At 59.2% G+C, this 56,668-nt stretch carries 50 protein-coding genes (1 of these 50 cut by a window edge); 23 read left to right on the top strand and 27 right to left on the bottom strand.

What is annotated here, in order from left to right; all coding sequences use genetic code 11:
* Positions 1-120: 120 nt before the first annotated feature.
* Entirely contained in the window at positions 121-1,512 is a 1,392-nt protein-coding gene (locus tag CAF77_RS26845; RefSeq protein ID WP_064379379.1) for an aldehyde dehydrogenase family protein, read from the bottom strand.
* A 103-nt stretch (positions 1,513-1,615) separates the two neighbouring features.
* Between CAF77_RS26845 and CAF77_RS26850 the strand changes: the two genes are divergently transcribed.
* Positions 1,616-2,497, top strand: coding sequence for a LysR family transcriptional regulator (locus CAF77_RS26850; RefSeq protein WP_064384043.1), 882 nt, complete (start codon positions 1,616-1,618; stop codon positions 2,495-2,497).
* Between the two features lie 88 nt (positions 2,498-2,585).
* Here CAF77_RS26850 and CAF77_RS26855 read toward each other — a convergent pair whose 3' ends face one another.
* Positions 2,586-4,151, bottom strand: a complete 1,566-nt coding sequence (locus CAF77_RS26855; RefSeq protein ID WP_085655647.1) for an aldehyde dehydrogenase (NADP(+)) — start codon at positions 4,149-4,151, stop codon at positions 2,586-2,588.
* The gene (locus CAF77_RS26860) at positions 4,148-4,786 is read right to left on the bottom strand and encodes an isochorismatase family cysteine hydrolase (protein WP_064379376.1); all 639 of its coding nucleotides are present in this window, start codon (positions 4,784-4,786) and stop codon (positions 4,148-4,150) included. The genes CAF77_RS26855 and CAF77_RS26860 overlap by 4 nt, the downstream gene beginning before the upstream one ends.
* 99 nt (positions 4,787-4,885) lie before the next feature.
* Here CAF77_RS26860 and CAF77_RS26865 point away from each other — a divergent pair, with 99 nt between their 5' ends.
* A complete protein-coding gene (locus CAF77_RS26865; protein WP_085655648.1) occupies positions 4,886-5,383 on the top strand; it encodes a helix-turn-helix domain-containing protein in 498 nt (165 codons plus the stop codon).
* A 71-nt stretch (positions 5,384-5,454) separates the two neighbouring features.
* Here CAF77_RS26865 and CAF77_RS26870 read toward each other — a convergent pair whose 3' ends face one another.
* The 6 genes from CAF77_RS26870 to CAF77_RS26895 all read right to left on the bottom strand — a co-directional run bounded on the left by CAF77_RS26870 (position 5,455) and on the right by CAF77_RS26895 (position 11,977).
* Positions 5,455-6,870: a cytosine permease gene (locus CAF77_RS26870; protein ID WP_085655649.1), complete on the bottom strand. Its 1,416-nt coding sequence runs from the start codon at positions 6,868-6,870 to the stop codon at positions 5,455-5,457.
* Between the two features lie 396 nt (positions 6,871-7,266).
* Positions 7,267-8,415, bottom strand: coding sequence for an acetylornithine deacetylase (gene argE / locus CAF77_RS26875; RefSeq protein WP_085655650.1), 1,149 nt, complete (start codon positions 8,413-8,415; stop codon positions 7,267-7,269).
* Positions 8,412-9,089: a DUF1028 domain-containing protein gene (locus CAF77_RS26880; protein ID WP_039766940.1), complete on the bottom strand. Its 678-nt coding sequence runs from the start codon at positions 9,087-9,089 to the stop codon at positions 8,412-8,414. The genes argE and CAF77_RS26880 overlap by 4 nt, the downstream gene beginning before the upstream one ends.
* 27 nt (positions 9,090-9,116) lie before the next feature.
* Positions 9,117-9,533 (bottom strand): RidA family protein, encoded by a 417-nt coding sequence (locus CAF77_RS26885; RefSeq protein WP_064380484.1) that lies wholly within the window; start codon positions 9,531-9,533, stop codon positions 9,117-9,119.
* Positions 9,534-9,591: 58 nt separating this feature from the next.
* The gene (locus CAF77_RS26890) at positions 9,592-10,899 is read right to left on the bottom strand and encodes an NAD(P)/FAD-dependent oxidoreductase (protein ID WP_064380481.1); all 1,308 of its coding nucleotides are present in this window, start codon (positions 10,897-10,899) and stop codon (positions 9,592-9,594) included.
* 259 nt (positions 10,900-11,158) lie between these two features.
* Positions 11,159-11,977 (bottom strand): alpha/beta fold hydrolase, encoded by an 819-nt coding sequence (locus tag CAF77_RS26895; RefSeq protein WP_064380480.1) that lies wholly within the window; start codon positions 11,975-11,977, stop codon positions 11,159-11,161.
* 184 nt (positions 11,978-12,161) lie between these two features.
* On the opposite strand from CAF77_RS26895, the gene CAF77_RS26900 reads away from it, so the two are divergent.
* The 7 genes from CAF77_RS26900 to CAF77_RS29215 all read left to right on the top strand — a co-directional run bounded on the left by CAF77_RS26900 (position 12,162) and on the right by CAF77_RS29215 (position 25,990).
* Positions 12,162-12,611, top strand: a complete 450-nt coding sequence (locus tag CAF77_RS26900; protein WP_085655651.1) for a helix-turn-helix domain-containing protein — start codon at positions 12,162-12,164, stop codon at positions 12,609-12,611.
* A 237-nt stretch (positions 12,612-12,848) separates the two neighbouring features.
* Positions 12,849-14,555 carry a ShlB/FhaC/HecB family hemolysin secretion/activation protein gene (locus CAF77_RS26905; RefSeq protein WP_085655652.1) on the top strand — a complete coding sequence of 569 codons (1,707 nt, stop codon included), beginning with the start codon at positions 12,849-12,851 and terminating at the stop codon, positions 14,553-14,555.
* Positions 14,556-14,580: 25 nt separating this feature from the next.
* On the top strand, positions 14,581-23,139 hold the full coding sequence (locus tag CAF77_RS26910) for a DUF637 domain-containing protein (RefSeq protein WP_064380474.1): 8,559 nt from the start codon (positions 14,581-14,583) through the stop codon (positions 23,137-23,139).
* Positions 23,139-23,597 (top strand): hypothetical protein, encoded by a 459-nt coding sequence (locus CAF77_RS26915; RefSeq protein WP_064380472.1) that lies wholly within the window; start codon positions 23,139-23,141, stop codon positions 23,595-23,597. Before CAF77_RS26910 ends, CAF77_RS26915 begins: the two co-directional genes overlap by 1 nt.
* A gap of 234 nt (positions 23,598-23,831) precedes the next feature.
* Positions 23,832-24,470 carry a hypothetical protein gene (locus tag CAF77_RS26920; RefSeq protein ID WP_064380470.1) on the top strand — a complete coding sequence of 213 codons (639 nt, stop codon included), beginning with the start codon at positions 23,832-23,834 and terminating at the stop codon, positions 24,468-24,470.
* A 112-nt stretch (positions 24,471-24,582) separates the two neighbouring features.
* On the top strand, positions 24,583-25,227 hold the full coding sequence (locus CAF77_RS26925) for a hypothetical protein (RefSeq protein ID WP_085655653.1): 645 nt from the start codon (positions 24,583-24,585) through the stop codon (positions 25,225-25,227).
* A gap of 454 nt (positions 25,228-25,681) precedes the next feature.
* Positions 25,682-25,990: a hypothetical protein gene (locus CAF77_RS29215; protein ID WP_139831640.1), complete on the top strand. Its 309-nt coding sequence runs from the start codon at positions 25,682-25,684 to the stop codon at positions 25,988-25,990.
* 102 nt (positions 25,991-26,092) lie between these two features.
* On the opposite strand, the gene CAF77_RS26935 is transcribed toward CAF77_RS29215, so the two are convergent.
* Both CAF77_RS26935 and CAF77_RS26940 read right to left on the bottom strand, forming a co-directional pair.
* Positions 26,093-27,136 carry an LLM class flavin-dependent oxidoreductase gene (locus CAF77_RS26935; protein ID WP_007950451.1) on the bottom strand — a complete coding sequence of 348 codons (1,044 nt, stop codon included), beginning with the start codon at positions 27,134-27,136 and terminating at the stop codon, positions 26,093-26,095.
* A 67-nt stretch (positions 27,137-27,203) separates the two neighbouring features.
* A complete protein-coding gene (locus CAF77_RS26940; RefSeq protein ID WP_007950450.1) occupies positions 27,204-27,689 on the bottom strand; it encodes a flavin reductase family protein in 486 nt (161 codons plus the stop codon).
* A 325-nt stretch (positions 27,690-28,014) separates the two neighbouring features.
* On the opposite strand from CAF77_RS26940, the gene CAF77_RS26945 reads away from it, so the two are divergent.
* The gene (locus CAF77_RS26945) at positions 28,015-29,421 is read left to right on the top strand and encodes a cytosine permease (protein ID WP_085655654.1); all 1,407 of its coding nucleotides are present in this window, start codon (positions 28,015-28,017) and stop codon (positions 29,419-29,421) included.
* A gap of 252 nt (positions 29,422-29,673) precedes the next feature.
* Positions 29,674-30,774: a polyamine ABC transporter substrate-binding protein gene (locus CAF77_RS26950; protein WP_085655655.1), complete on the top strand. Its 1,101-nt coding sequence runs from the start codon at positions 29,674-29,676 to the stop codon at positions 30,772-30,774.
* A gap of 42 nt (positions 30,775-30,816) precedes the next feature.
* Here CAF77_RS26950 and CAF77_RS26955 read toward each other — a convergent pair whose 3' ends face one another.
* Positions 30,817-31,794 carry a TerC family protein gene (locus CAF77_RS26955; protein ID WP_085655656.1) on the bottom strand — a complete coding sequence of 326 codons (978 nt, stop codon included), beginning with the start codon at positions 31,792-31,794 and terminating at the stop codon, positions 30,817-30,819.
* Between the two features lie 159 nt (positions 31,795-31,953).
* Here CAF77_RS26955 and CAF77_RS26960 point away from each other — a divergent pair, with 159 nt between their 5' ends.
* Entirely contained in the window at positions 31,954-32,937 is a 984-nt protein-coding gene (locus CAF77_RS26960; RefSeq protein WP_371915552.1) for a Dyp-type peroxidase, read from the top strand.
* 37 nt (positions 32,938-32,974) lie between these two features.
* Here the strand turns inward: CAF77_RS26960 and CAF77_RS26965 are convergent, their stop codons facing one another.
* Together CAF77_RS26965 and CAF77_RS26970 are read right to left on the bottom strand one after the other, a co-directional pair.
* Positions 32,975-34,687, bottom strand: coding sequence for an amidase (locus CAF77_RS26965; RefSeq protein ID WP_085655657.1), 1,713 nt, complete (start codon positions 34,685-34,687; stop codon positions 32,975-32,977).
* A gap of 138 nt (positions 34,688-34,825) precedes the next feature.
* Positions 34,826-35,614 carry a helix-turn-helix domain-containing protein gene (locus CAF77_RS26970; RefSeq protein WP_011334633.1) on the bottom strand — a complete coding sequence of 263 codons (789 nt, stop codon included), beginning with the start codon at positions 35,612-35,614 and terminating at the stop codon, positions 34,826-34,828.
* 84 nt (positions 35,615-35,698) lie between these two features.
* On the opposite strand from CAF77_RS26970, the gene CAF77_RS26975 reads away from it, so the two are divergent.
* The 6 genes from CAF77_RS26975 to CAF77_RS27000 all read left to right on the top strand — a co-directional run bounded on the left by CAF77_RS26975 (position 35,699) and on the right by CAF77_RS27000 (position 40,438).
* Positions 35,699-36,697 carry a bile acid:sodium symporter family protein gene (locus CAF77_RS26975; RefSeq protein ID WP_064380462.1) on the top strand — a complete coding sequence of 333 codons (999 nt, stop codon included), beginning with the start codon at positions 35,699-35,701 and terminating at the stop codon, positions 36,695-36,697.
* 379 nt (positions 36,698-37,076) lie between these two features.
* Positions 37,077-38,411 carry a saccharopine dehydrogenase C-terminal domain-containing protein gene (locus tag CAF77_RS26980; protein ID WP_085655658.1) on the top strand — a complete coding sequence of 445 codons (1,335 nt, stop codon included), beginning with the start codon at positions 37,077-37,079 and terminating at the stop codon, positions 38,409-38,411.
* Positions 38,412-38,439: 28 nt separating this feature from the next.
* Positions 38,440-39,162, top strand: a complete 723-nt coding sequence (locus tag CAF77_RS26985) for a hypothetical protein (protein ID WP_064380457.1) — start codon at positions 38,440-38,442, stop codon at positions 39,160-39,162.
* A 27-nt stretch (positions 39,163-39,189) separates the two neighbouring features.
* Positions 39,190-39,897, top strand: a complete 708-nt coding sequence (locus tag CAF77_RS26990; protein ID WP_223290688.1) for a hypothetical protein — start codon at positions 39,190-39,192, stop codon at positions 39,895-39,897.
* Positions 39,898-39,917: 20 nt separating this feature from the next.
* A complete protein-coding gene (locus tag CAF77_RS26995) occupies positions 39,918-40,256 on the top strand; it encodes a hypothetical protein (RefSeq protein WP_084777076.1) in 339 nt (112 codons plus the stop codon).
* Between the two features lie 17 nt (positions 40,257-40,273).
* Positions 40,274-40,438 carry a rubredoxin gene (locus CAF77_RS27000; protein WP_064380452.1) on the top strand — a complete coding sequence of 55 codons (165 nt, stop codon included), beginning with the start codon at positions 40,274-40,276 and terminating at the stop codon, positions 40,436-40,438.
* Positions 40,439-40,444: 6 nt separating this feature from the next.
* Here the strand turns inward: CAF77_RS27000 and CAF77_RS27005 are convergent, their stop codons facing one another.
* Positions 40,445-41,050, bottom strand: a complete 606-nt coding sequence (locus CAF77_RS27005; RefSeq protein WP_064380450.1) for a response regulator transcription factor — start codon at positions 41,048-41,050, stop codon at positions 40,445-40,447.
* 114 nt (positions 41,051-41,164) lie between these two features.
* Between CAF77_RS27005 and CAF77_RS27010 the strand changes: the two genes are divergently transcribed.
* Positions 41,165-42,802, top strand: a complete 1,638-nt coding sequence (locus CAF77_RS27010; protein ID WP_085655659.1) for a hybrid sensor histidine kinase/response regulator — start codon at positions 41,165-41,167, stop codon at positions 42,800-42,802.
* Here the strand turns inward: CAF77_RS27010 and yecR are convergent.
* The 5 genes from yecR to CAF77_RS27035 form a co-directional block, all read right to left on the bottom strand.
* Positions 42,774-43,082 (bottom strand): YecR family lipoprotein, encoded by a 309-nt coding sequence (yecR, locus tag CAF77_RS27015; protein WP_085655660.1) that lies wholly within the window; start codon positions 43,080-43,082, stop codon positions 42,774-42,776. The two genes, CAF77_RS27010 and yecR, sit on opposite strands and share 29 nt — an antisense overlap.
* Before the next feature lie 60 nt (positions 43,083-43,142).
* On the bottom strand, positions 43,143-43,457 hold the full coding sequence (locus CAF77_RS27020; protein ID WP_064380445.1) for a hypothetical protein: 315 nt from the start codon (positions 43,455-43,457) through the stop codon (positions 43,143-43,145).
* Positions 43,458-43,675: 218 nt separating this feature from the next.
* Entirely contained in the window at positions 43,676-43,981 is a 306-nt protein-coding gene (locus CAF77_RS29400; protein WP_170929007.1) for a hypothetical protein, read from the bottom strand.
* 867 nt (positions 43,982-44,848) lie between these two features.
* Positions 44,849-46,027 carry a cystathionine gamma-synthase gene (locus CAF77_RS27030; RefSeq protein WP_085655661.1) on the bottom strand — a complete coding sequence of 393 codons (1,179 nt, stop codon included), beginning with the start codon at positions 46,025-46,027 and terminating at the stop codon, positions 44,849-44,851.
* Positions 46,024-47,400 carry a pyridoxal-phosphate dependent enzyme gene (locus CAF77_RS27035; protein WP_007957391.1) on the bottom strand — a complete coding sequence of 459 codons (1,377 nt, stop codon included), beginning with the start codon at positions 47,398-47,400 and terminating at the stop codon, positions 46,024-46,026. Before CAF77_RS27035 ends, CAF77_RS27030 begins: the two co-directional genes overlap by 4 nt.
* A gap of 430 nt (positions 47,401-47,830) precedes the next feature.
* Between CAF77_RS27035 and CAF77_RS27040 the strand changes: the two genes are divergently transcribed.
* Both CAF77_RS27040 and map read left to right on the top strand, forming a co-directional pair.
* Positions 47,831-48,091, top strand: coding sequence for a ParD-like family protein (locus CAF77_RS27040; RefSeq protein WP_011334623.1), 261 nt, complete (start codon positions 47,831-47,833; stop codon positions 48,089-48,091).
* Entirely contained in the window at positions 48,088-48,879 is a 792-nt protein-coding gene (gene map / locus CAF77_RS27045; protein ID WP_085655662.1) for a type I methionyl aminopeptidase, read from the top strand. The genes CAF77_RS27040 and map overlap by 4 nt, the downstream gene beginning before the upstream one ends.
* A gap of 247 nt (positions 48,880-49,126) precedes the next feature.
* Here the strand turns inward: map and CAF77_RS27050 are convergent, their stop codons facing one another.
* The 5 genes from CAF77_RS27050 to ribBA form a co-directional block, all read right to left on the bottom strand.
* Positions 49,127-50,281: an ABC transporter ATP-binding protein gene (locus CAF77_RS27050; protein ID WP_085655663.1), complete on the bottom strand. Its 1,155-nt coding sequence runs from the start codon at positions 50,279-50,281 to the stop codon at positions 49,127-49,129.
* A gap of 17 nt (positions 50,282-50,298) precedes the next feature.
* Positions 50,299-51,108, bottom strand: a complete 810-nt coding sequence (locus CAF77_RS27055; protein ID WP_007957396.1) for an ABC transporter permease — start codon at positions 51,106-51,108, stop codon at positions 50,299-50,301.
* A 6-nt stretch (positions 51,109-51,114) separates the two neighbouring features.
* Positions 51,115-52,059 carry an ABC transporter permease gene (locus tag CAF77_RS27060; protein ID WP_039766889.1) on the bottom strand — a complete coding sequence of 315 codons (945 nt, stop codon included), beginning with the start codon at positions 52,057-52,059 and terminating at the stop codon, positions 51,115-51,117.
* On the bottom strand, positions 52,056-53,081 hold the full coding sequence (locus CAF77_RS27065; protein WP_085655664.1) for an ABC transporter substrate-binding protein: 1,026 nt from the start codon (positions 53,079-53,081) through the stop codon (positions 52,056-52,058). The genes CAF77_RS27060 and CAF77_RS27065 overlap by 4 nt, the downstream gene beginning before the upstream one ends.
* Before the next feature lie 166 nt (positions 53,082-53,247).
* Positions 53,248-54,357 carry a bifunctional 3,4-dihydroxy-2-butanone-4-phosphate synthase/GTP cyclohydrolase II gene (gene ribBA, locus CAF77_RS27070; RefSeq protein WP_064380429.1) on the bottom strand — a complete coding sequence of 370 codons (1,110 nt, stop codon included), beginning with the start codon at positions 54,355-54,357 and terminating at the stop codon, positions 53,248-53,250.
* A gap of 65 nt (positions 54,358-54,422) precedes the next feature.
* Here ribBA and CAF77_RS27075 point away from each other — a divergent pair, with 65 nt between their 5' ends.
* Positions 54,423-54,716 carry a DUF1330 domain-containing protein gene (locus CAF77_RS27075; RefSeq protein WP_085655665.1) on the top strand — a complete coding sequence of 98 codons (294 nt, stop codon included), beginning with the start codon at positions 54,423-54,425 and terminating at the stop codon, positions 54,714-54,716.
* Positions 54,717-54,855: 139 nt separating this feature from the next.
* Complete coding sequence (locus CAF77_RS27080) at positions 54,856-55,338, top strand: hypothetical protein (protein ID WP_085655666.1); 483 nt, start codon at positions 54,856-54,858, stop codon at positions 55,336-55,338.
* Positions 55,339-55,395: 57 nt separating this feature from the next.
* Here CAF77_RS27080 and CAF77_RS27085 read toward each other — a convergent pair whose 3' ends face one another.
* The gene (locus CAF77_RS27085) at positions 55,396-55,959 is read right to left on the bottom strand and encodes an NUDIX hydrolase (protein WP_007957402.1); all 564 of its coding nucleotides are present in this window, start codon (positions 55,957-55,959) and stop codon (positions 55,396-55,398) included.
* 1 nt (position 55,960) lies between these two features.
* Positions 55,961-56,668, bottom strand: partial view of a GntR family transcriptional regulator gene (locus CAF77_RS27090; protein ID WP_039766879.1) — the 3' portion only. Its footprint extends 45 nt past the window's final position; the window shows 708 of its 753 coding nt (coding positions 46-753); the start codon falls outside the window, past its right edge; its stop codon occupies positions 55,961-55,963.

Below are 56,668 nucleotides of genomic sequence, written 5' to 3' on the forward strand. Positions count from 1 at the left end.
TAAGCTTTGCCGGGTGGCATTCGCCCTCATGAAAAATCAGAGCGAATACCAACCCAATTTAAGGTTGCAGGGTTCCCCTGCAACATAGAATCTCCCACAGGGTTTATCGGATCGACCGGATCAGCGGCGATCCAGCCACACCGTCTGCGCATTGCAGAACTCGCGCACGCCGAAGTGCGACAGCTCACGGCCGAAACCGCTTTTCTTCACGCCGCCGAAGGTCACGCGCGGGTCGCTGGCGGAGTAACCGTTGATGAACACGCCGCCGGTTTCCAGTTCGCTGGTCAGTTGCTGAGCCAGAGCGATGTTGGCGGTGTAGATCGTGGCGGTCAGACCGAACTCGCTGTCGTTGGCCAGGGCCACGGCGTGAGCGCAATCGCGGGCGGTGATGATCGAGGCCACCGGGCCGAACAGTTCCTGTTTGAACGAGGTCATGCGGTCGGTGACATCGGCCAGCACGGTCGGTTCGTAGTAATTGCCGGGGCCTTGGGCCTTGCCGCCACCGAGCAGCAGGGTGGCGCCTTCTTCGAGGGTGTCGCGCACTTGTTGATCGAGTTCGTCGCGCAGATCGAAACGGGCCATCGGGCCGATGTAGTTGTCGGCGGACAACGGGTCACCCATCTTCAGCTGACGGGTGGCTTCGACGAATTTGCGGGTGAACTCTTCGACCACGCCTTCTTCGATGATCAGGCGTTTGGCGGCGGCGCAGACTTGCCCTGAGTTCTGGTAACGACCGATGACTGCTGCTTGCACGGCTTCGTCGATATCGGCGTCATTGAGCACGATGAACGGATCGGAACCGCCCAGCTCCAGCACGCATTTCTTCAGCGCGGCACCGGCCTGTGCGCCAATGGCCATGCCGGCGCGGACGCTGCCGGTCAGGGTTACGGCGGCAATGCGCGGGTCGGCAATGGCGCTGGACACGCCTTCCGGTGTGACGTTGATCACTTCGAACACGCCATCGGCGAAACCGGCGCGGGTGAAGGCATCGCGCAACAGATAGGCGCTGCCCATCACGTTCGGCGCATGCTTGAGCACGTAGGTGTTGCCGGCGATCAGCGCCGGGACCGCACCGCGCAGCACTTGCCAGATCGGGAAGTTCCACGGCATCACGGCGAGGATCGGGCCGAGTGGGCGATACTCGATGCGCGCCTTGCCGCCTTCGACCAGCGTCGCTTCAGCGTTGAGCATGGCCGGGCCGTGTTCGGCGTACCACTCGCAGAGCTTGGCGCATTTCTCGATTTCGCCACGGGCCTGGGCGATCGGCTTGCCCATTTCCCGGGTGATCATGGTCGCCATGGCTTCGCTGCTGTCCCGCAGGGCCCCGGCCAGCGCGGTCAGGGCGCGGGAGCGATCCTGCAGCGGTTTGCGTTTCCATTTGTTGAAACCGAATGCGGCGCGGGTCAGCGCAGCGTCGAGGGCTTCGGCGGATTCGAAAGCGTAATGACCGATCTGCTCGCCGGTAGCGGGATTGATCGAGATGGCGTGGGTCTGGCTGGAAATCGGGCTCATGGCGTCGTCCTGCGAGGTCAGTGGATGCGCTCAGAGTAGGGTGGCGTTTGGTTTCTGGAAACTGAATAATAAAGAGCGTTTCTTTCACGATTGGAGAATGAGTGTGGATCTGGTGCAACTGGAAATCTTCAAGGCCGTTGCAGAACACGGCAGCATCAGCGCGGCGGCGGCGCAGATCCATCGCGTGCCGTCGAACCTGACGACGCGCATCAAGCAGTTGGAGGAAGATCTGGGCGTCGACCTGTTCATCCGCGAGAAAAGCCGTTTGCGCCTGTCGCCGGCCGGCTGGAGTTTTCTTGAATACGCGCGACGCATTCTCGACCTGGTCCAGGAAGCCCGCGCCACGGTGGCCGGCGAGGAACCGCAAGGCGCGTTCCCGCTGGGCTCGCTGGAAAGTACGGCGGCTGTGCGGATTCCCGGTTTGCTCGCGACCTACAACCAGCAACACCCCAAGGTCGATCTGGACCTGTCGACCGGTCCGTCCGGGACGATGATCGACGGTGTGCTTTCCGGGCGTCTGGCGGCTGCGTTCGTCGACGGCCCGATCCTGCACCCGGCGCTGGAAGGCATCCCGGCATTCGAAGAGGAAATGGTCATCATCTCGCCGCTTCAGCACGGGCCGATCCAGCGCGCAGCAGACGTGAACGGCGAGAACATCTATGCGTTCCGCTCGAACTGCTCCTATCGCCATCACTTCGAAAAATGGTTCAGCACCGACGCTGCCGTGCCCGGCAAGATTTTCGAAATGGAGTCCTATCACGGCATGCTCGCCTGCGTCAGCGCGGGCGCCGGTCTGGCGTTGATGCCGCGCAGCATGCTGCAGAGCATGCCCGGCTGCGCGACGGTGAGCGTGTGGCCGCTGGCGGCGGATTTTCGCTATTTGACGACGTGGCTGGTGTGGCGGCGGGGTACGGTTTCGCGCAGTCTGAGTATGTTTGTGCGTTTGCTGGAGGAGCGCGGTGTGGTGCGTGCAGAAGAGAATTGATGCTTGGGGTCCGGGGCGTTCCCCTGAAGATCTGTTCATTTGATTGAAAAAAGTGCCCGGTTCGGTGACCCGCCGAACCGGGCATTTTTCATTGCCCGTCGATGCTGCGGGGCAGGTCGAGTGGATTGGCGTCGCGCAATACCTCCGGCAGCAAGGCATCGGGAAACCCCTGATACGCCACCGGCCGCAAAAAGCGCTCGATCGAGCTCATGCCGACCGAGGTGAAGCGACTGTCCGAGGTGGCCGGGAACGGCCCGCCGTGCATCGTGGCGAAGGTCACTTCCTGCGGATGGGCGAAGGCGTTGACCACGATGCGTCCGGTGCGGCGTTCGAGGATCGGCAGCAGACGCCGGGCCAGATCCAGATCGCGGTCTTCAAGGTGAATGGCTGCGCTCAACTGACCCTTGAACGAACGGGCAATTGCCAGCAACTCTTCCTCATCGTTGACCGTCACCAGCAGTGCAGCCGGGCCGAACACTTCATGGGCCAGCGCAGGCTCACTGAGGAAACGCTGGCCACTGACTTCCAGAAACGCCGAGCGGCCCTCAAACTGGCCATCCGACGGCGCGCCGACCGCCACCAGATTCGCCCCCACGCGTTCCATTGCCACCAGCCCTTTGACGTATGAACCGTGAATCCCCGGCGTCAGCATCGTACGCGCCGGCGCTTCACTGACCCGCTTGATCATGGCGCTGCGCAACGCTTGCAGACCTTCGCTCTCGACCGCGATCAGGATCGACGGGCACAAGCAGGCTTGCCCGACATTCACCAGCATTCGCTCGACAAAACCATCGCCGATCTCACTGCCACGCGCGGCCAGCGCGGCGGGCAAAATGAAGGTCGGGTTGACGCTGGTCATTTCGGTGAACACCGGGATCGGATCAGGCCGTAATTGCGCGCGACGATAAAGCGCCATACCGCCCACCTCTGAACCGGTGAAGGTCACCGCTTTAATCAAAGGATGATCGACCAGCGCTTCACCGATCGCGTTACTACCACCGCGCACCATGGAGAAAACCCCTTCATGCAAACCATGCGCCTGCACCGCTTTGCGGATGGCGCGCGCCTGAATTTCCGATGCACCGGGATGTGCGTTATGCGCCTTGAGAATCACCGTCGCACCGGCCGCAAGTGCCGACGCAGTGTCGCCGCCGGCCACCGAATAGGAGATCGGAAAATTGCTCGCACCGAAGATCGCCACCGGGCCGATGGCGATTTTTTGCAGGCGATGATCCATCCGTGGTCGCGGCTGGCGATCGGGTTGCGCCGGGTCGATCGCCAATTGCAGGAAGCGACCCTTGCGCACCACGTCGGCGAACTGGCGGAACTGGGTGGCGGCCTTGGCGGCTTCGCCCTCCAGTTGTGCCTGGGGCAGGCCGGTTTCCAGTGCGGCGCGGGCAGCCAGTTCTTCGCGTACGGCGTCGAGGTTGTCGGCGATGCTGTCGAGAAACGCCGCACGTTCGGTCAGCGAAGTGTGGCTGTAGCTGTCGAAGGCCGCATCGGCGAGGGTTGCCGCCTGATCGATCTGCGCCGCACCGCCGAGGGCGAATTCCGGTTCGAGCAATTGGTTGGTTGCCGGGTTCAGTGCTTTCATCGTGCCTTCGGTGGCGGACACGTCAGCGGCGCCGATCAGCAGATGTCCGGTCAGATTCATTTCGCTTCACCCTGCGACTGAAGGTTGGCGATCAGTTCGTCCGTGGTGGTGATCACATGGGCGAACGTCGGGCCGTTGAGTTCGTGGGCGGCGTGCATCATTTCCTCTTTGAACGCAGCGGTCGCATCGCGCACCAGCGTGACGTGGTAGCCGAGTTCCGACGCGTAACGGGCGGTGGCTTCGATGCAGGTGTTGGCCAGCAGGCCGACGATGATCACATGGGTGATGCCTTGCTGTTTCAGACGAAAATCCAGGTCGGTGTTGGCGAAACCGCTGGAGCCCCAGTGTTCCTGAACCACGATGTCGCCATCCTTCGGTGCGAAATCCGGGTGCCATTCACCGCCCCATTCGCCGCGCGCAAAGTGGTGCATGTGCATGATCTTTTGTTGGGTCGGGGTGGGGTGATCCCAGTTCTCGTAGTCACCTTTTACCCAGCGGTGATGCGGTACGATGACGACCGGAATCGGCAGGGCCCGCACGGCGCGATCGAGTTTGCGCAGGTTGTCGAGCAGGCCGTTCTGCTCGGCCATCGGTTTGAGCAGCGGAAAGATCTTGCCGCCCTCGGAGAGAAAATCGTTGTACGGATCGACCAGCAGGTAGGCGGTTCTGTCGAGCGGATAGAGAGGTTTCGACATGACGATGGACTCCGGCAATGAGAGTGATCGATGCTCAGGGCTTGTTCCCGCATCGTGTCAATATGATAATCATAGTAACTGTGAAAGAGGCAAGCCCTGATGGCTGTAAACGATAGTCTTCCCGACACGCTGTGCCCGATTTCCCGGGCCGAGGCGATCGTCGGCGACCGCTGGACGGTGCTGGTTTTGCGCGAATTGTTCATGGGCAGCCATCGCTACGACGAGATCCTGGTCCAGACCGGCGGTACGCCGCAGATGGTCGCCGCCCGTCTGAAAAGCCTCGAGGCCGACGGGTTGGTCGAGCGTCGCTTGTACAACGAGCGGCCGAAACGCTACGAGTACCACCTCACCGCGAAGGGCGAGGCGTTTTACCCGGTGATAATTGCGTTGCGCGCCTGGGGCGAGACCTGGTGCAAATCGCCGGAGGAGGGGCTGGCGGTGAACATGACCCACAAGAACTGCAATCACAGCGCGGGCCTTGGGCCGGTGTGCGATCACTGCGGCGAAGTGTTGCGTCGTGAGGATCTGATCAGCCAGCCGCAAGAGGCGTACGCCGCCGAACGGCAGGCGCGGCGTGAGGCGTTCAAAACGAAATAGACGGCTCCATCCAAAACAAAAAAAGGCCCTCATTTGCGAGGGCCTTCGCGTGTCAGCGCAAAACGGATGACTTACAGATTGTTCGCCAGTTTTCCGCAAGTCAGCCGCCGACGATAAGCACTGTCACGAGTCGCCAGCCAGAAATACAGCGGCGAGGTCACCAGCAGGCCAACCAGCCAGGACAGGTCCGCGCCGTTGATGTGCGCCGACACCGGCCCGACGTACAGCGGCGTGTTCATGAACGGAATCTGCACCGCGATGCCGATCGCGTAAGCCAGCAAGGCCTGCGGGTTGTAACGGCCGTAGATGCCGCCATCGACCTGGAAAATCGAGCCGATGTCGTACTGGCCTTTGTGGATGGCGTAGAAGTCGATCAGGTTGATCGCGGTCCACGGCACCAGCACGACCAACAATACCAGCACCATGTCGACGAAGTGGCCGATGAAGTCCGTCGAAGCGCCGACCGCAGCGAAGCAGCAGGCCAGCAGCACGATGATCGAAATCACTGCGCGGCTCTTGGCGGTCGGAATCCAGCGGTAGGCGAAGGTTTGCACCAGGGTGATCAGCGACAGCACCGCGCCATACAGGTTGAGGGCGTTGTGGCTGATGACGCTGAGCAGGAACAGCACCAGCATCAGCGGGCCGATGGCGCCGGTGGCGAGTTTCACCGCGTCCATGGTGTCCAAGCCCACTGGCGTTGCCAGCACGGCGACGGCGCCGAACACGAACGACAGACTCGAACCCAGCGCCGAACCCAGATAAGTCGTCCAGAAGGTCGCCGCCACTGGCACATTCGCCGGCAGGTAGCGCGAGTAGTCCGACACGTAAGGCGCAAACGCGATCTGCCACAGCGCCGCCAGCGACACGGTGGCGAGCCAGCCCGAGAGGTTGAAGCTGCCGCGAGTGAGGAAATCATCGGTCTGGATGTGGGTGAGGATGTAGCCGAAGCCGACCACGATGCCGATCCCCAGGACCCAGGTGCCGATGCGGTTGAGCACGTGGATGAAGCGGTAGCCGATGATGCCGATGATCCCCGAACCCAGCGCGCCGATGACGATGCCGACCGGCACCGGAACGCTGTCGACCACGCCATGCAGGGATTTGCCGGCGAGCACGATGTTGGAGGCGAAGAAGCCGATGTACATGACGCCGGCAATCAACACCACCAGCAGTGCGCCGAGCGAGCCGAACTGCGCACGGCTCTGGATCATCTGCGGGATGCCCATCTGCGGGCCTTGCGCCGAGTGCAGCGCCATCAGCACACCGCCGACCAGATGGCCGACCAGAATGGCGACGATGCCCCACACCAGATTCAGGTGAAACAGTTGCACGCCCAAGGCGCCAGTGACGATGGGCAACGGCGCGATGTTGCCGCCGAACCAGAGGGTGAACAGATCCCGAACCTTTCCGTGGCGATCTTCGGGCGGCACGTAGCCGATCGTGTGTTTTTCAATGAGCGGTGCGGACGTTGATGCAGGGGTGGCCATGACGAACTCCAAGGCAAGGACGAGTACGTGGACGTACTTCAGTGAGCGCCGGCACGGACGGCGCATTTCTTGTTGGGGTTGATCATGGGCAAGGAAAGGGCAGAGATAAATTAGTAGTTTTGTTGCTTCAGGCGTTAAAAAAACGAGCTTCTTTTTTCTGTCGTAACCGCTCTGTTTCGGGTCTTTCGTGCATGCAAGCGCGAACGCAGCCGACCTCCCCAGGAGCAGCTGTCTGTCGGTGGCGGCACATCGAAAATCTGTGCCAGTCGCTGGATTACTGTGGGAGCGGGCTTGCCCGCGAAGAGGCCATCAGCCTCAACATAAGCAGAGACTGATCTGACCCCATCATCGGAGCGCCGCCCGGACCAAGTCCGCCCCCCCAGCATGGGGCAGGTGTCAAAGGCGAATTGACGCCAGCATTCGTTGCAGCATCTCATCGCAGGCCGTGAGCTGATCGACGCTGACGAACTCGTCCGGCTTGTGACCCTGATCCATGCTGCCGGGACCGCACACCACCGTGGGAATCCCCACTGCGTCGAACAAGCCGCCTTCGGTCCCAAACGCCACGGTGCCGAAATCGTCCGAGCCACAGAATGTGGCGATCAATTGCGCAGCCTGGCTTCGGGCATCGGTGGCCAGCCCCGGATAGGCTGACAATTCACTGAAACGGATATCGCTCTGCTCGCTGACCGCCCGCATGCGCGGCAGCATTTGCTGCTCGGCGTAGGCCTTGAGTTGCTGCGCAACGACCGCCGGATCCTGCGAGGGCAGGGCGCGGATTTCGAAGTCGAAACGGCAATCGGCGGGGACAATGTTCAGCGCCTTGCCGCCGCTGATCACGCCGGTTTGCACGGTGGAATACGGCGGGTCGAAACGCGGGTCGAGGTGTTCATCCTTGAGCTGCCGACCGATGCGTCCCAGCTCGCCGATCAGCTCGGCGGCGCATTCGATGGCGTTGACCCCAAGTGGCGCGTAAGCCGAGTGACAGGCATGACCCTGGACATCGCAGCGCATGGCCAGTTTGCCCTTGTGCCCGAGTACCGGTTTGAGTTCGGTCGGTTCGCCGATGATGCACAACAGCGGTTTGACCGGACGCGGCTCCAGCACCTTGAGCAGCGAACGCACGCCGAGGCAACCGACCTCTTCGTCATAGGACAAAGCAATGTGCACCGGCATACGCAGCGGTGCTTCGATCAACGACGGCACCAACGCGAGCACGCAGGCGATGTAGCCCTTCATGTCCGCGGTGCCGCGACCGTAAAGCTTGCCGTCGCGTTCGCTCAGTTCGAACGGCGGTAGCGTCCATGGCTGGCCATCGACGGGCACCACATCGGTGTGTCCCGACAGCACGATGCCCGGCTGATCGGCCGGGCCAATCGTGGCGAACAGATTGGCCTTGCTGCGCTCATCGTTGTAGATCAGCTCGCACGGCACATCGAAACCTTCGAGATAGCTGCGTACGAAGTCGATCAAATGCAGGTTGGACTCGCGGCTGGTGGTGTCGAACCCCACCAGCGTCTTGAGCAACGCGACGCTGTCGCTCATCGGTCGTCTCCGGCAACTCCATAACCCGGCGCCTTTGCCGGATCGAGGGCGCGGTCGATGTAGTCCTGAAGCTGTGGGCGATAGGCGTCCCACAGTTTTTGCAGTTGGCCGATCGGGTCTTCATCGGCCCAGTCCACCCGCAGGTTGACGATGGGCCAGGTCAACTCGCCGACCACGACCACGGCTGCCGAATGCACCGGGCCCGCTTCACCGCCCAAGGCCTGAGCGGCGTGCAAGGCCTTGATCAGGCGATCGGCCAACTGGCCTTCGCCTTCTTCGAACGCGCTGACCATGGCTTCGATCACCGAGCGCCCGGCCAACATGTTGCCCGCCGCCACGCATTGCTCGCCCGACACGGCGTTGTGCACGCCCAAGGTCTGCGCGCCGCTGAAATGCGCGGTCTGGCCGAGGTGGTTGATCGCCGTGATCTGCCGGTACTGACTGTAGCCGTTGCGGGTCAGCACCTTGTCCAGCGCCGCCTCGGGCGCCAGGCCTTGTTCCATCAGGGCAAGCACTTCCGGGCCGAGGGACGGCAGAGTGATGTTCTGGCTCGACACCGCACCAACACCCGGCAACAGCCACGGGCAGCGGGCGCCGACGGCGATGCTGGAGGAGCTGATGGCGATGCCGAACTGACCGGTTTCGGGGCAACGGGCGGCGATGGAAAATGTCATGTGTGGCCTCCTTTCGCTAAGGTCGAATTACTCGGGAATCACCGCAACCACATCAATTTCCATCAGCCATTGCGGCTGGCCCAGTGCCGACACCACCAGTCCGGTGGAGATCGGAAAAACACCCTTCAGCCATTTGCCAACTTCCTGATACACCGGCTCGCGGTAGCGCGGGTCGATCAGGTAAGTGGTGGTCTTGACGATGTGGCTGAGGTCGCTGCCGGCCTCTTCGAGCAGTTGCTTGACGTTGCGCATGGCCTGTTCGGTCTGCGCGCGCGGGTCGCCGAGGCCGACCAGTTCGCCCTCGAAATTGGTCCCGACCTGACCACGCACATACACGGTGTTGCCGGCGCGCACGGCCTGGCACAGGTCGTTGTCCAGGGTCTGGTTCGGGTAGGTGTCCTTGGTGTTGAACATGCGGATGCGGGTGTGGGTTGGCTGACTCATGTGCGGCTCCTGACGAAATCGGACCCGGCGCGACGGACGCCGGGATTGAAGAGGGAAATCAAGCGTCGACGGTGTCGACAGCGTGGTTGTGCAGCGCGGCTTCGCGTTGTTCGGCATCGCGATAGGCCAGGTATTTGCGCTGGGTGGCGATGTGATCGGCCACGTGCTTGGCGTCGTGCCACACGCCCCAGATGAACGAAGAACCGCGTCGCGACTGCCACGGCAGACCGAGGAAATACACGCCCGCTTCGCTGGACACGCCGCGCTGATGCTGCGGCTTGCCGTTGTCATCGAACGCGGCGACTTTCAGCCAGGAATAGTCCACGGCAAACCCGGTGGCCCAGATGATCGAGGTGATGCCGGCGGCGGCCAGATCGAGATCGGCCAGCGGGTTTTTCACGCATTCAGGATCCGGATAAGTTTCTCGGGCTTCCGGTTCCAGTGGCAGATCCAGACCGTTGCGTTCGATGTAGGCGTCGGCGGCATCCAGCAGCGCGAGGTAGTTCTCGTCGCCGCGCTTGAGGTTGTCGCGCAGGTCCTGTTTGAAGGTCACCACGCCGTTGCTGAACGATTCGGTGACGCCGACCAGGGTCATGCCGCGATGGGCCAGGCCACGGAAGTCGATGGTGCGGCCACCGTGGGCGCCGCTGACGGCGATGGTCACGTGCTCGCGGCCGGGTTTCATCGCGGCTTGATCCCACTCGCCGAGCACGCCCAGCCACCAGCAGAAATCACGGTTGCGGTAAGCGCGGGGAGGGCGGTCGTGGGCGCCGACCGAGAGGTAAACCTGCTTGCCCGAGCGCTGCAACTCATCGGCGATCTGTACGCCCGACGAACCGGCACCGACCACCAGCACTGCGCCGGCCGGCAGTTGCTGCGGGTTGCGATAGTCGGCCGAGTGGATCTGCAGCAGACGCTCATCTTTCGGCGCAATCGCCGGGATCACCGGACGCTGGAACGGGCCGGTGGCGGCGACGACGCGGGCCGCTTCGATCACGCCCTCGGAGGTATCGACGGTGAAGCCCGGACGCCCGACATTGCGCACCACGCTTTTCACATCGACGCCGGTGCGGATCGGCGCATTGAATTTCTTCGCATAGGCTTCGAAGTAGTCGGCGACGCGTTCCTTGTGGGCGAAACCGTCCGGATCGACATCATCGAATTCCATCCCCGGAAAGCGGTCGTGCCACGCCGGGCCGTTGGCCACCAGCGAATCCCAGCGCCCGGTGCGCCAGCGTTCGGCAATGCGGTTGCGCTCCAGCACCAGGTGCGGCACACCGAGTTTGCTCAGGTGTTCACTCATGGCCACACCCGCTTGACCGGCGCCGACAACAAGCGTGTCTGTTTTTATTATTTCAGTGGTCATCTCTGATCCCTTCTCACGAGGCCGTTGGATTCAGGTCGCTGTCGACCTGTTCTCTGTGCTTGGGATCAGACTAGGGAGGGGGTGGTTATCGGTAAAATATTATTAAGCTGGCATGTGAAGATAAAAACGTGATGCAGAGGCCTGAAAGCCCCGTAAACACGGGGCTTGGCCCTTTCGCCGAAATCCGGGGCATGGAAAAAAGGGCCATCGGCAGGTGTGTCGACGGCCCTTTTCAGATGGCGCTCGATTTACATCGAACTCAACGGTTGAGGAACGCCAGCAGGTCTTCGTTCAGTGCCTGAGCATGGGTCACGGCAAAACCGTGCGGCGCACCGGCATAAACCTTGAGCTCGGCACCCTTGATCTGCTCGGCGGCGCGTTTGCCGGTGGTCTCGAATGGCACGATGACGTCGCCGTCACCATGGATCACCAGGGTCGGTACATCGATTTTCGCCATGTCAGGACGGAAGTCGGTTTCCGAGAACGCGGTGACGCAATCCACGGTGCCTTTGAGCGAGGCCAGCAGGGCGATGTTCAGGGTTTGTGTCAGCACGCCGTCCGAAACTTTCTGACCTTTATCGAGGCCATAGAACGGCGTGTTGAAGTCAGCGATGAACTGCGCGCGATCCTTCAAAAGACCCGCCTTGATCCCGTCGAATACCGACTTGTCGACGCCCTCGGCGAAGTCCGGTTTCTTGCCGAACAGCGGCGTTACCGCGCCCAGCAACACCAGCCCGGCGACACGCTCGCTGCCGTGGCGCGCGATGTAACGGCTGACATCGCCGCCGCCCATGGAGAAGCCGACCAGGGTCACGTCACGCAGATCCAGGTGCTCGATCAACTGCGCGATGTCATCGGCGAAGGTGTCGTAGTCGTAGCCGGTCCACGGCTGCTCGGAGCGTCCGAAACCACGGCGGTCGAAGGCGATGGTGCGGTAGCCGCGGCTGCTCAGGTACTCCATCTGGTATTCCCACATGTCGGCGTCCAGCGGCCAGCCGTGGCTGAACAGAACGGGCTTGCCGCTGCCCCAGTCCTTGAAATAGATCTCGGTGCCGTCTTGGGTCTTGAACGTGCTCATGAAAACTCCTTGTGTCGGGGCGTGTGTGGTTGCCGGGATGGCATCGCTGACTATCGCGGTTAAGCGTCTGGTCTACTTGTACGCAGGTGCTAAGTTTCGCCAGCCAATCAGCGTAGACGCCTGCGGGCGTCAGAGTTGTAAGATGCAACCACGATTTGATGACCGTTTTGCTGGAGAGCGCTGAATGAAACGCAAAAGCCTGGAGGGCAACATCTGCCCGGTTGCCCGGACGCTGGACCTGATCGGTGACTGGTGGTCGCTGCTGATCATCCGCGACGCGCTGGAAGGCATCAGTCGTTTCAGCGATTTCGAGAAGAGCCTGGAAATCGCCAAGAACATGTTGAGCACCCGGCTCAAAGGGCTGGTGGAGCGCGACATCCTGCGCCTGGCGCCGGCGTCCGATGGCAGCGCCTACAAGGAGTACGTGCTGACTGAAAAGGGCCGGGCCTTGCAAACCGTGATCGTTGCGTTGTCGCAGTGGGGGGGGGAGTTCATGTTCGAGCCGGGTGAGGCGGGGTCGGTGATGGTGGATGCGCAGAAGGGGCAACCGATTCGCAAGCTTGAGTTGCGGTCAGCCGATGGTCGAGTTCTGGCACCGGACGAAGTAGCGACGAAACGGGCTGTTGAGCACTGAGGTGAAGTCGGCGGGGTCTGTCGGATGTTTCGTTTTTCGGAACGTTCTCTGATTTGGTGACCGTTTTTCCTTGGTTGATCTACGAAACATCCTGCATCTCTGTCGGAGTCGGACGATTTCACCGATGCCGCTCGTCGGCCACACTATTTCGGTGAATCCTTAAATTGACGTCAGAATAGTGGCACTTTAACATGGCGCCACTATTCTGATATCGCTTTCCGTCTCGAGGGATCGAACATGTCCTCACCCGCCCTCGTGGCGAGGTTGTGCCTGGCTTTGCTATGCCTTTCTCCGCTCCAAACCGCACTTGCAGCACCCACCCCCGGTGAAACCGACCTGATTCGCGAACGCCAGAACCGTCTGCTCGAAGAGCAGCAGCGCCGGCTCGAAGAGCTCAAGGATCTACCCGGCAAAGAGGCCAAGCCGGCGCAGCCGGAAGCCCCCGCCGACACGCGTTGCTTTCAGATCAACGACATCGAGCTCAAAGGCGCCGACAGCCTGTCGCAGAGTGACAGGACTCGCCTGCTCAAGCCCTACATCGGCCAGTGCCTGGGCGTGCCACAGCTCAACGAGTTGCTGAAAGTCATCACCGACCACTACATCGAGAAGGGATTGGTCACCAGTCGTGCCTACTTGCCGCAACAGGACCTGTCCGGCGGGCACCTGAAAGTACTGGTGGTCGAAGGCAAACTCGAGGGCTTGAAAGGCGCCGACAACAGCAAGCTTTCGGAGCGTGAGTTGTCGATGGCGTTTCCCGGCAAGGCCGGCGAGTTGGTGAACCTGCGCGAGATCGAGCAGATGGTCGATCAGCTCAATCGTCTGCCGTCCAATCAGGCAAAAATGGAGCTTTCGCCGGGCAAGAACGTTGGCGGCAGTGAGGTGCTGGTCACCAATACTCCGCAAAAGCCCTGGCGCGCAGGGCTGTCGCGCAGCAACGACGGCCAGCGCAGCACCGGCGAGCAGCAGTGGGGCACGACATTCGACTGGGACAGCCCGCTGGGCCTGGCCGACCAATTGAGTCTGCGCGGCGGTCATGACGCAATGACCGATCATCAGCACACCTCCAACAACGCCATGCTCAACTACAACCTGCCGTGGGGCTGGTGGAACTTCAGCTACACCTACAGCCAGAGTGAGTACCGCTCGCAGATCGCTGCCAACGGCTACAACTTCAAGCAGACCGGCGACAGCGAGAACCATCAGTTGCGCGCCGAGCGGGTGATCCATCGCGACTCGGTCAGCAAGACCTCTCTCAGCGCCGGTCTGTCGTATCTGCGCACCAACAATTTCATCGAAGACAGCAAGCTCAAGCTGAGCAGCAACCGCATCAGCGAAGCACAGTTCGGCTTCAACCATGGGCGGCGGATCGGCAGCGCCTTCGTCAACTTCGACGCCGGCATGCAGGAAGGTATCGGTGCATTCGACGCTCAGGGCAGTCACGATCCAGGCCCCGGCGAGCCTGACGCGCGCTACCGCAAATACACCGCAACCCTGAGCTATCTGCAGCCATTCAAAGTGTGGGGCGAGTCCTTCAGCTTCAGCAGCCTGATGACCGGCCAGCGCAGCGAAGACGTGCTGTTCAGCCCGCAGCGCACCAGCCTCGGCGGGTCGTCTTCGATCCGTGGCTACAAGGATCAATCGCTGTCTGGCGACAGCGGCGGCTACTGGCGCAACGACCTGCGCTGGTCGCGCCCGATCAACGCCGAATGGCTGCGCCCGGTGTTCGCCGAATACGGCACCAGCCTCGGCTACGACCAGGGCGTGATCCGTGGCGACCGTTACAACGGCGAGCAACACGGGCGCATGTCGAGCAACTCGCTGGAGTTGTTTGCGCGTGGCGAACACGTGGCAGCAAGTGTGACTTTTGCCCATTCCCTGGAACGCCCTGACGTGCTGACCGAGCGCGAAGCGCCGATCTATTTCCGCGTGGATTTCTTCCTCTAGTTTTTGCCCTTTCCGAGATTCTGCTATGGACTTCCGCCAACTGGCCTTTCTGGCCAGTCAGCCTTCTGCTGCCGTAAAAAACCGTGAACACTTCTGGGGCATGCCCAAACGCGGCCTGGCGTTCCTGCTGGCCAACGTCATGTTCTGGCAGCCGATGTGGGCGCAGGCAGACGGTATTGTGGTCAGCGCGCCCGGCACCACGCTCGACCGGGCGGGCAACGGCGTGCCGATCATCAACATTGCCACGCCCAACGGCGCAGGGCTGTCGCACAACCAGTTCCACGATTACAACGTCGACGCCCAAGGCCTGATCCTCAACAACGCGACCAGTCGAACTCAGCTGACGCAGATGGGCGGGATCATTCTCGGTAACCCGAATCTGCGCGCAGCAGCTGCGCAAACCATCCTCAACGAAGTCAACGGTGGCAGTCCGAGCCAGTTACGCGGGTATACCGAAGTGGCGGGGCAGTCAGCGCGGGTGATCGTCGCCAACCCGTACGGCATCAGCTGTAACGGTTGCGGCTTCATCAATACACCACGCGTCACCCTCACCACCGGTAAACCGGTACTCGATGGCGCGGGTCGGCTGGATCGTTTCCAGGTCGATCAGGGCAGCGTTTCCATCGATGGCAAAGGTCTGGACGCCAGCGCTGTCGACAGCTTCGAAATCATCACCCGCAGTGCGCAGATCAACGCGCAGATTCACGCCAAACGCCTGAACATCACCACCGGTCGCAACGATGTAAACGCCGAAACGCTCAACGCCACCGCGCGTGCCGATGACGGCAGCGCCAAGCCGCAGCTGGCGATCGACTCTTCGGCACTCGGCGGGATGTACGCCGGGGCAATCAAACTGGTCGGGACCGAGGCCGGTGTCGGCGTAAAACTGGCAGGCGAACTGGCGGCGAGCGCAGGCGATATCCAGATCGACGCCAATGGCCAACTGACGCTGGCCAAAGTCACGGCCAGCAATGCGGTCGACATCAAAGCCAAGGGTCTCGAAGCCCAGCAGTCCGTTTACGCGGGCACGCAACTGGCGGTGCAAACCGCACAGGATCTGGTCAACCAGCAAAGCCTTGCCGCCAGGGACAGCGTTCGCCTGACCAGTGGCGGCAAACTGGTCAATTCCGGCGTGATCGAGGCCGGGGTGAATGCGGACAACAGCCGCAACAGCAATGGCGATCTCACCCTCAACAGCGGCACCGTGAGCAACCGTGGCAGTGTGTTGGCCAGTCGTTCGTTGAGCGCCAGTGCCGCCGGCGGATTCGATAACCAGAACGGTATCGTCCAGGCCAAAAATGTCGCGCTGAGCGCCACTCGCCTGGTCAACCAAGGTACTGACGCACGGATCTACGGCGAAACCAGTCTTGCTTTCAACGTCCCGGCCATCGTCAACCTCAGCGGCTTGATCCGCTTCGCCGATGGCCAGGCGGCAACGCTCTCCGTTGATAATCTGGACAACCGCAAAGGCCGGATTGAAATCGCCGGCGGTAGTTTGAAACTCAATGCGCGGGCGCTGCACAACGACGACGGCAAGATCATCGCCGGACGTCTGGATATCGATACCCGACAACTCAATAACGCTGGCGGCCTGATTGCTGCAAGCCAAAGCGACACCAAAGTCGTTGCCCTCGAGCGTCTGGACAACGGCAAAGGCAAGATCCAGGCAAAGACCGACCTCGTCGTATCGGGTGCGGAGCTGCTCAATCAGGGCGGTACGTTGGCCGCCGATTCGATTCGGATCACCGGCACTCGGCTGGACAACAGCAGCAAGGGTGTCATCAGTGCCGAAAACGGCAATGTTGATCTGACGCTGGATCAGGATCTCGACAACCACGACGGCAAGGTGCAGGCATCGAAGCATTTGAACGTCGCGGCCCAGCGCATCGACAACCGCAATGCCAGCCTGACCGGTAAAACACTTGGGCTCACCAGTCGCGGCAAACTCGACAATACCCAAGGCACGATTTCATCCGATGACAGCGTGCTGGCCAGCGAAGACCTGGACAACACTCAGGGCCTGATTCAGGGCAACACGACCCTGAACCTGACCGCACGCGATCTGGACAACACCAACGGCCAACTGCTCGGCGGTGTTGTCGATGCGACGCTGGACAATCTCACCAGCAATGACAAAGGCACTATCAGCGCCGAAGCCGGCAAGCTCACACTGGTCGTCAACAAGCACCTGAACAATGCCTTGGGTCGACTGCAAGCCAGCCAGGGTGATGTAGATATTCACGCCGACAGTGTCGACAACCGCAAAGGCGTGGTGGCTGCGCAACAATTGCTGTTGGTCGCTCGCAATGGCCACATCGACAACCGTGGCGGGCGGGTGATCGGCGATCGCCTTGACCTGCAAGCCGCCAGCCTCGACAACGGCGAGGGCGGTCTGTTGGCGGCGGGTGTTGACGGCGCTCGGCTGATTCTCAAGCAAACCGTTGCCGGTCAGTCGCAACTGCTTAATCAAAAGGGCCGGATCCAGAGCGACGCTGACCTGTACATCGAAAGCGACACGGTCGACAACCGTGCCGGTGTCCTGCTGGGCAAAACCATTGAAGTCAACGCGATTGAACTGAACAACAGCGACAAGGGCGGCATCGTCGGCACGGGCGGTGACATTACGCTGAAAATCGCCGGGGTCTTCAAAAACGTCACGGGCGTGGTCGACGCCGCCGAGCAACACCTGCTGCTCGAACAACTGGTCGAACTCGACAATCGCGGCGGCACATTGCGCGGCCAGCGTCTGGACATCACCAGTACGTCCATCGACAACCGTGACGCGGGCCAGATCATTGCGGGCAGCGATGGTCTGAAAATCGTCGGCAGCACCGTGCTGAATCAGCAGGGCGCGATTCTCGCCAATGGCAGCCACGCAGAACTCGCGCTGGGCACCGGAAACCTGCAGAACCAGGGTGGCACGCTGCAGGCCGACACCCTCGACATCACCAGCGCCGACCTCGACAACAGCGCAGTCAATGGCAAGGCCGGTTTGATCTCCAGCCTGCTGGGTGATTTGAAGTTGACGGTGACACGTCTGACCAACCGCGCCGGCAAGATCTTCGGCAAAGACCAGGTCGTTTTCGATGGCACCAGCCTGGACAACACGGGCGGCGAGATCAGCGGCAATCGACTGGGCCTTGAAGCGGTCAGCCAGATTCTCAATCAGGGCGGCCTGATCGAGTCGGCGACGGACCTGAAACTGATCGGCGGCCAACTGAACAACAGCGCTGGCGGGCAGATTCGCGCACTGGGCGGCGCCTCCAGCCAGATCAAACTGACTGGCAACCTGAACAACCAGAACGGCGTCATCGAGATCGGCAGCCACGATCTGGAACTTGCCGGTGCCCAGCTCAACAACCTCAGCGGCAATGTTCGTCACGCCGCTCAAGGGCTGTTCGATCTGGACCTGAGCAACCTGACCGGCTCTCAAGGCAGCCTCACCGGCCTGGGCAAAGGCGTTTGGGATATCGCTTCGGTCAATGGCGTGGGCACCTGGCAACTGAATGGTGGCCTGACCTACACCAGCACGCAGGGGTTGACCCTCAACGCCGGGGATCGTATCGCCAGTGCCTCGTCGCTCAAACTGAATGTCGCAAGCCTGGAAAACGCCGGCGAACTGGCCAGCGACGGTGACCTTACGCTGAGCCTGGGTGGCAACCTGATCAACAGCGGACGGGTGTCCGCCAAACAGAAACTGGTTATCGGCGCCAACGACCTGATTCAGCGGGATGGCCGTCTGGTCAGCGGTGGCGACACCGAGCTGACACTGCGCGGCACGCTCGACAACCTGGGTCGACTGATTGCCAACCAGAACCTCACGGTTTCCGCTGCCCGAATCGACAACAAAGGCACGCTGGGCGCACAAGGCAATCTTCTGTTCAATGCCACCAACGGCATCAGCAACGGCCCTGACACGCTGCTGTTCAGCGGCGGCACGATGGAGCTGCACGGCAACAGCCTGAGCAACTTCTATGGCGATATCTACAGCCGCGGCAAGCTGACATTCGACGCTGTGGGCGGTGGCCGGGCCTCATCCTTCAGCAACCTGTCGGGCACCATTGAAGGTGAAGGTGACATCGACATCAACGCCGTTTCGTTTGAAAACGCCAAGGCCGAATTCGAGATGACCTCGGGGCAGTCGTCCGGCAGCCTGAGCTGGGTGTGTGGTCAGCATTGCGGCGGCGGTGACGGCTGGAAGCGCGGCACTATCACCATCACCACCGATTTCAACGACCAGGTCTTGAAGGACTCTCGCGCAGCACGGTTTGTCGCTGGCAAGAACCTCACCATTCATGCCAATAACGTCGAGAACCGCTACAGCCTGCTGGCCGCGAACGGCGATCTGACCGTGTCTGCCGACAGTCTGCTGAATCAGGGGGCCGTGTCGCGCTCGGGTCATCGGGTGGTGAAGATCGGTACTCCCGGGCACATCGACAACAGCCTCTGGGACAAGATGGAATTCATCGACATCCCGGCCTTCAACGCGGCGGTCGCCGCTGGCAACTTCGACGAGGAGCGCTTCAACGAACTGGTCAGCCGCTCCAGCGACTCACGCTTTTCGCAGATGAGTGACGTCACCACTTGGGATGAAAACGGCAACAACGTCTATTCGGCGGTGCTCCAGGCCGGTGGCAAAGTCAAACTGGACGTCGCTCACAGCATCCAGAACGGCACGCTCTACGACAACACCTACGATCAACTGACCGGCAAGCTCTCCAGCGATCAGACGACTTCGGTCGGCGGCATCAACATCAACCTGGGCAAGCACAGCACTGACGCCAGCGCCCAGGCGCCGAAAGACGTCACCCGGATCGAGCGCGTGGACGCCGATGGCGTGAAGCAGATCAGCTTTGTGCCTGTCGACTTCAAAGGCGTGCCGTTTGCCGCTGTGGATCCGACGGCGTCCTCGACATTCCGTCTGCCGAAAGGCCCGTACGGCATGTTCGTGCAGAGCTCGAACCCGCAGAGCCGTTACCTGATCGAAACCAACCCGGAGCTGACCCAATCCGCGCCGTTCATGAGTTCCGATTACCTGCTGGGCAAACTCGACTTCAGCGCCGATGAAGCGGCGCGCCGACTCGGCGATGGCCGCTACGAGACGCGACTGATCAGCGACGCAGTGATGGCCCAGACCGGTCAGCGCTTCCTCGCTGGTGGCCTGAACAACGATTACGAGCAGTTCCGTTATCTGATGGATAACGCGCTCGCCAGCAAGAATGAGCTGAACCTGTCGGTAGGCGTGAGCCTGACGTCCGAGCAGGTGGCGGCATTGACCCACGACATCGTCTGGATGGAAGAACGCGTTGTCGACGGTCAGAAAGTGCTGGTGCCGGTGCTCTATCTGGCCCAGGCCGAGTCACGCAACGTGCGTGGCGGCAGTCTGATTCAAGGTCGCGACCTGGAACTGATGGCGGGGAATGATCTGGTCAACGTCGGCACGTTGCAGGCGACCAAGGATCTGTCTGTCGACGTCAAAGGCAGTCTTTATCAGGGCGGGCTGGTCGAAGCCAACGAGCGCATCACGCTCATGGCCTCCGACAGCATTCGCAACGCATTGGCCGGCGAGATTCGCGGCAATCAGGTCAGCCTCACCAGCCTCAAGGGCGACATCGTCAACGATCGCACCGCCGTCGCCGTACGTGACGGCAACGGTATGCGCACCCTGGTGGACGACGGTGGCAACATCAGCGCACGCGACACGCTGACCATCAAGTCGGGCCGCGACCTCGTCAACTCGTCGTCCATCAGCAGCGGCGGCGACGCCACCCTGAGCGCCACTCGCGACATCAACCTGTTGGCGACGCGCAACGAAAGTGAACTGCACGAGTCGTTCGATGGCGGCCATCGCTCGGTCATCACCACCACCGTGGAAAACCTCGGCTCCAGCGTGAAAAGCGGCGGCAACCTGAAGCTCGACGCCGGCCGCGACCTCAATGTCGTGGCCAGCACCGCCGAGGCCAAGGGCAACCTGACCGCCGACGCCAAACGCGACATCTACCTGTCCTCGGCGGGCGACGAACACAACCTCGAAACCCACAGCAAGGACGGCAAGAAACGCGTTCACGAAGAAGACAACCACACTGTCCAGAAGGCTGCCGAGTTCATTGCCGGTGGCGATGTCAAGACCAACTCCGGTCGCGATACGACGCTGGTTGCAAGCAAGATCAGCGCAGGCAATGAAGCCTATGTCTACGCGGGTAATGACCTGAATCTGCTGGCCGCGCAGAACAAGGACTACACCCTCTATGACATGAAGGAGAAGGGCGGCTTCGGCAACCTGAAACTACAGCGCGACGAAGTCACCCAGATCACCCACGTCGGCACCGAGATCAAGACCGGCGGCAATCTCTCGCTGGTCAGCAAGGGCGACCAGACCTATCAGGTGGCGAAGCTCGACAGCGGCAAGGACATCATCCTCGACAGTGGCGGCTCCATCACCTTTGAAGGGGTGAAGGATCTGCATGACGAGAGCCACACCAAAACCAACAACAACGCCGCGTGGGTATCCGCCAAAGGCCGCGGCAATACCGACGAAACCCTGCGCCAGACCCAGATGATTGCCAAGGGCAACATCGTGCTGAAGGCGGTTGATGGGCTGAAGATTGATATCAAGGATGTGAACCAGGAGTCGGTCAGCCAGACCATCGACACCATGGTCAAGGCCGATCCGCAGTTGGCGTGGCTGAAGGATGCTGAAGCGCGGGGGGATGTTGATTGGCGGCGAGTGAAGGAGATTCACGAGTCGTTCAAATACAGCAACTCGGGTCTTGGTCCGGCCTCGCAGATGATCATTGCAATCATCATGGCAGCCTTTGTCGGCCCCGCTGCGTTTACCGCACTGAGTGCGAGTATGGGGACAGCCTGGGCTGCTGGCCTTGCCGCAGTCGCGGCGGGAGCAGCTACGAATGCAACAACCAGCTTCATCAACAATGGCGGAAATCTCGGGGCTGTTTTTGCGGACGTCACTTCACCCGATGCATTGAAGGGCTACGTCATTTCCGGCGTGACAGCCGGATTGATGTCTGAGTACCTGACTAAGTTGACGGGTTTGAAATACGAACCTAACACCGGAAAGTTGCTTGGGCCGTCATTGGCGACATGGGAAGGCGTCGGCAGATTCGCGGGAAGCCAGATAATTCAAGGCGGTACCTCCGCGCTGATCACCAAGGCAGTGGGAGGCGATGCAAGCGTCGCTGACGTGTTGAAAACCGCCCTTTTCAATACGGTAGCGGCGTTCAGTTTCAACCTGGTAGGGGATCTTACCCAAGGCGTTGTTGGTGATGGTTCCGCCAGCAAAGTCATCATTCACGCGGCAGTGGGCGGGTTATTGTCCGAAATGACTGGCGGGGATTTCGCGACAGGCGCATTGGCGGCTGGTGCGAACGAAGCGCTTGTTGTTGAGATGAACAAGTGGTTCAAGGGTAATCCTGAATTATTGCTGATGGGGTCGCAGATTGTTGGGGTGTTGTCGGCTACTGCGCTGGGCAATACGGACCAAGAGTCATTGGAGGTCGCGTCTTGGATTACGAACAACGCGACTCAGTACAACTTCCTGAATCACCAGCAGGTCGACGACCTCGTCAAGGACCTCAAGGGGTGTAGGACCGCTCAAGATCCAGCTGCCTGCCGACAAAAGGTGAAAGATGAATATGCCAAATTAAGCGCAAAAACCAGCGGTAATGAATTGTTCAAGTGCGAGGGATTCGCCGAGTGCAATGGCCAAACGACCGCTGCTGAAGGTGGGACGCTGGCGCTGGAGGACTATGACGCTAACGGAGCTTTAAATGCCGAAGAGCGTGGGATCGTCCAGGATTTCCAGGATTCAAACCACACAGACGAACTGAATTCTGCCCACAAAACGATGTTGGGTGATCATGCGGAAATTGCTGGGACGGTGCTCACAGCAGGTTTGGGTACTGCAGCAAATGCCGTTGGTCGGACCGAGACAGCCTTAGTAGGTGAGGCTGCGGGAACCAGTGTTGTTAGTCGGACCGAGACCACCTTGGTAGGTGAGACTGCAGGTACTGGCGTTATAGGCCGGACTGAGACTCACCTGCCAGGTGTAGTTGCCGATACAAAAACTGTTGCCACGCCTGGGGTGACATCGTCAGGAGGAGCAGCAGGTACTGGCACTATAGGGCGACCGAATACAACGTTCCAAAGTGATGCCGCAGACTCAGGCAATCAGTTCTTTGCCCCGATAACAAAGCTTCTCGATGACGCTCGAAGTCAGCTGGATATTTTTATTGGGTCATTCACTGGTAAGTTTAAGCCCGCGACAGCCATTGGGGCTGTAGATCCTTGGACAGGGAAAGTTGTGGCTTCTTCGAATGGTCCGGTACCGGATATAATCGCACCAGAACTCAAGGCATATGCAGAGCGTTTGGGTGGTTTGGGTGTGAAAACAGCTTGCGGAAATACGTTGGGACGTTGCGCAGAGTTCAGAGCAGCAAACGAGTTGCTTCTGAATAATCCGCATCTAAAGCTTAAGGATATAAAGTTTACATCCGCAATCAGGCCTAGAACCGGTGAGGTAATTCCTCGTTGTCAAAACTGCATCAACATGTTCGGAGAAGAATGATGGAGATGGATCAGGAATTTTTGGAGCTCCATGATCTGGACTGGTTTGCGTCGAGCCTGGACGGAACGGTATTGCATTTCGCGACAGGTGGGCGCGGTTTTGTTCCGGATTTTGTAAGGCAATCAATTTCAGCCTACGAAGAAATATATGATTATATTTTTTCAATATCTGCTGGTTGTGGTGTTGAAATTGTTGAGAAAAATCTACCAGGGTTTAATAGCGATATAGAGCGCCAACGTTATTTGAAGTCTTTTTCTGAAATGGCCGGTAGAGGGGTCTTTAGCTATGATGTTTTTAATGATGGAGGATATAAGCTGATCGCTAAGCCGGTCGCTCCTTTAAAGTTGTCGGATCTTCCAGATCAAGTGAGGCATTGTATTTTTCAATCCTCGATGCATGCTCTTAGCATGGTTTTACCGTTGGATATTGAGCTCAAACGGGAAAAGCAAGAAGACTAGTCATTAGCCAAAGGAAAAGTGGACAGGTTTATTCGATTAATAAATCTGTCCACTTTTTTGCGGTTTCATGCTTTTAGCATTTGATGGGAATGCATATGTCACTCTCGGAAACTGCAAAATTTTTAATGGGAATTTTGGAGAAGTAAAAAGAAGTAAAAAGGGACAGATTTATTTGATTTAATAAATTCATCCCCTTTTTGTAATGTTAAACCCGTCGATAAATAGGTGATTGGGATGGACCCAAAAGTATACGAGTTGCTTAACGGTATTCCGGAGGAGGCAGATTATGCGGTGAGTGCAGGGGATCTTGATCCAGAAGACATACCACTAAACCGAATTGAAGCTGTGAAGGAATTGCTTCTAGATACAGTCGGTGATGACGAGCGATTTTTTGCAGCGAAACTACTGACCAGTTGGGGAATTCATGAAGGTCTGGTTGCTCTTGAAAGAAGTATGGAGAGCCCGGAGAGTTTGGAAGGTACATACAGTCATCGGCTGCGTGGATATGACGATACGTATTGCCAGATACTAATGGCTGTGACTAGATATTTTGCCAATGTGGCTGATAGGGGAGATACAGACTTGGCGCGAGCGCAGGTTTTTTCTCCCTTGACGAAAATTATTGAATTGTCGAATAGCAAACCCTTTGAGATAGGGAAAATTTTTGATTTTGTCGTTAATGAAAAATATCTTGAATATTTGCATTATATAAGGAATCACCTTTCCTTGATAATCGATCATCCAGATATTCATCGCTGGAAAATCTATGATGCTATTGAGTGCTTGTTGAAGCTGGATTCGAAGTTTGTTATGTCTCTCCTGAAAGAAAAAAATAAGACGGTTGAAGATTTCAGACCGTCAGTGGCACGTTGAATGAAGATCGGCAGTCGACGCGGTCTAAGTTAAAGGGGGGCAAGGAATACACTGATCAATGCTTTTATGCATTACGGAATGCATCTGCAATTGTAAAGCAGAAGGTTTAATAATGGATCCGAGAATCTATGAATTGCTCAATGGTATTCCAGAAAATGCAGACTATGCCGCAGAAGCAGGAGATCTGGATGTTGAGGATATTCCACAGGATAGACTCGACTCTGTGAAAGAGCTACTTCGTGAATCGAATGATGAATTAGTACGATTTTATGCTGCAAAGCTGTTAACGAGCTGGGGCGCTCGTGAAGGCCTGGTTGCCTTAGAAGAATTTATGAGTAAACCTGAAGTTTTTGAACGGCTATATGTTCACCGGTTACATGGTTATGATGATACCTATCGCCATATATTAATGGCGGTGACAATGTACTTTGCAAATGTCGCTGATAAAGAAGGGAAAGAAGTCGCAAGGGTACAGGTTTGCGATCTTCTTTTGAAGATTGTTGCGTTGGCCGGAGTGAGGCCTTTCGAGATTTCCGAAATGCTTCGCTTTGTTAGGCGTGAAAACTATATAGAATACTTGGCGCCACTAAAGCAGTATCTTTTGTCGATAATTGATCATCCAGAGGTGCATCGTTGGAAAATTTATGATGCTCTGGAGTTTTTTATGACTTTCGATTCGGAGTTTGTCGTGTCTTTATTGAAAAGTAAAAATATGTCTATTGATGATTTTAGCCCCCCCCCCCTGAGTCAAAGCTGATGGCGGTCTAGCTTGGGAGGGGGGATTCTATTTAATAAATATGCTCCCCTTGTTTTGAAAACCTTTTGTTTCATGCTTTTAGCATTTGATGGGAATGCATATGTCACCCTCGGAAACTGCAAAATTTTTAATGGAAATTTTGGAGGGAAAACTGCCAAGCACGGTATTAAATAGGGTGCTAGAGGCTGATCCCGGTATGGATAAGTATGAATTAGCTAATGTTTTCCTGACGAGATTTGATCGCTTGGACAGTAAGGTTCTGCCTGCGATATGGCATTGGAAAAGCGTCAGATCAATTAGAGGAATGTCTGACGAACAATTTGATGTGACCGTGCTTGCTCTGATGAGGTCCGCGGGTTATAGGGTTTGAAAGGAAAGATGAAAAGGGGCGGTTCTTTTCTTCATCATTATTGGGAACGAGACCCCAGGCACGATCCTGCTAATGGAGCGGTTGATGTGTAAACCCCCAAATTCCGTAGTTGCAGCGCTTTCCAAATATCGCCACGGTGTAGGTGTTGCCTTGTTGGCGGCGGCACTCATAAATGGTTATTTTCAGTTCAATGGCAGCTGGGGACGTTTTTTCACTGTGCTCGCGGTTCAACTGTGGTTTGCACAGGGTGTCTATTGCTACTTCTGCGGTGCAAGTATTTCAATTGCCCCAGGTGGATTGGGAAGAGATGCAGATCCCGAGTGGCGTGCGGCTTTGGCGGCCTTTGCCTTCTTTCTATACGCCGTATTTTTCTTTCTGGATTACCAGTATTAGCGACTGATCCGGCAGAGTCATCGTTGCCTCCATCCCTGAGCTGAACCGCATACGAAAACGCCCCGAACATCTCGGGGCGTTTTCGTATGCCGGGTAGCAGGTCTATCTGAACGCCGGCACCACATGCTTGATAAACAGCTCCAGCGACTTCTTCTTCTCCGCATGCGGCAAGCTGTTGTCGCACCAGAAACTGAACTCATCCACCCCCAGTTCCTGGTAGTACTTGATCCGCGGAATGATCTCTTCCGGTGTGCCGATCATGGCGGTCTTGTGCAGGCTCTCCAGTTCAAACTCCGGACGCCCGGCAAACTTCTCTTCCGGGCTCGGTGCGAGGAAGCCGTTCACCGGCACTTCCTTGTTGCCGAACCAGGCGTCGAACGTGCGATAGAAACGTGAGATGGCTTTCGCGCCCACCTTCCAGCCTTCCGGGTCATCCGCCGAGTGCACGTGGGTATGACGCAGCACCATCAATTGTGGACGCGGCACATCGGGGTTGTTGTCCAGCGCGGTCTGGAATTTGTTCTTCAGGTCGAGGACTTCTTCGTCGCCTTTCATCAACGGCGTGACCATCACGTTGCAGCCGTTGGCCACGGCGAAGTTGTGCGAGTCCGGGTCGCGGGCGGCGATCCACATTGGTGGGTTCGGCTTCTGAATCGGTTTCGGCACGCTGGTGGAGGTAGGGAATTTCCAGATCTCGCCGTTGTGGGCGTAGTCGCCTTGCCACAGGGCGCGGACCACCGGGACCATTTCCCGTAGCGCCTGACCGCCGCTGGAGGCGGGCATGCCGCCGGCCATGCGGTCGAATTCCACCTGATAGGCGCCACGCGCCAGGCCCACTTCCATCCGGCCATTGCTGATCACGTCGAGCAGGGCGCATTCACCGGCGACCCGCAGCGGGTGCCAGAACGGCGCGATGATGGTGCCGGCGCCCAGGTGAATCGTGGTGGTTTTGGCCGCGAGGTAGGCCAGCAGCGGCATCGGGCTCGGCGAGATGGTGTATTCCATCGCGTGGTGTTCGCCGATCCACACGGTGCTGAAACCACCGGCCTCGGCCATCAACGTCAGTTCGGTCAGGTCTTCGAACAGTTGACGGTGGCTGACGCTTTCGTCCCAGCGTTCCATGTGTACGAACAGGGAAAATTTCATGACGCTACCTCGAATCTCTTGTGGTCGGCCGGTCGCTTGCCGGCCTGTTTAAGTGCAATGGTGCGGATCAGGCGAAGGCGGGCAGGGCGCCCATCTTGCCGTGGCAATACACCAGCGGGCCGGCGTCCTGCTGAGGGACGATGAGGTTTTTCACCGCGCCGACCATGATCGCGTGGTCGCCACCTTCGTATTCGCGCCACAGCTCACATTCGATGATAGCTGTCGCGTTGGCCAGGATCGGGTTGCCCAGTTCGCTCAGCGTCCACTCGATGCCTTGCGCCTTGTCCTTGCCTTTGCGGGCGAAGGCATAGGCTTCGCTCTGCTGACCGCCGGACAACACGTGAATGGCAAAGCGTTTGTTCTTGATCAGGACGGGGTAGGAATCGGAACTGTAGTTGGGGCAGAACAGCACCAGCGCCGGATCCATCGACAGCGAGCTGAAGGCGCTGGCGGTCAGGCCGACGATCTGGCCGTCGTCATCCAGCGTGGTGATGACGGTAACGCCGGACGGGAACGAGCCCATGACTTGTTTGTAGACGGCAGCATCGATCATTGGTCAATCCTCGAGTGCGGTGAAGCGTGTTTTTATGTGTTTATGGGTCTGATGGTATACCGTAATACATCGATTGCAAGCGCTTTTTTGGTGAAACGATAAACGTGGTGTATTCGTCGGAAACTCAACAGTTACGGGCCTTTCGTCTAGCCGTAAGGTCTTGATATCGGAGAGGATGCCGGATCAGTTAACGCCGCAAACAGCGGATCAGTCTTGTGAAAATGTTGGGATACCATAATATGGTGTTCATCTGAGGGGCGGCCACGAATCTCCCCCGGTTTGGCTTCATACAACGATAAGAACAGACCCAATCGAGTTCATTTTTATGTCCCAGATGTCCCGGCAAGATCCGTTGATCGAGAATCACACGGTCGACTACGTCCCACTCGCGGAACGCCACGGGAAGGCCCGCGACCTGTTCACCCTTTGGTTCAGCACCAACATTGCGCCACTGCCCATTGTCACCGGCGCCATGGTGGTTCAGGTATTTCATCTCGACTTGTTCTGGGGGCTGCTGGCGATTGCGCTGGGGCACATGATCGGCGGGGTGGTGATCGCCCTGGCGTCGGCGCAAGGCCCGCGCATGGGCATTCCGCAGATGGTCCAGAGTCGGGGTCAGTTCGGGCGTTACGGTGCGCTGTTGATCGTGTTCTTTGCGGCGATCATCTACATCGGCTTTTTCATTTCCAACATCGTGCTGGCCGGCAAATCCATCGTCGGCATTGCGCCGTCGGTGCCGGCGCCGTTGAGCATTCTGATCGGCGCCCTCAGCGCCACGGCCATTGGCGTGATTGGCTACAACTTCATCCACACGCTCAACCGCATCGGCACCTGGGTGATGGGCAGCGCGCTGCTGGCCGGGTTCATCTACATCTTTGCCCATGAGTTGCCAGCGGACTTCTTCACCCGTGGCAGTTTCAATCTTTCGGGATGGCTGGCGACGGTATCGCTGGGGATCATCTGGCAGATCAGCTTTTCGCCGTACGTCTCCGATTATTCCCGTTACCTGCCGGCGGACATCGGGATCAGCAAGCCATTTATCGCGACTTATCTGGGCGCCACGCTGGGCACGATTCTGTCGTTCACCTTCGGCGCGGTGGCGGTGTTGGCAACGCCGGAAGGCACCGAAGCGATGGCGGCGGTCAAGCAGTCGACCGGTTGGCTGGGGCCGATTCTGATGGTGCTGTTCCTGCTCAACATCATCAGCCACAACGCGCTGAATCTGTATGGCGCGGTGCTGTCGATCATTACCTCGATCCAGACCTTCGCCAGCCAATGGACGCCGAGCATCAAGGTACGGGTGATCTTGTCGAGTGTAGTGTTGGCGGGCTGTTGCGTGGTGGCGCTGGGTGCGTCGGCGGATTTCATTTCCGAGTTCATCGGTTTGATTCTGGCGCTGCTGCTGGTGTTGGTACCGTGGGCGTCGATCAACCTGATCGACTTCTACCTGATCAAGCGCGGCAGTTACGACATCGCCTCGATCTTCCGTGCCGACGGCGGCATTTATGGGCGCTTCAACCTGCACGCGATCATTGCCTACTTCGTCGGCATCATTGTGCAGCTGCCGTTCGCCAACACATCGTTGTATGTCGGGCCTTACGCCAATCTGGTGGAAGGCGCTGATTTATCGTGGCTGGTCGGCCTGATCGTGACGTGCCCGCTGTATTACTGCCTCGCGACCCGTGGCCAGACGCAGCAGAGCAGGGCGGCGCGGTTGGGTTTTACCGACTGACCGTTCGCTGGCTGTCCAAACAATGCCCGGCACATCGTCGGGCATTGTTGTTTCCGCATCCCGGCGGTCACGCAAATTGGCCGTTTCGATCCCCTTTTGGCCAACCGGCTACTGTGCTGCGGCTACGCTGTCAGCAAGAATCGAAGCCACAACAAGACGCTGCATCTTACTTGCCCTTGGCTGACCTGACAGCCGCTGCCGTGTACAGAACATAAAAACCATCGACTCACGCTGCATTCGGGGAAACACAACATGGTCACGATGAAACGCATTCTGGGCGCTACTGTTTTCGGGCTGACGCTGCTGGCCAGCGCCGTACAGGCCGAACAGCGCGAACTGCGGGTGTACAACTGGGCGGATTACATCCTGCCGTCGGTGCCCAAGGACTTCGCCGCCAAAAGCAACATCAAAGTGACCTGGGACACCTTCGACACCAACGAATCCCTCGAAGCCAAACTGCTGACCGGCAACTCCGGCTATGACCTGGTGGTGCCGTCGAACCAGTTCCTCGATACCCAGATCAAGGCCGGCGTGTTCCAGAAACTCGACAAGTCCAAGCTGCCTAACTGGAGTCACCAGGACCCGGCGCTGCTCAAGTTGCTCGACGCCAACGACCCGGGCAACCAGTACGGCGTGCCTTATATGGTCGGCACGGTGCTGATCGGCTTCAACCCGGCCAAGGTCAAGGCTGCCCTCGGCGAGAACGCGCCGGTGGACAGTTGGGACCTGGTGTTCAAACCGGAGAACTTGGAAAAGCTGAAATCCTGCGGCGTGGCGATGCTCGATTCGCCGTCGGAAATCCTGCCGCTGGCTCTGCACTACCTGGGCCTCGATCCGAACAGCCAGAACCCGGCCGACTATGAGAAAGCCAAGTACCTGATGCTCAAGGTTCGCCCTTACGTCACCTACTTCAACTCGGCCAAATACATGACCGACATCGCCAACGGCGACATCTGCGTAGCCATCGGTTACTCCGGCAGCTTCTACCAGTTCGGCAATCGGGCCAAAGAGGCGGGCAACGGCGTGGTGGTCGACTGGCGCTTGCCGAAGGAGGGCGCGCCGATCTGGTTCGACACCTTCGCTATTCCGAAGAGCGCGAAGAACGTTGAGGAGGCTCACGAGTTCCTTAACACCTTGCTCGATCCGAAAGTCATCGCGTCGATCAGCGACTTCCTCGGTTACCCGAATGCCAACAAGGATTCGCTGCCGCTGATCAACAAGGAAATCACCGGCAACCCGAACCTGACGCCGACCAGCGAAGCGCTGAAGAAGCTGTATGTGGTGCAACCGTTGCCGCAGAAACTGGAGCGGGTGCGGACCCGGGTGTGGACCAGCATCAAGTCGGATAAATAAGCTCTAAGCCGAGGGAGCGAATCCGTTCGCTCCCATCGGCGGTTATTTCGCCTGACTTTCTTCAGGCGATTTGTCCTTCGTCAGGATCAGACTCAGCACCACCGACGCCAGAATCAGCCCGCCGACAATCGCCAGCGACCACTCCACCGGCATGTGAAACCACGGCATCACCGTCATCTTCCCGCCGATGAATACCAACACTAGCGCCAGTCCGTACTTGAGCAGATGAAAGCGGTCGGCCATGTCCGCCAGCAAAAAATACAGCGCCCGCAGGCCCATGATCGCGAAAATGTTCGAAGTGAAAATAATGAACGGATCGGTCGTTACCGCGAAGATCGCCGGGATGCTGTCGACCGCGAACATCAGGTCGCTGGCCTCGATCAGCACCAGCACCAGAAACATCGGTGTGGCCCAGCGCACACCGTTCTGAAGCACAAAAAAGCGCTCGCCGTGAAAGCTGTTGGTGATCCGCATATGCTTACGCACCCAGCGCAAGAGCGGGTTGTTATCGAGGTCCGGTTGCTGCTCGGCGAACACCAGCATCTTGATCCCGGTGATGATCAGGAACACGCCGAACACATACAGCAGCCAGGTGAACTGCGACACCAGCCACACCCCGGCAAAAATCATCGCCGCGCGCATCACGATCGCCCCGAGCACGCCATACAGCAGCACCCGGCGCTGCAACTCCGGCGGCACGGCAAAGTAGCTGAAGATCATCACAAAGACGAACATGTTATCGATCGACAGCGACTGCTCGATCAGGTAGCCGGTGAGGAATTCCAGGGTCTTGACCTTGGCGATTTCGGGACCGAATTCGCCGTTCAGGTACCACCAGAGCAATCCGGCGAAGGCCATCGCCAGCATGCACCAGGCAAATACCCAGGATGAGGCTTCCCGTACCGAAACCCGATGCGCCTTGCGCCCACCGAGGACGAACAGGTCGACGGCCAGCATGGCGAGGACAAAAACGATGAAGGCGATCCACATCCAGGGTTCGCCGATGTTGATGGGGTGCATGCCGTTCTCCCTGTCTTTATGTTTTTCGGGGTAGACGGGGCCATGCTAGTAGGAGCCTTCCGGCAAAGAAAAATCGTTTATTTCGTGGGTATTGTTCGTGAATAACGAAGTGTCGGTCGACACGGGCAGAGCGCGGGTAATGCTTCATTCAGCACTTCTTTGCTAACCTCGCTGTCGAGTCAGTCCACCACTCCGGGAGCTACGATCATCGACACGCCAGATCCTCAAGCCGTCTGCAGCCCGATCACCAGCGCTGCCATATTCATCGTGGCGACCCTCAACGCCGAGGCAGAGGCCGCCGAAAAAGTCCGTGCCTGGTGCGCCGATATCGCGGGCCTGACGCGCTCGGTCGGCAAGCGCGTCCCCTCGGGAAACCTGTCCTGTGTCTGCGGATTTTCTTCCAGCGCCTGGGATCGTCTGTTCGGCAGTCCGCGACCGGCGTCCTTGCATGACTTTCGCGAATTCGGTGTGGAAGGGCGGCGCGCCGTTTCCACACCGGGCGATCTGTTGCTGCACATTCGCGCCGATCAGATGGACCTGTGTTTCGAACTGGCGACGCAATTGATGTCGGCGCTGGATGGCGCCGTGACGGTGACCGACGAGGTGCAGGGTTTCCGTTATTTCGACATGCGCAGCATCATCGGTTTCGTCGACGGCACGGAGAATCCGGTCGGCCGCAAAGCCGAGCATTTCACCCTCGTGGGCGATGAAGATCAGCCGTTCAGTGGTGGCAGTTATGTGCTGGTGCAGAAGTATCTGCACAACATGAAAGCGTGGAACGAGTTGCCGGTCGAGGCGCAGGAGCGGGTGATCGGGCGCACCAAACTGTCCGATATCGAGCTGGATGATTCGGTCAAACCGAGCAATTCCCACAGTGCGTTGACCACCATCACCAAGGACGGCGAAGAAGTGAAAATCCTGCGCGACAACATGCCGTTCGGCCGGCCCGGCGCGGGGGAGTTCGGCACTTATTTCATTGGCTACGCGCGTTCGCCGGAGCCGTTGGAGCAGATGCTGGAGAACATGTTTGTCGGCAAGCCGCCGGGCAACTACGACCGGTTGCTGGACTTCAGCACGGCGGTCACCGGCAGTCTGTTTTTCGTGCCTTCGGCGGATTTGCTGGAAGAGTTGGCAGAGCGATAAAAAAACGGCGGGATCAATCGATCCCGCCGTTTTGCATTTACTTGCCTGCCGCCAGCGCTGGCGTGCGTGGTGGCACCAGACGCCTGGAACCGGTCGCTTCGAACGCCGCCGCCAGGCGCAACAGTGTTGAATCGTCATAGGCGCGACCGGCAAACGTCAGCCCCACCGGCATGCCGATGTCAGCCATCACGCCCATCGGCACGGTGACGGTCGGCACGCCGAGGTGGCGGATTGCGAGGTTGCCGTTGGCGACCCAGATGCCGTTGCTCCAGGCGATATCCGCCGAGGCCGGGTTGACGTCGGCGTCCGCCGGGCCGACGTCGGCGTTGGTCGGGAACAGCACGGCGTCGAGGCCGAGGCGATCCATCCAGTCTTCGAGGTCGAGCTTGCGAGTCTTCTCCAGACCGCGCAGGCCGTCCGGCAGGGTCGGGATCTGATCCCACGGCGTGATGCCGCGTTCGGCCATGCGTACGTATTCGTCCATGCCGGCGGCGAGGTCGCCTTCACGGTTGGGGAGGGTGCCCGGGTCGTGGGGGAAGATTTTCGCCCCGTCGACGTCCGCCAGACGGTTGAGTTTCGGGTCGCCGTTGGCACGCAGGAAATCATCGAACGCCCAGGCCGAGAGGTCCCACAACTCATGGTGCATGAACTCTTTGGAAACGATGCCGCGATTGAACACGGTCGGCGCGCCCGGACGATCGCCTTCGCAATTGGAGACCAGCGGGAAATCCACTTCGATCACTTCGGCGCCGGCCGCTTCGAGGGCCTGACGTGCCTGTTTCCAGAGATCGATCACCGACGCGCGAGTGTTGATGCGCTGCCCGGTCGGGCCGCCGATGCCTGGTGCTTCGCTGGTGCCGGCCTCAGGGTCGGCGTTGATGTACATGCGCGGCACGCCCAGGCGTTTGCCGGCCAGTGCATCGCTGTTCACTGCCAGATCGAGATAGGAAGCCGGACGCACCGAGGCGACGCTCGGGATCGGCACCCACGGTTGCAGGCGCCACAGGTCGCCACGGGTGTCGGTGTCTTCGGCGACCACCACGTCGAGGACTTCCAGCAGATCGGCCATGGTGCGGGCGTACGGCACTACCACGTCCATGGTCGGCGTCAGCGGCCAGTTGCCGCGTACCGAGATCACGCCGCGCGACGGCGTGTAGGCGCACAGGCCATTGTTCGAAGCCGGGCCGCGACCGCTCGACCAGGTTTCTTCTGCCAGACCGAAGGCCGAGAAACTGGCAGCGGTGGCGGTGCCGGCACCGTTCGACGAGCCGGAAGCAAACGGTGCAGTCAGATAATCAGCGTTATACGGGCTTTCAGCCCGGCCATAGACGCCGCGCTGCATCCCGCCATTGGCCATTGGCGGCATGTTGGTCTTGCCCAGGCAGATAGCGCCGCCCGCGCGCAGGCGCTCGATGGTGAACGCATCGCGCTGGGCCACCAGATCAACGAAGGCCGGGCTGCCGGACGCGGCGGTCAGGCCTTTGACCAGATAGCTGTCTTTGGCGGTGTAGGGGATGCCGTCCAGTGGACCGAGGGTTTCGCCTTTGGCACGGCGGGCATCGGAGGCCTGCGCTTCTTTCAGCGCGTCGGGGTTGCGCACGATCACCGCATTCAGGGCCGTGGCGGTGTCCGGACCGTCATAGGCGTCGATGCGCGCCAGATAAGCCTGCACCAGTTCAACCGCCGTGGTCTGGCCGGATTCGAGCGCCGCGCGTAATTGGGCAATGGAAACTTCAGTGACTTCGATCATGCTGTTACCGCCGACAGGTTCGCTAAAGGGTGGTTGGTCATTGTTATCGTCGAAAGATGTCAAAGATTCTTGATGGGCGAAACTCTACCCTGAAATTGGCCCATTGGCATGCACAAAGTCGATAAATATCGGTTAATTTCATCGGAAAAACTCTCCCGGCGTCTCACCAAACTGTTGGCGAAACGCCGCGATAAAGGCCGACGTCGAGTCATAACCACACGCCAAAGCCACGTCGGTGACGCGTTCGCCACGCTCCAGCGGCGTCAGCGCACCCAACAGACGCAGGCGCTGACGCCAGGTGCGGAAGGTCAAGCCGGTGTCGCGCAGGAACAGCCGAGTCAGGGTTTTCTCGGTCACGCCGAATTTTTCGCTCCAGTGCGCCAGGGTGGTCTGCTGTTCCGGATGTTGCTCCAGACTCTGGTATATCTGGCGCAGGCGACTGTCCTGCGGCAATGGCAGCATCAGGTCGATGGGCGGGGCATCGGCCAGTTGATCGAGGATCACCTGGGCCAGGCGTCCGTGCGGGCCGCTCTGGTCATATTCGACAGGAATCTGACTGAACGCTCGAATCAGCTCACGCAAAAGATCGCTGACGCCGAGCACATGGCAACGCTCCGGCGCCCAGTCGGCAACACTGCAATCGATGTACAGGCTGCGCATTTCCGTGTGCGGTGAACTGAAGACCCGATGCGGCACCCCCGCCGGAATCCACACCGCACGCTCCGGTGGGGCAACGAAACGACCGACGGCAGTCTGCACTTCGAGCACGCCCTGGATCGCGTAGGACAACTGCACCCACGGATGACTGTGGCGGCGGGTGAGCGCACGATTGGGCAGCGATTCGGTGCGCCCGTACAGTGGACGCGGCAGGCTGGGCAGCCCGGGAATGCTGCGTCTGACGCTCTTGTCGTGTCCTTTTGGCGGCATCTGTGGGTTCTTCGGCGTTAGTCGGTAATTTCCAGTCACGTTAGAGTCGGTTCCACGTACTGGCAACCCCCGGATGAGCAAACCATGACGCGCCCACGATTTTTGCCCGACAACTTCACCCTGACCCTGATCGGCGTGGTGCTGCTGGCCAGCTTCCTGCCCGCCAGCGGCCAGGTCGCGGTCGGCTTCGGCTGGCTGACCAACATTGCCATCGCGCTGCTGTTTTTCCTGCACGGCGCCAAGCTGTCGCGGGAATCGATCATCGCCGGCGCCGGTCACTGGCGCCTGCATTTGTTGGTGTTCGGCCTGACCTTTGTCCTGTTCCCGCTACTGGGACTGGCGCTCAAGCCGCTGCTGTCGCCATTGATCGGCGATCAGCTGTACATGGGCATGCTTTACCTGTGTGCGCTGCCGGCCACGGTGCAGTCGGCGATTGCCTTCACTTCGCTGGCGCGGGGCAATATTCCGGCGGCGATCTGCAGCGCGGCGGCGTCCAGTCTGTTCGGGATTTTCCTGACACCGCTGCTGGTGACGCTGCTGCTGAACGTTCACGGTGACGGCGGTTCGACCCTCGACGCAATCGTGAAAATCAGCGTGCAATTGCTGCTGCCGTTCATCGCAGGTCAGATTGCCCGTCGCTGGATCGGCGCCTGGGTCGGTCGCAATAAAAACTGGCTGAGATTCGTCGATCAGGGCTCGATTCTGCTGGTGGTCTACGGCGCGTTCAGCGAAGCCGTGAACGAGGGCATCTGGCACCAGATTCCGGTGAGTGACCTGCTGGGGCTGGTGGTGGTCTGCTGCATTCTGCTGGCACTGGTGCTGTTGGCGTCCACGCTGCTGAGCAAGGCGTTCGGTTTCAGTCTGGAGGATCGCATCACCATCCTGTTCTGCGGCTCGAAGAAAAGCCTGGCCACCGGTGTGCCGATGGCGCAGGTATTGTTCGCTGGCAGCACCATCGGCGTACTGATTCTGCCGCTGATGCTGTTCCATCAGATTCAATTGATGGTTTGTGCGGTGCTGGCGCAACGCTATGCCAAGCGTTCGGAGCCGGTAACCGAGTTGATGGCACAGGTTGATCCATAGTCGTATTGCGGCGTTCAGGACGGACGCCGCAAATTCGTTAGTTATTTCAAGATAATCAACAAGTTGTATCTTGAGTCGAGGTTTATGCGCGGCTTAGAGCCTGAAATATGCTGAAAAAATTCCCTTCAAGGGGTTGTCACCCCACCCATGCGTGTTTAGGATCCAATCCTCGAAATCATTACAAGCCTGGACATGAAGTCCAGCCGCGCAGGGATATTATGGACAGTGAAATTCCCGACTCCTCATTTTCATGAATAATCGCTAGATAGCCGATTGTTCATCTTCCAGAAAGCCAAAAACATCTTGACGCCTGAAGGCGATTCAAGCGGTTGACTGTGTTTCCAACATTGGAAACGGACTTACGTCAGGGAATGTACGTATGAAGAAGATAGACAGGATAGTCATTGTCGGTTTCGGCAGTATTGCCCAGGCCTTGATGCCATTATTAGTTGCACGGTATGACGCCGAGATCGTTATTTTTGACAAGGAAGTCGACGTTGACCGGCAGCTGGTTGCTGATGAGTATTCGGCGTGCCTTATTAGAAAGATGATAACGCCGCGTAACTTCAAAGAAGTGCTCGGGCACTATTTGAGTGAACATGCTTTTCTGTTGAATCTGGCGGTTTCGGTTTCGAGTGAAGCCCTGATTGAGCTGGCTCAGAGTTTCCAGGCCCTGTATCTGGACACTTGCATAGAGCCCTGGGAGTACAGCGCAGAGCAGCATTCGAATCTCACGAGTAATTTCTCGTTGCGCGAAAGCCTCAAGGGGTTTTCCGCCAGTCGACCACCCGAAAGTGCGACGGCGATCGTGGCGCACGGCGCCAATCCCGGTTTCATTTCAGTGCTTTTGAAAAAGGCTCTGGTGCAAATGGCCGCCTTGAACGGTATCGCTTTTGAAGGCGGGAACCCTCAAGACTGGGCAATGCTGTCGCAACAACTGGGTATTCGGGTCATACAGGTATCCGAGCGCGACACGCAGTTCGCCAATGTTGAACGATCATCAGGGCATTTCATGTGCACCTGGTCCGTGGATGGCTTGATCACTGAATGTCTGCAGCCTGCGGAAATGGGCTGGGGCAGTCATGAGGCGCACGTGCCCGAAGGCGCAACGTTGAATCGCTATGCGCTGGCAATGAAAGAACAGGGGCGCGAGATCAGGGTCAAGAGCTGGTCGCCGAACTCTCTGGACTTTGCCGGCTACTTGCTGACCCACAACGAGTCGTTGTCGATTGCCGAGTATCTGACCCTGGGCGACGCTGCCAACCCGATTTACCGGCCGACGGTCTATTACGCCTACCACCCCTGTGATCAGGCCGTCGAGTCGATGGCTCTGTTGGCCAGTGGTGATGAAGAGCATGTTCTTTCCAAGGAAGTGCTCAAAGGGAACATCACCTCCGGTATCGACGAACTCGGCGTCTTTCTGATCAGCGATAGATACCAGTCCCTGTGGATGGGATCGAACCTGTCGATTGGCAAGGCAAGGAAAATGGCCAGACACAACAGCGCCACCAGCCTGCAAGTGGTGTCGAGCATCGTGGCGGGAATGGCATGGGCGCAGGCCCACCCCAAAGCGGGGGTGCTGGAAAGCGAAAGGCTGGATTGGGAGTTCATCTACGACATCGTCGAGCAGTATTGGCAACCCATCGTTTTCCAGCAGGTCGATTGGCGGCCGGTAGAGTCCGGTTCCCTGTCGTTCAAGGGCTTTATGGTGTGATCACACCCTCAAAATCAAGGATGAATGTATGTCGATGTCAATCGGATCGGTAACCCGCACCACACCAGAAGCCTCAGCTGTACTCTCCGGATTCAGGTTCCCGTCGGTAGAGCTGGCAGATTCGGAAAGACAGGAATGGAAAGAGATTTTCTTTGATTCCGTCATCACGGAATACGATGCCCGGCGTCTTTATTGGTACCTTGAGGCTAACTACCCGCAGGTGTTCGCAAGTTTGCAGGATGTACTCAACCCCTGGTTGAAGGATGAGATCGATCACGCCTACGGATTTGCCTTGATCTATGCCGCGTATACCAGCATTCCCTTTGACGAAGTGTCGTTGAGCGTCGAACTCCGGAAGCCGGATTTCAGCATTATCGAGTCAATAGCGGCTGATCCTTTAAAGCTGTTGGTGACACTGGCTTATGACGAAATCATCACCACCCATGTCTACCATCGAAGTATCGAAAGTTATGACCGTTTCGACTCGCAGCAACTATCTGCCTGGATACGAAAGACGAAGAAAGATGAAGTGACTCACTTTTTCTCATTTGTGAAAAAAGCCAGGGAGCTCTTTCCGCACCGAATGGATGAGATCCCGACGATACTCGATGAAATATTCGAGATCGATTTCGAGAAGCCGAGTTACACCGGAACTTTTGTCCTGGATCACAATGCTCCGGATTTCCCGATTGCCAAACATGAAATCAAGGACATGATCATTCCGGCGATCATCAAGAAGTTCAGCGAGTAATCACGTCAGGCTCAAGGAGGGTGTGGCATGGAAGCGGCGTTTTTGAAAAAACGTAATTGGAGTTCCAGAGCGATCTTTGAAGAGATCGATTCCAGTGGGTGGACCAACCCCGGCATCGATGCATCTTTCAAAGAGTTTTTCATGGCCGACCTCGTGTCCGAATACGACTCTGTCAATCTCTATAACTTTCTCTATCCGAGGCGAAAGGACTTCTCACCGTATTTCGTCCAGTACCTGGATTTCTGGTATGCCGATGAGCGCAATCATGCTGACGGTTTTTTTGAACTGAATCGGCTGATTTTCGGCACCGGGGAAGTGGAGCTGGTCGATGCCCTGAAGCGCCGGGTCGGGGATTTTTCAGGCCTGGAAGACATCCTGTCGAGCGAGTTCAATCTGCTGTTGCTGTTTGCTTACGATGAGTATGTCTCGGTCAAGACCTACAAGAAGGACACCTTTTATCAGGGTTTCGGTCATGCAGGATTCAACAACTGGATCAAGAACCTGATCGCCGATGAAGCCATCCATTTCGGCAATGCGGTGAAAATCCTCAAGACCTTCCATGCCGACAAACTGCATCAGGCCGAGAGCGTGTTGAACGCAATCGCGGGTTTTGAGGGTGAAGCTTACAAGAACACGTTTCTGTTTGATCACGACGGGCCGCACTTCCTGCTTGAAAGCGACGAGGTCGGTGGCGCCGTCATTGACGAAATTCTCTCCATATTGCGCAAGAGGTAGCTGTGAAAAAGGAATACTACATAGTCGTGGCTCTTTTGCTGATGATCTTTGGCGAGATCCTGACAATCTACAGCGAGGTGTACGCTTCGAAACTTCCGGGCCGGGTCATGGAGACTCCAGGCATGTTCCTCAAACCGATGATTCTGATCTGTATCGCCGGCATCAGCCTCATTCTGGCCTATTGGATGGGGTATCAGGGAACGGGCAACATCTGGGTCGTGACCGTCGCTTCCTTGACGTTGCTGTTGGTGCTGGAACCCATCGTTATCTACGCCATGCTCCGAGAGTTGCCGGAGCGGGGAGCATTGATCGGTTTCATTCTTGGCGCCGCAGGGCTCATTTCAACCGTGGCACTTTAAGCAAAAGGAAATTGTTTATGTCGACGCAAGACACTATCAAGACATGCACGGTATGCGGTTATGAATATGATCCGGCGGTTGGCGATCCGCAGAACGGGATCGCGGCCGGTACACCCTGGGATGACGTACATGACGACTGGCTGTGCCCTGATTGCCAGATGCCCAAGGAGGATTTCGAATAACGGGCGTCAAGCCGACCCACCGTACTTGACGGCTGCCGCGGCGCGCGACGGCACGTTCAAGGTGCGTAGCAGGGAAGACACATGAATCCGCACCGTGAACGGCGAAATATCCAGTTCACGGGCGATTTCCTTGTTGGTCTTGCCCTGGGCGATCAGCCGCAGCACCTCTTGCTGACGCGGGGTGAGGGCGGTGCCGGTGTCCAGCGGCAGCAGGCCGGACGGGGCGAATTTCACCAGTACCTCACCTTCACGAATCGCCCGGATCGCCTGACCGATCTCGTCGGGGGCGATGTTCTTGCCGATAAAACCATCGATGCCGGCGGCCATGACTTCGCCGATCAGCGCTTCGTCATCGACCATCGACACCACGATCAGCGTGGTTCGCGGCAAGCGGCGGCGTAGTTCCGCGAGCTGGCTGACACAGGTCAGGCCGGGAAAGCGCAGGTCGAGGATCAAGGTGTCGGGCTCATCGCCCGCCGGCAACAGGGCAAGCACGCTGTCGAGGTCGCCGGCCTCTTCGATCAGGGCGTCGGGCAGCAAGCGCTGGACGGTGCGCAGCAGCGCTTCGCGAAACAACGGGTGATCGTCGGCTATGATGATTCGGCACGCCATGGCAAAACCCTCCCTGGGTCAGCATTTCTCACGGCATGCACCTTAGCACCGGGCGAAGGCATTGCCTGTTGATTCGTGCTGTTTATGACGACTGCCGCACAAGGACGTTCCCCCATGAAGTTCGAAAAGAACACCGAGCTTGACCAGGCCAATCTGCGCATCATCATCGCCAGCATCGCGCTGATTTACATGGCCGTGCTCGGTTTCCTGCCGGGCCAGCGCTTCGATACCTATCTGCCGGTGGTCACCTACATTTCCCTGTTTCTGCTGGCCTCCGTCGTGCTGCGCCAGGCCATCGTGCGCTGGCCGGGGCATTATCCGGCGCGGCGGATTTTCGGCATGCTCCACGATTACACCGGCACCTGTTTCGGGCTGGTGGTCGGCGGCGAGGCGGCGTTGCCCATTTATGCCGTCATGGTCTGGGTCAATCTCGGCAACGGCATGCGCTACGGCTCGCGCTATCTGGCGATCGCCACGGTGTTGGCATTGCTGGCGCTGCTGGCGGTCTATCGGTTGACGCCGTACTGGCAGGCGCAACCGTTCATGGTGTTGATGCTGATGATCACCAGCACGGTGATTCCGGTGTATGCGCACCTGCTGCTGGAGCGTACGCGCAAGGCGTCCGAAGAGGCCGTCGCTGCCAATCTGGAAAAGTCGCGTTTCCTGGCCCAGGCCAGTCATGACTTGCGTCAGCCGATCCATTCCATCGGGTTGTTTACCGCATGCCTGCGCGAATCGAGGCTGGGCGAGGAGGAGCGGCGGCTGGTAGACAGCATCGACCGTTCGCTGCTCAATGTGTCGCAGCTGTTTCGTTCGATCCTCGATCTCTACACCCTCGACAACGGGCGGATTCTGCCCCGGTTGCAGACGCTTGAGCTGGGCGAGTGGCTGGCGGATCTGATCCGCCAGAACGCCGAAGCTGCACGTTGGGCGGGTGTAGAGCTGCGCTTGCGGCGTTGTGAACATTGGGTGCGCACCGATCCGGCGTTGCTCGCGACCATGGTGCAGAACGTGCTCTCCAATTGCTTCAAGTACGGCGCGCACCGACCGGTGCTGATTGGTGTGCGCAAGCGCGGCGCGGGTTTGGCCATCGCGATTTACGACCGCGGCAACGGTATCGCTGAAGAGCATTTGCCCAAGGTATTCGAGGAATTTTATCGGGTTCGCCAATTGCGCGACAAAGACGTCGAAGGCGTAGGCCTGGGGCTTTCGATTGTCCGGCGATTGGGGCAGCTGATCAGCATCGATGTCGCGATCCGTTCACGATTGGGGCATGGCACGGCGGTGACCTTGCTTGGCCTGCCGCTCGCGCCGCCGCAGATGCCGGTCAATCGTGAAGAGGCTCGACAGGTAGGGTTGCTGACAGGGCTGAAGGTGTGTCTGGTGGAAGATGATCGCAACGTTCTGCTGGCGACCTCTGCGTTGCTCGAGCGCTGGGGCTGCGTCGTGCAGGCTGAGCTGAGCGGGCAGGGCCTGATCACGGACTGCGACATCATCGTGGCCGACTATGACCTCGGCTCCCACAGCACCGGCATCGAGTGCATCGATGAGGTTCGTCGTCAGCGCGGTTATGCGGTGCCGGCCATGATCATCACCGGGCATGACATCGAAAAAATCCAGGCGGCCCTGCATGATCGGCAGATCGCCATTCTGTCCAAGCCGGTACGCCCGGCCGAGCTGCGCGCGACCTTGCGTGCGCTGCGCGACCGGCAGACCGAAGCGGTCAGCGCTTACACAGATAGTCTTGCGTGATGGTGGTTTGCAGGCAGTTGTACTGGCCCATGGTGCGGCAGATGTTTTTCTCCGAGCCCGACACTTCGGCGCTCTTGTAGCCCCAGGCCTTGCAACGACCTTCAGCCGCGGCCAGGCCTTGAGCGGCGGAGGTTTGCCCGCTCTCGAACTGGCCCAGTTCATAGGAGACCTGGACAACGCCGTCGGTCTTGCTGCCGCCGGTGGCTTCCCATTGCTTGGGGGTGGCGCAACCGGTCAGAACGACGGCTGCGAGGCTGAGGGTGGCGATGAGTGTTTTCATGATTGAACGCAATCCTTTACCGGATGAGAAGAGGCACTGGAGCGGTTTTTCTGCGCCGGATTACTGGTACGGAATCGGCGACGCGCCTTTGGGCAGGCAGGACAGCGGAGGCGTCATGATGCCCATGCTGGCCACTGCGATTATCGCGCCGCTGGGCAGTTCGCAGTTGTATTCGCCGGCGGCGGTGTAGGCGGTGTAGTAGGTCAGCGTGCTGTCGTTGCGGATGTTGCCGATCCTGGTGACCGGTTGGCCGATGACTGTCTGGGCACGTTCGCGCATGCTGTCTTCGGTGGGTTTGGCGGTCTGGCAACCGCTGGCCCCGAGGAGCAGGGCACCGAGAACCGTGATCTTGGCGAGGCTGAGCTGCAGTTTCATGGTGTTTCTTCCTTGGTGTTGTTGTTTTTCCAGGCACAACGATCCCGCGCACTGCGCAGCGGCAATGTTGGGGAGCGTCGGGGGTTGCGAGGGAATATAACGCCAGGGATCGGGGTGGTCGATTAGCACAAATGTGCTAGTGCGGCGCAACCAGCGGTGAGCTGATTGCGCCGATAGCGGTTATTGAGGGCTGTTGAACTGGTCGGAATAGCTGCCGCTCATGAGGGCTGAGGCCACCTGGTCGGAGCCGACGCCTGCGCGGGAATAGGCGAGCCGGCTGGCACCGACCTTGTCTGCGCCATCGGCGGCGAGGGCGCCTGCGCCAACGTGATCGGAGCCGTCAGAAGCAACGGCACCTGCGCCGACATGATCGGAACCGTCAGAGGCAACAGCGCCTGCGCCGACATGATCGGCACCGTCAGAAGCAACGGCACCTGCGCCAACGTGATCGGAGCCGTCAGAAGCAACGGCACCTGCGCCGACATGATCGGCGCCGTCAGAAGCAACTGCACCTGCACCGACATGATCCGATCCGTCAGAAGCTACGGCCCCAGCGCCGACATGATCTGAGCCGTCAGAGGCAACAGCGCCGGCGCCAACGTGATCCGCGCCGTCAGAGGCAACAGCGCCGGCGCCAACGTGATCCGCGCCGTCAGAAGCTACAGCTCCAGCGCCGACATGATCCGCACCATCAGAGGCGACAGCCCCCGCACCCACATGATCCGCCCCATCCGACGCCAATGCCTGCGCCTTCGCAGCCCAGACACTGGGCATTGCCACCGTTGCCGCAACTGCCAGGACAAGGCCCGGCCAAAGCGTGTGCTTCATGATGTTCTCCACGCCCCATCAGCCAAACAGCAACCGAGCATTACCCGTCATGCGTTGCGTGACGGAAGGCTCGTCGGCCCGGGGTCAACCAGATTGGTGAATGGCACGGGGGCACCGGAGGGTGCACGGGTGTCGACGGTTTACAGGAAATCTGGACAGCGAACTGAAAAGTATAGTTCGCCCTTGGCGGGAGGCAGGCTGAAGGGCCGTGAAGGCGATAGTCGGTTAGCTTCCTTGCAGACTGGCGCTAGAAAAAAATCAATCTAAAAACCGCGTAGCGCAATGCAGCGTGTTTGCTAGGCTCAAGAATGTAGGCGAAGACGCAGACTGATGCGCAAGCGGATAGCAAGGGGACGTGGGGCGCGTTCCGAAGGGTACACGGTTAGAAAGATCTCCGCGCTGAGATCCAGCCCTTATGCCGTGTGAAGCAGCCGAGACCGTACCCCTCTCAATTTGGTCCGGTACTGTGAGAAGCCTGATAAACCTTGTAAGCCAGAGACCAGCACTGGCCGCCTACTCAAACACCAAAGCCCGCCTCGTGCGGGCTTTGACGTTTTCCGGCTTTAGATGCTGGCCAGCGCCTGCGCCAGATCCGCACGCAGGTCTTCGATATCCTCAACACCTACCGACAGACGCACCAGGCTGTCACCGATGCCAAGTTTGGCGCGGGTTTCCGCCGGAATGGTCGCGTGAGTCATGATCGCCGGGTGCTCGATCAGGCTTTCCACACCACCGAGGCTTTCGGCCAGGGCGAAGATCTGCACGTTCTCCAGGAAGCGCCGGGCGCCTGCCAGATCACTGTTCAGATCCAGGGAAATCATCCCGCCGAACCCACGCATCTGCCGCTTGGCCAGTTCGTGCTGCGGGTGGGATTCCAGGCCTGGGTAGTAGACGCGTTTGACCTGCGGCTGCTGCTCCAGCCAGCGCGCCAGTTCCAGTGCGTTACTGCAATGACGCTCCATGCGCAGCGCCAGCGTCTTCACGCCGCGCAGGGTGAGGAACGCGTCGAACGGGCCGGAGATGGCACCAACGGCGTTCTGCAGGAAACCCAGGCGTTCGGCCAGTGCTGGATTGTCGCCAACGACCGCGATCCCGCCGATCACGTCGGAGTGACCGTTCAGGTATTTGGTGGTCGAGTGCAGCACGATGTCGAAACCCAGTTCCAGAGGACGCTGAATCCATGGGCTGGCAAAGGTGTTGTCGGCCACGCAGATGATTCCGCGTGCCTTGCAGATGCGCGCGATGGCGGCGAGGTCGGACAGGCTCAGCAGCGGGTTGGTCGGCGTCTCGACCATGACCATGCGCGTGTCGTCCTGCAGCGAGGCTTCGAACGCTGACAGATTCGCCAGATCGACGTAGCTGAAACGATGCCCGGCACTGCGCTGGCGCACCTTGTCGAACAGGCGGAACGTGCCGCCGTACAGGTCATTGCCGGACACGATATGCGAGCCGGCATCGATCAGTTCGAGTACGGTGGAAATCGTCGCCAGCCCGGACGCGAAGGCGAACGCCTGGGTGCCGCCCTCCAGATCCGCCACGCAACGCTCCAGGGCAAAACGCGTCGGGTTGTGCGAGCGGCCGTAGTCGAAGCCCTTGTGCACGCCGGGGCTGTCTTGCAGGTACGTGGAGTTGGCGTAGATCGGCGGCATCAGCGCGCCGGTGGTCGGATCCGGCGTTTGCCCGGCATGGATCACGCGGGTGGCGAAGCCTTGTTGACGGGCGTTCTTGTCGTGCTGGCTCATGCCAGGGATCTCCGTAATTGATTGAGCATGTCTACGCGGGTGATCAGGCCGTGGAAGCCTGAAGCGTCGGCGATGATGGCCACCAGACCGCTGCTGAGCACGGCTTCCAGTTCAGCCAGCGTCGCGCCGGGGGCGAGGGTTTGCAACTTGTCGGTCATCGCGCTGGAAACGGGTTTGCTGAAGAGCGAAGCGTCTTCGTGCACACGCACCAGAATGTCCGACTCGTCGATCACGCCGACCAGTTGCTTGCCATCCACCAGCACCGGCAGTTGTGAAACGTCGGCCAGGCGCATGCGCTGGAACGCGGTCATCAGCGTATCGTCCGGGCCGACGCTGACGACTTTGCCGTCTTCGAAGCGTCGGGCAATCAGGTCGCGCAGGTCGCCGTAGCGTTTGCGCTGCAGCAGGCCCTGATCGGTCATCCACTGGTCGTTGTAGACCTTCGACAGGTATCGGGTGCCGGTGTCGCAGACGAAGCTGACCACGCGTTTCGGCTCGGTCTGTTCGCGGCAGTAGCGCAGCGCCGCAGCGAGCAGGGTGCCGGTGGACGAACCACCGAGAATGCCTTCGGCTTTCAGCAGCTGACGGGCGTGATCGAAGCTTTCTTCGTCGCTGATCGAGTAGGCGCTGCGCACGCTCGACAGGTCGGTGATCGACGGAATGAAGTCCTCGCCGATGCCTTCCACCGCCCACGAACCTGCGGTGCCGAGATGTTTGCTACGGCTGTATTCAGCCATCACCGAACCGACCGGGTCAGCCAGGACCATTTCCAGATCCGGTTGCACGCGCTTGAAGAAGCGGGTCAGGCCGGTCAGCGTGCCGGCCGAGCCGACACCGACCACGATCGCGTCGAGGTCATGCTCGGTCTGGGCCCAGATTTCCGGCCCGGTGCTGCACTCGTGGGCCAGCGGGTTGGCCGGGTTGTTGAACTGGTCGGCGAAGAACGCGCCGGGAATGTCCTTGGCCAGACGCGCAGCGACATCCTGGTAATACTCGGGATGACCCTTGCCGACATCGGAGCGGGTGATGTGCACTTCGGCGCCCATGGCTTTGAGGTGCAGGACTTTTTCGGTAGACATTTTGTCCGGCACCACCAGCACGACGCGGTAGCCCTTGGCGCGGCCGACCAGGGCCAGGCCCAGCCCGGTGTTGCCGGCGGTGGCTTCGACGATCGTGCCGCCGGGTTGCAGGCGACCATCGCGCTCAGCGGCGTCGATCATGGCCAGACCGATGCGGTCCTTGATCGAACCGCCGGGGTTTTGTGATTCGAGTTTGAGAAACAGGGTGCAGGGACCGGTATCGAAGCGGGTGACTTGTACCAGCGGCGTATTGCCGATCAGCCCAAGTACGGCAGGGCGTGAATCCTTTGACATCTCTTCACCTCTTTGTGGTGTTGATCGCGTTCCATTCGCGGGGAAAAAGCTCGCGTGCAACATAGGCTCAGACCTGCGCTGTCGCAACCTTTAAACGGCCGGAAATACTGCCATTTCGATCTAACGATAGAACGAAATCGGAGAGGGGAAGGAAGTGATTTGCGGGGGTTTATACGCAGGCGTCATCGAGTATTGAAAGGGCGTCTTCAGCGTCACGAAGCGCTTGATCCGGTAGTAAAAATCTTGCAGCGAAAAATGCTGATTGATTGCTCGTCTGAATGTGAAATGCACACAGCCGCAAGTCACGTCATACCAATCTCAGGTGCCGGGCAGATTTTTTAGCCGCGATTTGCCCGGTATGCAGCGTTTGCAATCCCGCGCGATGCGCGATTAATATACGATCCATATACACTTCGTATCGGATATTGCCATGGGCATCGTAAAGATTTCAGAGGACATGCACGAAAATCTGCGCATCTCCAGCAACGCACTCAGCCGCTCGATCAACGCGCAGGCCGAACACTGGATGCGCATCGGCATGCTCGCCGAGCTGTATCCCGACCTTGATCACCACGCCATTTGCCGGTTGCTGATCCGCGCCGAACAATCGGGCGGTCTGGATCTGCAGCAAGTCTGTGCCCTGGCCGATGCCGCGCAGAACGCCTCGGTCAAAGAGGCGGCCAAGGCATGAGAAACCCGATCAAGATCAACACCCACGCCGAAATCGCCCAATCCCGCGAGGCCGGCAGACTGGCCGCCGAGGTGCTGGCGATGCTGGTCCCGCACGTCAAGGCTGGCGTGACGACCGATCAGCTCGACCAGTTGTGCAACGACTACATCGTCAATGTGCAGAAAGCCATTCCGGCCAACGTCGGTTATCACGGCTTTCCGAAAACCGTCTGCGCGTCAGTCAACGAAGTGGTGTGTCATGGCATTCCGTCGAAGCGCGTGCTGAAGGACGGCGATATCGTCAACCTCGACATCGCGGTGATCAAGGACGGCTGGTTCGGCGATACCAGCCGCATGTACGTGGTCGGCGAACCGACGCCCGAGGCGCGACATCTGATCAAGACCACTTACGACGCCATGTGCGCGGGTATCCGCGTCGTGCGGCCGGGCGCTACGCTGGGTGACATCGGCCATGCGATTCAAAGTCTGGCGGAAAAAGAAGGGTTCAGCGTGGTGCGCGAGTACTGCGGGCACGGGATCGGCAAGGTTTATCACGATGAACCGCAGGTGCTGCATTACGGTTATCCGGAGCAGGGCTTGAAGCTGAAGGCGGGGATGATTTTCACCATCGAGCCGATGCTCAATGCCGGCAAGCGCCATGTGAAGAGTCTGGCGGATGGCTGGACGGTGGTGACCAAGGATCAATCGTTGTCGGCGCAGTGGGAGCACATGATTGCGGTGACTGATGACGGATTCGAAGTTTTGACGGCTTGGCCTGACGAAATTGATGGGTTTGCGCCGATCAACTGATACCGAGTCGCCTGCTGGCCCTCACCCCAGCCCTCTCCCGGAGGGAGAGGGAGCCGATTGGGGAATATTGGAGAATTACGCCGACCTGAAAACTCCGCGGTGAATCCATAATCGCCGCCGACCAGAATGCTGTGCCAAATCCACAATCGACTCGGTTTTTCAGGTCGATGTACAGCGCAAGACACCTCGGTCGGCTCCCTCTCCCTCCGGGAGAGGGCTGGGGTGAGGGCGGGCAGGCGACTCGGTGTTAATGAGCTCCCGCCGCTTTGTTCAAATCGCTCTCAGCCCACTCGGTATAGACGCAAGCATCCGCCGTCGCCCAACGCACCCGAACCGGATCTCCAGCCTTCAACGGCATCCCCGCCGCCGACAGCGCCTTCACCGTCATCGAAGTCCCGCCCGAAGTCACCACACTGCAGGTCTGACTTTCCCCCAGAAACAACACCTCGACCACCTTCGCCGAAACCTCATTCCAGCCCGCCGCCAACGGCTCACTCGCCGCCTGCTGCACACTCAACGCCAACGCCTTTTCCGGACGCACCATCAGCAGCACATCCTGCCCGGTCTGCAATCCTGCGGTGAGACGGATCGACAGCGACTGCCCCTCAAAACTCGCCGCCGCATTGCCCTGCGCCTTGAGCTTGAGAAAGTTCGAGTTACCCAGAAACGACGCCACAAACGCATTCGGCGGATTCTGATAAAGGTCATAACCGCTGCCGAGCCCGACAATCTTGCCGTGACTGAAAATCGCGATGCGCTGGGACAGGCGCATGGCTTCTTCCTGGTCGTGAGTCACGTAGACGATGGTGATGCCGAGGCGGCGGTGCAGCTGGCGCAATTCGTCCTGCAGGTCTTCGCGAAGTTTCTTGTCCAGCGCACCGAGCGGTTCGTCCATCAGCAGAATGCGTGGCTCGTAAACCAGAGCGCGAGCGATGGCGACCCGTTGCTGCTGGCCGCCGGACAGTTGCGAAGGACGGCGATGGGCGAATTGTTCGAGCTGCACCAGTTTCAGCATCGCATCGACGCGTTTGTCCCGCTCGGCGGCAGCGAGTTTGCGGATCGCCAGCGGAAACGCGATGTTGTCGCGCACCGACAGATGCGGGAACAGCGAATAACGCTGGAACACCATGCCGATGTCGCGCTTGTGCGGCGGCACGTTCACCAGCGACTGGCCGTTGACCAGGATCTCGCCGCTGCTCGGCGTTTCGAAACCGGCGAGCATCGACAGCGTGGTGCTTTTGCCCGAGCCGCTGGAGCCGAGGAAGGTCAGGAATTCGCCGTCCTTGATGTCCAGCGAGATGTTGTCCACGGCCGCGAAATCGCCGTAGTGCTTGTTCAGGTTGCGCAGGCTGACCAGGGGGTTGTCGTTCTGCTGGGATGCGTCTTTGATCACGGCACTCATGTCGTACTCCTGGGCGCTCAGGCGCTGATTTCGTTGCGCCGGCGCAGAGCGGCGGCGATCACCATGACCAATACCGACAGCCCGATCAGCAGCGTCGAGGCGACGGCGATCACGGGCGTCAGGTCCTGGCGCAGGGTGGTCCACATTTTCACGGGAAGGGTTTGCAGGGTCGGGCTGGCCATCATCACGCTGAGCACCACTTCGTCCCACGAAACCAGGAAGGCGAAGAGGGCGCCGGCCACCATCCCCGGACGAATCGCCGGGAAGGTCACCTTGAACACCGCTTGCAGGCGTGACGCACCGCAGATCACCGCCGCGTCTTCAATCGACTGATCGAACAGCTTCAGCGAATTGATGATCGAGATGATGGTGAACGGCAGCGCGACGATCACGTGGCTGACGACGAAGGCGAACATCGTCCCGGTGTAGCCGAGCTTGAGGAACAGCGCGTACACCGCCACGGCGATGATCACCAGCGGCACGATCATCGGCAGGGTGAACAGGCCGTAGAGCATTTCCCGGCCGGGGAAGCGTCCGCGCACCAGCGCAAAGGCCGTCGGCAAACCGAGGGCGACGGCGCAGATCGTGGTCAGCACCGCGACCTTGAGGCTGGCCAGCGCTGCGCTCATCCAGTCGGCATTGGAGAAAAACTGCACGTACCATTTCAGCGTCCAGCCCGGTGGCGGGAACACCAGCCACTGGGACGAACCGAACGACAGCAGGACGATGAACACGATCGGCAACAGCAGGAACAGGCCGATCAGCCCGGTGGTGAAATACAGGCCGAAGCGCATCCGGCGACTCATGGCATTGGGCGTCAGGAGCATCTCGGCTTACCTCGCGTTACTGGCGCCAACCGGGGATTCCGGCTGCAGCTTCAGGTAGACGTAGAACAGCACCAGCGTGATGACGATCAGCAACGCGGCGCCGGCGCTGGCCAGGCCCCAGTTGAGGAACGACTGCACCTGCTGAATGATGAATTCCGGCAGCATCATGTTCTGCGCCCCACCCAGCAGCGCCGGGGTGACGTAGTAACCGAGCGACATCACGAACACCATCAACCCGCCGGACGCCAGACCCGGCCGGCACAGCGGCAGGAACACCCGGAAGAAGTTGGTCCAGGGACTTGCGCCACAGATCGAGCCGGCCTGCAGGATCATCGGGTCGATGGCCTGCATGGTCGCCTGCAACGGCAGCACGATGAACGGAATCATGATGTAGCTCATGCCGATCACCACGCCGGTCAGGTTGTGCACCATTTCCAGCGGCTGATCGATGATGCCCATGGCCATCAAGGCTTTATTGATGACGCCCGAAGCCTGCAACAGCACCAGCCACGAATAGGTGCGGGCGAGGAGGCTGGTCCACATCGACAGCAGTACGATGTTGAGGATCCAGCGGCCCCAGCCACGCGGCACCAGGGTGATTGCCCAGGCCAGCGGAAAGCCCAACAGCAGGCTGAACACCGTCACCAGTCCCGCCACCGAAAAGGTGTTGAATAGCACCCGGGCGTAGGCCGAGTTAGCGAACAGTTGCTCATAGTTGCCGAGGCCCGGCACCGGTTCCAGCACGCCGCGCAGCAACAAACCAATCAGCGGGGCGAGAAAGAACAGACCGAGGAACAACAGCGCCGGCGCGAGGTTGCCGGCGCCGCGCCAGCGTTGCTTGAGGGACGGGGCTTGCGCCATGGCACTCGCCTTGCCGGATGCCAGGCCGGCAGCACTTGCGGCGCTCCCGGTGGCAGTGGAGGGACGGGACGCGGTGGCCGCCATTTTCATTTGACCAGCCATTCGTTCCACCGTGTCGCGATGGCCGGACCGTTCTTGGCCCAGTACGCGAAATCAAGAGTGATCTGATCCTTAGCGTAGGCAGTCGGCAGGTTTGGGGCCAGCGTCGAGTCCAGACGCTGCACACTGTCGACGTTGACCGGGGCGTAGGCGGTCAGGTTGGAGAAGTCGGCCTGGCCTTTGGCACTGCTGGCGTTGGCCAGGAACTTCATCGCCGCGTCCTTGTTTTTCGAACCCTTTGGCACCACCAGAATGTCAGCCATGACCAGGTTCTGTTTCCAGCTCACGCCGACTGGTGCGCCGTCTTCCTGCAGGGCGTGGATCCGGCCGTTCCAGAACTGGCCCATGCTCGCTTCACCGGAGGCCAGCAGTTGCTGCGACTGCGCGCCGCCGCCCCACCAGACGATGTCTTTCTTGATGGTGTCGAGTTTCTTGAAGGCGCGATCCAGATCCAGCGGGTAGAGCTTGTCGGCCGGCACGCCGTCGGCGAGCAGGGCGAGCTCAAGCACGCCGGGACTTGGCCATTTGTACAGGGCGCGTTTGCCGGGGAAGGTCTTGGTGTCGAACAGCGCGCTCCAGTCCTGCGGCTTGTTGGCGCCGAGTTTGCCCTCGTTGTAGCCGAGGACGAAGGAGAAGAAGAACGAGCCGACGCCGTAGTCGCTGACAAAACGCGGGTCGATCTTGTCGCGCTGGATCTGTTTGAAATCGAGGGGTTCGAGCAGGCCTTCGGCGGCGGCGCGCAGAGCGAAGTCGGCTTCGACGTCGACCACGTCCCATTGCACGTTGCCGCTTTCGACCATGGCCTTGAGTTTGCCGTAGTCGGTCGGGCCGTCCTGCACGACGGTGATGCCGCTGGCCTTGCTGAACGGATCGGCCCAGGCCTGTTTCTGCGCATCCTGGGTGCTACCGCCCCAGCTGACAAAGTTCACACTCTCGGCGGCCATCGCGGCCTGGCCGGTCACGCTCAGCAGTCCCGCAAGAAAGATCGCGGTTGCAGCTTTGTTCAACACCATTTTTACGCCCTCATTGTTGTGTTTTTGAGCGGGCTTGCGTTGTTGCCCGCCTGTCGGGAGCAGTAGCTGGACGGTTTTTCAAGTCGTCCGGTCTATGGAATATCATATTATGGTATTCCAAACTTTGTGCAAGCACTTTGCCGTACCGGCTATCTGGCAAACAGGGTCATTCGGTGAATGGAATGCTCTCAACTACCTCAAGATCGTACCCAGTCAACCCGGCATACTTCAGCGGCGGGCCCAAGTGGCGCAGCTTGCCGACGCCCAGGTTCTGCAGAATCTGCGCCCCGGTGCCGACTTCCGAATAGATCCGCGATTGCGAGCGACTGAACTGTCGAGGCGGCTGAGTCAGTTGCGGAATGCGCTCCAGCAGCGCCTGGGAAGACTCATGATTGGCCAGCACCACGACCACGCCATGCCCTTCGGCCGCGACCCGTTGCAACGCCGCCCACAACGTCCAGTTCGTCGGCCCGCTGTACTCGGCGCCGACCAGATCGCGCAACGGATCGATCACATGCACGCGCACCAGCGTCGGTTCCTCACGGCGCAATTCGCCCATGACCATCGCCATGTGCACGCCGCCCTCGATGCGGTCCTCGAAAGTGATCAAACGAAAGGTGCCATGCACCGTCGGCAACTCCCGTTCACCGATGCGCTCAATGGTGTGTTCGGTGCTCAGGCGATAGTGGATCAGATCGGCGATGGTGCCGATCTTGATCCCGTGCTTGCGCGCAAAGACTTCCAGGTCCGGGCGGCGGGCCATGGTGCCGTCGTCGTTCATCACCTCGACGATCACCGAGGCGGGCGTGAACCCGGCCAGCCGCGCCAGATCACAACCAGCCTCGGTGTGACCGGCGCGGGTCAACACGCCACCTTCCTTGGCGCGCAGCGGGAAGATGTGGCCTGGCTGCACCAGGTCTTCTGCGCGTGCGTTCGGCGCGACCGCAGCGGCCACCGTACAGGCGCGGTCGGCGGCGGAAATGCCGGTAGTCACACCGACCGCCGCTTCGATGGATACCGTGAACGCGGTGCTGAACACGCTGCCATTGCTCGGCACCATCTGCTCAAGCCCCAGGCGCTGGCAATGATCGTCAGTCAACGTCAGACAAATCAGACCGCGAGCCTCACGGGCCATGAAACTGATTGCCTCGGGCGTGCAACGGTCGGCGGCCAGCAGCAGGTCACCTTCGTTTTCCCGATCCTCGTCATCGACCAGCAACACCATTTTGCCAAGGCGATAATCTTCGATGATTTCTTCGATGCTGTTGAAGGCCATGCTGGACTCTCGATGTGGATGAAATTCGTGGTATACCATAATACAAAATCAACCAAGAGGTCACTATGAAGGCGTACTGGATTGCTCACGTGGACATCACCGATCCCGATCACTACAGCCAATACACCCAGCGCGCGCCAAAGGCGTTCGCCGAGTACGGCGCGAGGTTTTTAGCCAGAGGCGGGCGCAGCGAAGCAATGGAAGGACGGACGACGCCACAGCGCAGCGTGGTGATTGAATTCGACAGTTATGAGCAGGCGGTGGCGTGCTATCGCTCGGCGGCGTATCAGGAAGCGAAGAGCTATCGCGAGGAGTGGGCGCGGGCGGAGATCGTTATTGTGGAAGGGATGGCGCCGTAACGACTTGCCTGCAAATCCGCAGGACCTGCAGAATCGAACACCGCCGCGATCTTTTGATATTTTTTCTGGATCAGGAGATCGCTCGCCGGACGGAATTTAATGCCTGCGGTTATGCACGATGTGTTCTAAGGGAATATTGATGCGCGAGACAAAAGGGATGTTTGCAGGTAGGCGAGTAGGCCTCTGGCTAGTGGCTGCTCTATTGGTAAATGCAGTCTTTCTGGCTTTTCTGATTTTCGGGAACAGTGCGAAGGGACGCGATCTGGAGATGGTTAAAACCAAAGAACCACTGCTGATCGAAGGGCAAGATGGCGATGACAATTACTATGTCCTGCCGATGGGGACAACGCTATATCACGATAAAAGCTTTCCTGAAGGGCACGATCGTTATGTGGTGTATCTGAATCACAAAGGTGCCATTGCCCACGAAGAAGTCCCGATGAAGCCTGAGTATGGCGGTTCTTTTATCGATCCTCTTTGGCTCGCCAATATTGATGCCGATACCTTGAAAGACATTTTCAAGCGTTTCCCGCTCTCCAAGAAAGACATCTCCGCTGCTCTCAAAGCCAATGAAATCACCAAAGATGATCTGGCGGATATTATTCGTGCGATGCCGGACTGAGCACCTATCTACCGAGGAATCGGGCCGGGCTCTGTATCTCTTGCAAGTGACGGCTGATCAACGCATGAAATGAATCTTGCCGCTGTCGTCATTGCCCATGTACATGCCATACACCCCGGCCTGGCGTTCCTCGATGTAGCGTTCGAGGATCTGCCGGATCGCCGGGTAGTAGATCTGCTCCCACGGGATGTCTTCGGGGGCGAAGAATTTGCAGGCGAGGGTTTCCGGGCCGTACTGGCCGGTGATTTCCAGCGCGAGGGCGCGGAAGATGATGTAGACCTCGCTGATCTTCGGCACGCTGAAGATCGAATACGGCGAGACAATTTCCGCACGTACGCCGCTTTCTTCCCAGACTTCGCGCAGGGCCGCCTGTTCGGTGGTTTCGCCGCTTTCCATGAAACCGGCGGGCAAGGTCCAGGTGCCGGGGCGCGGGGGAATTGCCCGTTGGCACAAGAGGTATTTGCCGTCCTGCTCGATGATGCAGCCGGCGATGATCTTCGGGTTTACGTAGTGGATGTAGCCGCAACCGCGGCACATCAGGCGCTCGTGCGTATCGCCCGGCGGCACTTGCTGACCGAGGTCAGCGCCACCGCATTTCGGGCAAAAGCTCGGGCTGAACATGTCAGTGACCTATGCGCGGTTCTTTCAGCGCGATGGGCAGGGTGATTGGCGGTGTGTCGCCGGTTTCTTCCTGTTTGCGCTTGAGGTAATCGAGAGCGACGGCAGCCGCAGCGCGCACGTGATCGACGCACGCCTGATGCGCCGCCAGCGGATCGCCGCTCTTGATCGCCTCAACCATTTTTTCCATCTCGTGATTGCTGGCGCCGCGACGGTTTTCCTGGGACACCGACGTTGCGCGCAAGTAGCTGATACGCGCCTGCAACTGACGCAGCTGAGTGGCTGCGACATGGTTGCCGGAACCTTCCAGCAGCACGTCGTAGAAACCCTGCACCGAGTCGATCACCTGCTGCAACTCGCCGTCCTTGAGCGCCTTGCGGTTCTCGTCGAGGGCTTTTTCCAGGGCCTTGATGTCCTTGGCCTTGGCGCGCAGGGTGAACAGCTGGACGATCAGGCCTTCGAGCACGCAACGCAGCTCATAAATGTCGACGGCATCGGCGAGGGTGATGATCGCCACGCGCGGGCCCTTGGCGTCGGCGAATTCCACCAGGCCTTCGGATTCGAGGTGACGCAAGGCTTCACGCACCGACGTACGGCTCACGCCCAGGCGATCGCACAGATCGCGCTCCACCAGGCGATCGCCCGGCAGCAGCTGGAAGTTCATGATGGCGCTTCGCAGTTTATCCAGCACGATTTCGCGCAGGGTGACGGG

The organism is Pseudomonas sp. R15(2017) (genome assembly GCF_002112685.1).
Lineage (GTDB): Bacteria > Pseudomonadota > Gammaproteobacteria > Pseudomonadales > Pseudomonadaceae > Aquipseudomonas > Aquipseudomonas glycinae.

What these genes read in the sequence shown, in the direction of transcription:
- CAF77_RS26845 (WP_064379379.1), bottom strand. Translation starts at nt 1,512, where the DNA reads ATGAGCCCGATTTCCAGCCAGACCCACGCCATCTCGATCAATCCCGCT.
- CAF77_RS26855 (WP_085655647.1), bottom strand. Translation starts at nt 4,151, where the DNA reads ATGAATCTGACCGGACATCTGCTGATCGGCGCCGCTGACGTGTCCGCC.
- CAF77_RS26860 (WP_064379376.1), bottom strand. Translation starts at nt 4,786, where the DNA reads ATGTCGAAACCTCTCTATCCGCTCGACAGAACCGCCTACCTGCTGGTC.
- CAF77_RS26865 (WP_085655648.1), top strand. Translation starts at nt 4,886, where the DNA reads ATGGCTGTAAACGATAGTCTTCCCGACACGCTGTGCCCGATTTCCCGG.
- CAF77_RS26870 (WP_085655649.1), bottom strand. Translation starts at nt 6,870, where the DNA reads ATGGCCACCCCTGCATCAACGTCCGCACCGCTCATTGAAAAACACACG.
- argE (WP_085655650.1), bottom strand. Translation starts at nt 8,415, where the DNA reads ATGAGCGACAGCGTCGCGTTGCTCAAGACGCTGGTGGGGTTCGACACC.
- CAF77_RS26880 (WP_039766940.1), bottom strand. Translation starts at nt 9,089, where the DNA reads ATGACATTTTCCATCGCCGCCCGTTGCCCCGAAACCGGTCAGTTCGGC.
- CAF77_RS26885 (WP_064380484.1), bottom strand. Translation starts at nt 9,533, where the DNA reads ATGAGTCAGCCAACCCACACCCGCATCCGCATGTTCAACACCAAGGAC.
- CAF77_RS26890 (WP_064380481.1), bottom strand. Translation starts at nt 10,899, where the DNA reads ATGACCACTGAAATAATAAAAACAGACACGCTTGTTGTCGGCGCCGGT.
- CAF77_RS26895 (WP_064380480.1), bottom strand. Translation starts at nt 11,977, where the DNA reads ATGAGCACGTTCAAGACCCAAGACGGCACCGAGATCTATTTCAAGGAC.
- CAF77_RS26900 (WP_085655651.1), top strand. Translation starts at nt 12,162, where the DNA reads ATGAAACGCAAAAGCCTGGAGGGCAACATCTGCCCGGTTGCCCGGACG.
- CAF77_RS26905 (WP_085655652.1), top strand. Translation starts at nt 12,849, where the DNA reads ATGTCCTCACCCGCCCTCGTGGCGAGGTTGTGCCTGGCTTTGCTATGC.
- CAF77_RS26910 (WP_064380474.1), top strand. Translation starts at nt 14,581, where the DNA reads ATGGACTTCCGCCAACTGGCCTTTCTGGCCAGTCAGCCTTCTGCTGCC.
- CAF77_RS26915 (WP_064380472.1), top strand. Translation starts at nt 23,139, where the DNA reads ATGGAGATGGATCAGGAATTTTTGGAGCTCCATGATCTGGACTGGTTT.
- CAF77_RS26920 (WP_064380470.1), top strand. Translation starts at nt 23,832, where the DNA reads ATGGACCCAAAAGTATACGAGTTGCTTAACGGTATTCCGGAGGAGGCA.
- CAF77_RS26925 (WP_085655653.1), top strand. Translation starts at nt 24,583, where the DNA reads ATGGATCCGAGAATCTATGAATTGCTCAATGGTATTCCAGAAAATGCA.
- CAF77_RS29215 (WP_139831640.1), top strand. Translation starts at nt 25,682, where the DNA reads ATGTGTAAACCCCCAAATTCCGTAGTTGCAGCGCTTTCCAAATATCGC.
- CAF77_RS26935 (WP_007950451.1), bottom strand. Translation starts at nt 27,136, where the DNA reads ATGAAATTTTCCCTGTTCGTACACATGGAACGCTGGGACGAAAGCGTC.
- CAF77_RS26940 (WP_007950450.1), bottom strand. Translation starts at nt 27,689, where the DNA reads ATGATCGATGCTGCCGTCTACAAACAAGTCATGGGCTCGTTCCCGTCC.
- CAF77_RS26945 (WP_085655654.1), top strand. Translation starts at nt 28,015, where the DNA reads ATGTCCCAGATGTCCCGGCAAGATCCGTTGATCGAGAATCACACGGTC.
- CAF77_RS26950 (WP_085655655.1), top strand. Translation starts at nt 29,674, where the DNA reads ATGGTCACGATGAAACGCATTCTGGGCGCTACTGTTTTCGGGCTGACG.
- CAF77_RS26955 (WP_085655656.1), bottom strand. Translation starts at nt 31,794, where the DNA reads ATGCACCCCATCAACATCGGCGAACCCTGGATGTGGATCGCCTTCATC.
- CAF77_RS26965 (WP_085655657.1), bottom strand. Translation starts at nt 34,687, where the DNA reads ATGATCGAAGTCACTGAAGTTTCCATTGCCCAATTACGCGCGGCGCTC.
- CAF77_RS26970 (WP_011334633.1), bottom strand. Translation starts at nt 35,614, where the DNA reads ATGCCGCCAAAAGGACACGACAAGAGCGTCAGACGCAGCATTCCCGGG.
- CAF77_RS26975 (WP_064380462.1), top strand. Translation starts at nt 35,699, where the DNA reads ATGACGCGCCCACGATTTTTGCCCGACAACTTCACCCTGACCCTGATC.
- CAF77_RS26980 (WP_085655658.1), top strand. Translation starts at nt 37,077, where the DNA reads ATGAAGAAGATAGACAGGATAGTCATTGTCGGTTTCGGCAGTATTGCC.
- CAF77_RS26985 (WP_064380457.1), top strand. Translation starts at nt 38,440, where the DNA reads ATGTCGATGTCAATCGGATCGGTAACCCGCACCACACCAGAAGCCTCA.
- CAF77_RS26990 (WP_223290688.1), top strand. Translation starts at nt 39,190, where the DNA reads ATGGAAGCGGCGTTTTTGAAAAAACGTAATTGGAGTTCCAGAGCGATC.
- CAF77_RS27000 (WP_064380452.1), top strand. Translation starts at nt 40,274, where the DNA reads ATGTCGACGCAAGACACTATCAAGACATGCACGGTATGCGGTTATGAA.
- CAF77_RS27005 (WP_064380450.1), bottom strand. Translation starts at nt 41,050, where the DNA reads ATGGCGTGCCGAATCATCATAGCCGACGATCACCCGTTGTTTCGCGAA.
- CAF77_RS27010 (WP_085655659.1), top strand. Translation starts at nt 41,165, where the DNA reads ATGAAGTTCGAAAAGAACACCGAGCTTGACCAGGCCAATCTGCGCATC.
- yecR (WP_085655660.1), bottom strand. Translation starts at nt 43,082, where the DNA reads ATGAAAACACTCATCGCCACCCTCAGCCTCGCAGCCGTCGTTCTGACC.
- CAF77_RS27020 (WP_064380445.1), bottom strand. Translation starts at nt 43,457, where the DNA reads ATGAAACTGCAGCTCAGCCTCGCCAAGATCACGGTTCTCGGTGCCCTG.
- CAF77_RS29400 (WP_170929007.1), bottom strand. Translation starts at nt 43,981, where the DNA reads ATGTCGGTGCAGGTGCAGTTGCTTCTGACGGCGCCGATCATGTCGGCG.
- CAF77_RS27030 (WP_085655661.1), bottom strand. Translation starts at nt 46,027, where the DNA reads ATGAGCCAGCACGACAAGAACGCCCGTCAACAAGGCTTCGCCACCCGC.
- CAF77_RS27035 (WP_007957391.1), bottom strand. Translation starts at nt 47,400, where the DNA reads ATGTCAAAGGATTCACGCCCTGCCGTACTTGGGCTGATCGGCAATACG.
- CAF77_RS27040 (WP_011334623.1), top strand. Translation starts at nt 47,831, where the DNA reads ATGGGCATCGTAAAGATTTCAGAGGACATGCACGAAAATCTGCGCATC.
- map (WP_085655662.1), top strand. Translation starts at nt 48,088, where the DNA reads ATGAGAAACCCGATCAAGATCAACACCCACGCCGAAATCGCCCAATCC.
- CAF77_RS27050 (WP_085655663.1), bottom strand. Translation starts at nt 50,281, where the DNA reads ATGAGTGCCGTGATCAAAGACGCATCCCAGCAGAACGACAACCCCCTG.
- CAF77_RS27055 (WP_007957396.1), bottom strand. Translation starts at nt 51,108, where the DNA reads ATGCTCCTGACGCCCAATGCCATGAGTCGCCGGATGCGCTTCGGCCTG.
- CAF77_RS27060 (WP_039766889.1), bottom strand. Translation starts at nt 52,059, where the DNA reads ATGAAAATGGCGGCCACCGCGTCCCGTCCCTCCACTGCCACCGGGAGC.
- CAF77_RS27065 (WP_085655664.1), bottom strand. Translation starts at nt 53,081, where the DNA reads ATGGTGTTGAACAAAGCTGCAACCGCGATCTTTCTTGCGGGACTGCTG.
- ribBA (WP_064380429.1), bottom strand. Translation starts at nt 54,357, where the DNA reads ATGGCCTTCAACAGCATCGAAGAAATCATCGAAGATTATCGCCTTGGC.
- CAF77_RS27075 (WP_085655665.1), top strand. Translation starts at nt 54,423, where the DNA reads ATGAAGGCGTACTGGATTGCTCACGTGGACATCACCGATCCCGATCAC.
- CAF77_RS27080 (WP_085655666.1), top strand. Translation starts at nt 54,856, where the DNA reads ATGCGCGAGACAAAAGGGATGTTTGCAGGTAGGCGAGTAGGCCTCTGG.
- CAF77_RS27085 (WP_007957402.1), bottom strand. Translation starts at nt 55,959, where the DNA reads ATGTTCAGCCCGAGCTTTTGCCCGAAATGCGGTGGCGCTGACCTCGGT.